The organism is Massilia sp. AB1 (assembly GCF_018119385.1).
In the GTDB taxonomy this organism is placed as follows: domain Bacteria; phylum Pseudomonadota; class Gammaproteobacteria; order Burkholderiales; family Burkholderiaceae_D; genus Telluria.
In genome coordinates this window covers 1-56,601 of record NZ_JAGKSG010000029.1, presented here as the reverse complement: position 1 = coordinate 56,601, position 56,601 = coordinate 1, and the positions used below count along the sequence as shown (strand labels likewise).

The following is a 56,601-nucleotide window of genomic DNA, read 5'->3' as shown; positions in this document are numbered from 1 at the left end:
GCCCAGGCCGTCGCCGCGCGCGAGGAGGCGGCGGAGCGTCGCCGGCGCCTGGCCACCCTCGACGCGGTCCAGCCGGCGCGCTCCCTGGTGGCCGACGTGGCGCGCCTGGACGGCGAACGGCGCCAGGCCCTGGCCTCGATCGCCAAGTCCGAAGCCGACCTGGCCGCCGCCCTCGAAGCGCGCCGCCAGACCACCGGCGAAGTCGACGCCGCCCTGGCCCAGGTCGACATCGCGGAGGAAGCCCTGCGCAGCGCCACGCCCCGGCTGGACCAGGCCAAAGCGCTGGACGCCGCCCTGGAAACGCTGGCGCCGGCCCACAAGCAGACCCAGGCCGCTCTCGAAGCGGCACGGACCGAGGCCCGCAATGCGCGCGCCGAGCACCACGCCAAGGCGGCGGAGCTGGAGCGCCAGCGCCAGTCGCGCGATGCCGCCGCCGCCTGGCTGGCGGCGCAGGCTCGCCTGGAATCAATGGCCGGCCAGTGGCCGCGCTGGGAAAGGCTGCTGACCCAGGCCGAGCAGGCAGAGAGCGGTATCCGGGCGAATCAGGCCGCCATCGACGGCACCCAGCGTGCGGTGGCGCAGGCGCGCGAGCGCGAAGCGGGCGCCGTGGCCGCGCTGGCCCAGGCCGCCGAACACGTGAGCGCGCTCGACGCCGCGCGCAGCAAGGCGCTGGCCGCACTCGAAGGTTTCGACAGCGGCGCCATGGCGGCCGAGCGGGCGCAGCTCGAACAGCGGCGCGAACGCCTGCTGGATGCGCAGCGCGTCTGGTCGGAACTGAGCACCGCCCGCCACACCATGGCGCAGCTGGCGCGCGACCTGGATCACAGCGACACGGCGCGCGCCGCCGCCGAGCGCAGCTTGAACGAAGCGCGCGCATCCGCGCCGGCCCTGGAAGCCGCCATGGCGCAAGCCGAGCGCTCGCTGGCCGCTGCCGAACTGGCCTGCGCGGCCAGCGTGGAACAGCTGCGCGCGTCCTTGACGGACGATGCGCCCTGCCCCGTCTGCGGCGGCCTCGATCACCCCTACCACCAGCAGGACGACCGCCTGCATGCGATGCTGGCCGGGCTGCGCGGCGAGGTGGAACAGTCGCGCGCGGCGGTGCGCGCCAACGCCGCCCGGCAGGCCTCGCAGCAAGCCGCCTTCGAGACGGCGCGCGAACGCCTGGCGGCCTTCGAACGCCAGCGGTCCGAGCTTGCCGCGCGCACCGACGCGCTGGCATCGCAATGGGAGGGCCACCCGGTCGCCGCCGACGCCCCTGCGGAAGAAGCGCGTGCGGACTGGTTCGGCGAACAGCGCGAGGCATTGCGCAAGGCAGCCGACCTGCTGGCGCAGCGCGAGCTGGCCTGGCGCCAGGCGACCGGTGCGCGCGACGCCGCGCAGGCGGAACTCGACAAGGCGCAGGCTGCGCGCCAGCGCCTGCAGCAGGCCCTCGATACCGAGCGCGAAGCCAGCGCCCGCCTGGCGGCCGAGCTGCAAGCCCAATCGGCACGCCAGGAAGCGGCGGCGGCCCAGCTGGACGCCTTGCTCGCCGAACTCGATCCGGTGCTGTCGAACGCCGCCGGCGACGGCTGGCAAGCCGCCTGGAGGCGCGCACCGGCCGACTGGCGCCAGATGCGCGCCGCCGAGGCTGCGCAATGGCGCGAACAGACCGAACTCCAGACGCGCGCCGGCGCAGCCATCGCGACCCTGGAAGCGGAAGCGGCCGGCGCACTGGAACGCATCGCCCAGATCGACCGCAGCGGCACGCACACGGCGGCGGAATTCTCCCGCATCGAGGCCGAGCTGGCGCGCATGCGCGGCGAACGCGCCGCGTTGTGGGGAGGCCGCGCCGCGCGCGAAGTGGAACGCGAGCTGGGCGCCACCCTGGCCGCCGCGCGCGAGCGCTTGAGCGCACGCCAGGCCGCGGCCAACGACGTCGCCCAAAGCGAGGCCCGCGCCCGCGCCGCCCTGGCCCAGCTCTCGGAACGCATCGTGGAACTCGAGAGCGCCGGCGCCAAGGCTGCCGCGGCGCTCTCCGACTGGCTGGAAGACTACAGGCGCAACCAGGAAGACCTCGATCCGGTGGCGGACAGCGCCGAGCTGGCCCAGCTGCTGGCGGTCGGCGCCACCTGGCTCACCCAGGAGCGCGCGGCGCTGTCCGCGCTCGACGCCCAGGTCGCCAGCGCCACCGCCGTGCTGTCCGAGCGCCGCGCCCAGCGCGAGGCCCACCTGGCCAGCGCCCCGCCGGGCGGCCAGTCCCACGAAGCCGTGGCCCAGGCCTTCGAAGCGCTCAGCGCCGAGCGGCGCGCCGCCCACGACCTGGCCACCGCCCTGCGCCTGCAGGTCGCGCAGGACGAGCAGCGCCGCGAGCAGGCCAAGTCGGTGCTGGCCGAGATCGAACGCCAGCAGGAAGTCGAACAGCGCTGGGCCAAGCTGTCCGAACTGATCGGCTCCGCCGACGGCAAGAAATTCCGCAACTACGCCCAGCAGTTCACCCTCGACGTCCTGCTCGGCTATGCCAACGCCCACCTGGCCCAGCTGGCGCGCCGCTACCGCCTGGAGCGGGTCACCTACGGCAGCGGCCCTTCGCTGGCGCTGATGGTGCGCGACCAGGACATGGGTGGCGAAGTGCGCTCGGTGAATTCGTTGTCGGGCGGCGAATCCTTCCTGGTCTCGCTGGCGCTGGCGCTCGGCCTGGCCTCGCTGTCCTCGAACCGGGTGCGGGTGGAGTCGCTGTTCATCGACGAAGGCTTCGGCAGCCTGGATACCGAGACGCTCGGCGTGGCGATGGACGCGCTGGACGCGCTGCAGTCCATGGGCCGCAAGGTGGGTGTGATTTCCCACGTGCAGGAGATGACGGACCGCATCGCCACCAAGGTGCTGGTGCGCCCGGCCGGGGGCGGCAGTAGCCTCGTGATCGTCGAGTAGCGGTAGAATGCCGCTTTTTCCAAACCGATTTTTAGAGCAATCATGAAGCCCGCACGTATCCTCACTTTCAAATGCGCCAAGTGCGCCAAGCCGGTCAAGGTCTTCCTCCAGAAGGTCTCGGCCTGCTCGCACATCCAGCCTTACCAGGGCATCTGCGACTGCGGCGAGGTCAAGCGCCACGCGACCGGCAGCCCGGACGCGGTCAAGTCCTACCTGGAATCCACCGACGGTAACTGGCACCACCATCACTGATGACGCACATCGAGTGGACTGAAGGCGGCGCGGCCCATACTGCGCGCTGGCGTTCCGAAAGCGGCTGGCCGGCCCCGAAGAAGATCGTGGTCGCCGACGACACCATGAACGCGGACACCGCTTACCGGCTCGCGCTGGACGGCACCGCCCTGCTGTGGCGCGGCGACTTCCAGAACGCGCGCCAGCTGCTGCAGGCCCTGGTGCGCCGCGTCGAGCACAAGGGCGATCGCGCCAGGCGCGCCAAGGCTGCCAAGACGCCGGTGCCGCCGCTCGAGGCCTTCCACCGCCACCGCCTGCAGCAGCTGCAGCGCGCCCGTACCCTGGCCATGCTCCTGGTTCCCTTCGAGGCCGGCCACACGATCCCGCTGCGCCGCGCGCCCGATGCGCGCCTGGCGTGCCTGGAAGCCTACGGCGTCGCCGACGAACCCTACGTGGCCTCGCTGCGCGAACTGCTGGGCGTGATCGGCGCGCACGAATGGCGCCGCAAGGGCGTACACATCCCCGCGCTGGACGAACGCATCCACCCCTGGTACGGCGTGTTCTCGCCGGTGCGCGGCGAGTACGTCGAGCTGGTGGCCCAGGCCCCGCTGCCCGCCGGCGCCAAGCTGGCCTTCGACATCGGCGCCGGCACCGGCGTGCTGTCCGCCGTGCTGGCGCGGCGCGGCTTGCAGGTCCTCGCCACCGACATGGACGCGCGGGCGCTGGGCTGCGCGCGCGAAAACATCTCGCGCCTGGGCCTGGCGCAGCAGGTCGACATCGTCGAGGCGGACCTGTTTCCGGAAGGACGCGCGCCGCTGGTGGTCTGCAACCCGCCATGGCTGCCGGGCAAGCCCAGCTCGGCCATCGAGTACGCGATCTACGATCCGGACAGCCGCATGCTTAAGGGTTTCCTGAACGGACTGGCGGCCCACCTGGTGCCGGATGGCGAAGGCTGGCTGATCCTGTCCGACCTGGCCGAGCACCTGGGCCTGCGTTCGCGCGAGCAGCTGCTGGGCTGGATCGCCGCGGCCGGGCTGGAAGTGATCACGCGCCACGATACGCGCCCCGTGCATGGCAAGGCGAGCGATCCGGACGATCCGCTGCATGCGGCAAGGTCGAAGGAAGTCACCTCGCTGTGGCGTTTGCGGGCGGCCTGACCGACCCGCATTGCGTATCGGCTAATATCGCGCTATACTATCGTTCTCAGACGCGGGGTGGAGCAGTCTGGCAGCTCGTCGGGCTCATAACCCGAAGGTCACAGGTTCAAATCCTGTCCCCGCAACCAGAATACCGATATCGAAAGCCCGACTCATCGAGCCGGGCTTTTGTTTTCTGCGGCAGCAAAGGCAGATGAGAGACAAGAAAGACAACGCAACGTTCGATCTGCCGGGCTTCGAGCCGGCCGCACCGCTCGATCCTGCGCTTGCTCCCACGCTTGTTACCGAACCGAAACGTGGTCCTCGTCCCCGCCGTGCTACCCTCAAGCAAGAGCAGCTTCAGCTGCTCGAAGAAACCGACACCACCGGCCTGCCAGTCTGGCGCCGCGACGACAACCTCGACCTGACCGGCCTGCCCGTCTGGGCGCCGGCCACGCCGGAAGCCTGAGGCGCACGGCCGGATGCTGGAGCCCACGATGCAAGCCTTCACCGCCCTGCCCCTCACGCCGCCCTTCCTCGCCAACCTGGCGACCCTCGGCTATCACCAGATGACCGCGATCCAGGCCGAAAGCCTGCCCTCGGTGCTGGAGGGACGCGACCTGATCGCGCAAGCCAAGACCGGCAGCGGCAAGACCGCGGCCTTCGGCATCGGCATCCTGCACAAGCTCAATCCGGCCTGGTTCGCCGTCCAGGGCCTGGTGCTGTGCCCGACGCGCGAGCTGGCCGACCAGGTGGCCAACGAACTGCGCCGCCTGGCGCGCGGCGTCGGCAACGTGAAGATCCTGACCCTGACCGGCGGCGTCTCGATGCGTCCGCAGATGGCCTCGCTCGAGCATGGCGCCCACATCGTGGTTGGCACCCCGGGCCGGATCCGCGACCACCTGGGCCGCGGCACCCTGGACCTGTCGAACGTGCAGACCCTGGTGCTGGACGAAGCCGACCGCATGACCGACATGGGCTTCTACGACGAGATCGAGAACATCGTGCGCGCCACGCCGCAGCGCCGCCAGACCCTGCTGTTCTCGGCCACCTATCCGGACGACATCCGCTTCGCCACCGCCGGCTTCCTGCGCGATCCGCTCGAGATCGCCGTCGAGAGCCGCCACGAGGCAGACAAGATCAACCAGCGCTTCTACGAGATCGGTTTCGAAGGCCGCGACGAAGCGGTCGGCCGCCTGCTCAAGCACTTCAGCCCGGTGTCCGCCCTGGCCTTTTGCAACACCAAGGCGCGCTGCCGCGAACTGGCGGACTACCTCCGCGACCAGGGCTTCTCGGCCCTCGCCCTGTATGGCGAGCTGGAACAGCAGGAACGCGACGAGATCCTGGTGCTGTTCGCCAACCGCAGCTGCTCGGTGCTGGTGGCGACCGACGTGGCCGCGCGCGGCCTGGACATCGCCGACCTCGACACCGTGATCAACGTCGATGTGTCGAAGGACCCGGAAGTGCACGTGCACCGCATCGGCCGCACCGGGCGCGGCAGCGGCACCGGCATGGCCCACACCCTATGTGCGCCGAATGAAAAGAAATGGGTGCGCCTGATCGAGGAATACCAGCAGCAGGACGCCGTCTGGGAAGCGCTGGACTCCCTCGGCGAGCATCCCGAAGCCGGGCGCCCTGCGCCGATGGTGACGCTCCTGATCGCCGGCGGCAAGAAGGCCAAGCTGCGCCCGGGCGACCTGCTGGGCGCCCTCACCGGAGACGCTGGCCTGACCAAGGAACAAGTCGGCAAGATCACTATCTCCGAGTTCAGCAGCTATGTGGCGCTCGACCGCCGCGTGGCGCACCAGGCCGTCGAACGGCTGAGCGCCGGCAACCCGATGGGTCCGGAATTCGGCGCCATCAAGGGGCGCTACTTCAAGATGCGTCTCATCAACTTGTAAGCGAACGTAACAGTCGCGCACGGTTGACTCATCCGCGTCGTCATTTCGGCAATTCTGGCATTATTTGCAACAAACCAGACTAACCGGGTCAGGCCGGCATCACCAGCTTGTCATGGCCCGGCACAACGCCATGATGACGGACACACTCAGCACGCCACAGCAGCAGACCGAAGGCCGGACGGTCCGCGAAATCGTCGAGCATAACCAGGAGATGGTGAACGAGCCCTGGTGCCGGCGCATTATCCGCCAGGTATTGCAATCGCTCGAGCTGCAGTACGCGATGCAGATGCCCTATCGCCCGATCACCCCGGATACCGTCCTGGTGCTGGATTCGGGCGACCCGATGCTGCTGCCCGCCCAGTCCACCGTTCCCGGCGACACCGAGGCGCAGGACATCCATGACCTGGCGGCGGTCGTGCACTTCGCCATCACGCGCGAAGCGGCGCCCGATGCCCCATTGCGCGGCCGCGCGCCGGGCGGCTACAGCGACAGCTTCGTCGGCGCCATCGACCGCTGCCTGTCTCCCGACCCGCAGGAACGTCCCCAGACCATCGAACAACTACGCAACCTGCTGGGCATCGTCGTGCTCGGCCCGCCGATGGCCAACCCGGTGCCGCCGGCTGCCGCCACGGCCCCGTCCGCGGCACCGCCGGTGGCGCAGTTCAGCGCCGAGGCGGAACCGGACTTCCTGCGCGCCAGGCAGCCGGCACGCGTGCAGCGCTGGCTGCTGCTGGGGCTCGCCGCTACCGTCCTGCTGGGCGGCCTGGCGGCCTTGCTCGCGCTGCTGCATGCATCGGATTCGCGCGACGCGCTGACCCTGACCCTGCCCGAACCGGGCGCCCAGCAACAGGCGGCCGCGCCCCCGGCGCCCGCATTCGCAGCGCAAGGGGGCATGGATCAGGCGCCGGCGCTGACACCCGCCCCGGCCGCTCTGGGAAGCGGCGTGGCCGTCACGCCCGAAGCTCCGGCGGCTGCGCTCCCGGCGCCGCGTCCCGGCGTGGCGCCGCCGACGGCGGTCACGGTGCTGCCGGCCGCCGCCAAGCCCGGCGCGACCTACAAACTCCAGATCAAACCCTGGGGCACGATTCTCGTGAACGGGGTCAACCGGGGTGTGAGTCCGCCGCTCAAGCGCCTGACCTTGCCGGCCGGCCAACATACGATTCGCATTATCAACCCGAGCTTCCCGGAACACACGGTGACGGTGAACTCGGTCAAGGGCGCGAACGCAATCATCGAGCTCGATTTTACCGAGGGGGATAGTGAGTGAAGTTCAGCCACCTGCACCGTTTTGCCCTGCCGGGGCTGATGATCATGATCCTGTCGGGCTGCGCCCAGCTCGAGCAGCTGCTCGACAAACCCGAGCCGCGCCGCACGCCTCCACGCGTGGAAGAGAAGTCGCGCGCCCATTCCGAGCGCGCCGATCGCGGGGAACGGCAGGAGAAAACCGAGCGCCCGGTGCGCCAGGAACGGCCCAGCCCGGTGCGCGACGAAACCGCGCTGCGCGACGGCATCCGCCTCTACAACGAAGGCGAATACAACGCCGCCATCAAGCGCCTGACTTCCAGCGACATGAACGGCGGCTCCACGCGCAACCGCCTGACGGCACTGAAGTACACCGCCTTCAGCTATTGCGTGACGGGGCGCCAGGCCCAGTGCCGCCAGACCTTCGACCGCGCGTTCAAGCTCGATCCGGACTTCGACCTGGGCCAGGGCGAGCACGGCCACCCGCTGTGGGGCCCGGTGTTCGCCCAGGCCAGGCAGGCCGCGAGCCGCTGACGACGGCTAGACCTTGACCGTGGCCGGGAAAGTCGGCGCGCGGCGGCGGCGGCTTGCCTGCTCGTAGGCATAGGCCATGCCGATCAGGTCCGCGTCGCTCCAGGCCGTGCCCACGAAAGACAAGCCGACCGGCAGGCCGTGCGTGTAGCCGGCCGGGACCGTCACGTGCGGATAGCCCGCCACCGCGGCCGGCGACGAGAAACTGCCGCCGTAGTGGTCGCCATTGATGTAGTCGGTCAGCCAGGCCGGGCCGCCGGTCGGCGCCACCAGCGCATCCAGCTTGTGTTCGCGCAGCACCTGGTCGATGCCCTCTTCGCGCGAGTAGCGCAGGTTGTTGGCCAGCGCTTCCTTGTACTCCTTCGCATCCAGGCCCGGCTTGGCCTGGGCCGCGACCAGGTGCTCCTGTCCGAAGTAAGGCATTTCCTTGTTGGCCAGCTTGCTGTTGAAGGCGATGATGTCGGCCATGGTCTTGACCGGCGCGTGCGGCGCATAGGCGGCCAGCCAGGCTTCGAGGTCCGGGCGGAACTCGTACAGCAGCACCGCCAGCTCGCTCTCGTTGTACTTGTCGGTGTTCGGCACTTTGACGTCGACCAGCACCGCGCCCTGGGCCTTGAGCACGGCCAGTTCCTTCTCGATCAGCGCGTCGACGGCGTCATGGGAGCCGAAAAAATTGCGCGCCACACCGATGCGCTTGCCCTGCAAGCCATCCTTGCGCAGCGCCGCGGCGGCGTCCAGCTTGCGCGCCCCGCTGCCGCGCGTCGCGGCATCCAGCGGATCTTCGCCGGCCAGCGCCTGCAGCAGCAGCGCGGCGTCGGCCACGCTGCGCGTCATCGGCCCGGCCGTGTCCTGCGAGTGGGCGATCGGGATGATGCCGCTGCGGCTGACCAGGCCCAGGGTAGGCTTGATGCCGACGATGCCGCAGCTCGACGAGGGCGAGACGATCGAGCCGTCGGTCTCGGTGCCGACCGCGAGCGTGGCCAGGCTGGCCGCGATCGCCGCACCCGAGCCGGAGCTGGAGCCGCTGGTGTTGCGGTCGAGCGCATACGGATTCCTGGTCTGGCCGCCGCGTCCGCTCCAGCCGCTGGTGGAACGGGTCGAGCGCATGTTGGCCCACTCGGACAAATTGGTCTTGCCGATGATGACGGCCCCGGCCGCACGCAGCAGGCCGGCCACGTGGGCGTCCTTGCTGGCGCGCACGCCGTCGAGGGCCAGGGAGCCGGCGCTGGTGCTCATGCGGTCGCCGGTCGCGATGTTGTCCTTCAGCAGGACGGGAATGCCGTGCAGCGGGCCGCGCAGCTTGCCGGCCGCGCGCTCACGGTCGAGCTCGGCCGCAATCTTGAGTGCGTCGGGATTGGTCTCGATGACGGAATTGATGCGCGGACCACCCTGGTCGACGGCCTTGATGCGTTCCAGGTAGCGCGTCACCAGGGCTTGCGAGGTCAGCTTGCCGGCGCGCATGGCCTCCTGCTGTTCCCTCACCCCGGCGTCGAGGATGTCGCCGGCGTCCGGCGCTGCCGCCGATGCCGTGTTCGCCACGCCGGCAACGGCGCCGGCCACCACACCCAATCGTACGAAATCCCTCCGGTCCATGCGCGCTCCTTTTGTTTTATTTAAAGCAATAGGATAGCAGCGCGGCATGGTGCTGCGCTGTCCTTACAGCGCAAAAAAAAAGCGCTGCCGAGGCAGCGCTTTTCTTGGCAAGCCGGTGCTTAGTTACGCACGACTTTCTTGTACTCGTTGGTACGGGTGTCGATTTCGATCGTGTCGTCCTGGCTCACGAACAGCGGCACCATCACGGTGTGCTGGCGGCCTTCGATGGCGTTCTCGATCTTGGCTTCCTTCAGGACGTTACCCGAGGTGTTGCCCTTGACGGCCGGCTCCGAGTACACGATCTGGCGTGCGATGATGGTCGGCAGTTCGACCGAGATCGCCTTGCCGTCGTAGAACACGGCTTCGCATTCCATACCGTCTTTCAGGTAGTTGATGGCGTCGCCCATGTTTTCTTCTTCGATTTCGTACTGGTTGTACTCTTCGTCCATGAAGACGAACAGCGGATCGGCGAAGTACGAGTAGGTGACCGGCTTCTTGTCCAGGACGACGACGTCGAACTTGTCATCGCCGCGGAACACGTTTTCCAGCGGAGCGTTGGTCAGCAGGTTCTTCATCTTCCACTTGTAGGTGAAGCCGGTGCGGCTCGAACCATTGACGTCGGAACGCAGAACGATGAACGGCTTTTCATCAACCATGATGATGTTACCAACACGAATTTCTTTTGCGAATTTCATAGTATGTGTACGTAAAAAAGTAGTTGCATTAAATCATCGGTGGCTGAAGAGGCAAATGCCGTGAAGCCTACGTTTGATCCTCGGGGATTCAGGGAGAATCCGTAACAGACTAACCGCGCATTATATCCGATTTTCCTGGGCGCGCCCCAGCTCGCGTGCGAAATCGAGCAGCTTCGTCGCCAAATCGCCATGCGCCAGCACCTCCTCGCGCCAGGAGCTGGTGCGTTCGACAATGCGCGGCATTTCCTCGCGCAGCGCGGCCCAGGCCTGGGGCCAGCTTTCGACGTCCTGCGCGCCATTCCAGCCCAGCGAAAACGCGCCCAGGGCCGGCAAGTCCTCGGCAAAGCGCGCCAGGAAAGTGCGCAGTTTCTTGTGATGCAGGTTTTCATCCTGAGGGTAAATGTGCCAGACGAAAGGACGGCCGGCCCATTGCGCGCGCACCCAGGAATCCTCGCCACGCACGAAGTTCAGGTCGCAGGCCCACAGCAGCAGGTCGTAGTCTGGCTGGGCCACGAAAGGCAGCACGCGCACGCTCAGCGCGCCGCGCGTGGCCGTCGCGCCCGGCGCGGGATCGGCGCCGATGAATTCCCGCACCGCGTCCGCCGCGACGCCTTCGGGCACCAGGCAGGCCATCGAGTCCCCGCCCTGGGCCCAGATCCCGAACAGCTCGGCCACAGGCGCATGCGGATAGCAGAACAGCGACAGCTTGCGGGCATCCAGCTCCCGCTCGGTCAGCCCGAAGCGGCCGAGGAAGGCGCGCTGCGCAGCCGGGTCGGCCTGGAAAGCCTGGCGGCGCGCATCCAGGTCGCGCTCGCACAGCAGGCCGCCGGTGCGCTCGTTAAAGCCCGGGAAGAAGAAATGCTTGGTCAGCTTCAGGCGCGGGTGCATGGATGGCAAGCGGTGGCAGCCCTCCACCCAGTCTTCCGCCGTCAGGCCTTCGTAGTTCAGCCAGACCGGACGCGGCGTGCGGCGCGCCATCGCCTCGATATAGCCGGGCGGGAGGTCGCAGCCGAAGAACTCGATCACGATGTCGGCCACTTCTTCCGGCTCGAAGCTCCCGTCCTGGCTGACCCAGTGACGCACCGTGACGCCGCGCACGTCCTGCAGGGCCGCCGCCGTGCCGACCTCCGGGCAGATGCGGCGGAAGCTTGCCAGGTCGTCCACCCACAGGGTCACCGCCACGCCGTGTTCGTGCCGCAACTGGCGCGCCAAGCGCCAGCAGATGCCGATGTCGCCGAAGTTGTCGACTACCTTGCAAAAGATCGCGAGCGTGGGAGTGGCGGCGGGATGCAGTGACATGTGCGATGGCGCGGGGCCGGGTGACAGGGGCGGTCATTTTACCTGATTTCATCAGCGCTCTTTCTGTCGGGTTTACGCTGGCCGTGCTTCCGGCCGCCCGGCGCTACTGCGCCTGATCCGACAATCGGATGAGGTAGAGACCTACTCGATCCGGCAGAGCCGAAGAAAGCTGCCGATGCAATTGAGATGTATGATCGTTCCATCGCCCGCAGGGCCTGGGCTGAGTCGATCTCTTACTCAAGGAGAACAGCTATGCGCGCTTTCATTTTGTCGACAGCAAGCGCACTTTGCTTGCTCGGGTGTACGACCCCTCAAGAAGAGGCACTCAAACAGCAAGCCGAAATGGACCGGATGATGGCTGAATACGGGCCAGTCTGCACCCGGCTGGGCTTTGCGGCGAATACCGACCCCTGGCGGAACTGCATCGTTCAGCTGGCCACGAAGGATGGCAGGAATAGCGGCGTCTCGACCTCCGTCTTCGGCAGCTTCGGCAGTTCGCGCGGCTGGGGCCGGAGTTCCGGCGTAGGCATCGGCATTGGTTTTGGCGTGGACCGGTAAGGCGCCGTAGGGGCGCCGGCCAAAAGAAAAGCCGGAGCACCACAAGTGGTCTGCTCCGGCTTTGATCTGGCGTCCCCACGGGGATTCGAACCCCGGTACTCACCGTGAAAGGGTGATGTCCTAGGCCTCTAGACGATGGGGACCTAAAACGATGCTGCAACAAATACTACCGCACAAATAGAAAAACCGGAGCACCTCTCCGCGCAAGCGCGTTGGTCTACTCCGGCTTTAAGCTGGCGTCCCCACGGGGATTCGAACCCCGGTACTCACCGTGAAAGGGTGATGTCCTAGGCCTCTAGACGATGGGGACCTAAAACTGCTCTGCTACCGAACTACTCGCGTCGTCCGCGTCTTCTTTTCAGAATCGCGCGCTCTGCGATGAAACCTTACCAAATTCTTGGCGTCCCCACGGGGATTCGAACCCCGGTACTCACCGTGAAAGGGTGATGTCCTAGGCCTCTAGACGATGGGGACCCTGGACTGCTAAAACTTGTTTTTTCCAACGTGGTGGAGGTAAGCGGGATCGAACCGCTGACCTCTTGCATGCCATGCAAGCGCTCTCCCAGCTGAGCTATACCCCCTACGGGAAAAACAATATTCTAACATACTGCAACTACTTCGACTAGGACGACATCGCTGGGTTGTCGCTGCGTCGTTCGCTTGTTCCAACCAGTTACCTGGCGTCCCCACGGGGATTCGAACCCCGGTACTCACCGTGAAAGGGTGATGTCCTAGGCCTCTAGACGATGGGGACCTGGAAACAACCGTACTACACTTCAGAGTTGGTGGAGGTAAGCGGGATCGAACCGCTGACCTCTTGCATGCCATGCAAGCGCTCTCCCAGCTGAGCTATACCCCCGCAGCGCTGAAGTGCGAGCATTATAGCGGGCGCCCTTGCATTACGCAAATATCCTTTTTCACTTCAAAGATATTTATTTACGCGGGCCACCACCACCTCGCGGCCGAACAACTCCAGCACCGCGTCAATGGCCGGGGTCTGCAGCTGGCCGGTGACCAGCAGGCGCAGCGGCATGGCGATCTGCGGCATCTTCAGGCCATGGGCGGCCAGCACTTCCTTCAGCGTCGCCGCCAGGGCCGCCTTGTTCCACTCCACCGTGGCGCAGCGCTCGGCGAACTGGGCCAGCGCCGGGCACACCGCGTCGGTCAGGTGCTGCTGCAGCAGGGCCGCATCCGGCTTCGGCTCGCGGTAGAACAGCATGGCGGCGTCCGCCAGCTCGTTGATGGTGTTGGTGCGCTCCTTCATCAGGGCCAGCACCGCAGGCAGCGCCGGGGCGCCGTCGAAGACAGCGCCGTCGCGCTCCAGCTTCGGCAGCGCCAGCTGCGCCAGGCGCTCGTTGTCGGCCTGCTTGATGTAGTGGTTGTTCAGCCACGCCAGCTTTTCCGGATTGAACTGCGCCGCCGAGGCGGTCAGGTGCTCCAGGTTGAACCACTCGGTGAACTGCTGCATCGAGAAGATCTCGTCGTCGCCGTGGCTCCAGCCCAGGCGCGCCAGGTAGTTCAGCATCGCTTCCGGCAGGTAGCCCTGCTCCGGGTATTCCATCACGCTGACGGCGCCGTGGCGCTTGGACAGCTTCTGGCCGTCGGCGCCCAGGATCATCGGCAGGTGGCCGTACTGCGGCAGCTCGGCGCCCAGCGCGCGCAGGATGTTGATCTGGCGCGGGGTGTTGTTGACGTGGTCGTCGCCGCGCAGCACGTGGGTGATCTTCATGTCCCAGTCGTCGACCGCGACGCAGAAGTTATAGGTCGGGGTGCCGTCCGGGCGCGCGATGACCAGGTCGTCGAGCTCCTTGTTGCCGATGGTGATCGGGCCCTTGACCACGTCGGTCCAGGTGACTTCGCCGTCCAGCGGGTTCTTGAAGCGCACCACCGGCTTGACGCCTTCCGGCACGGGCGGCAGCAATTTGCCCGGTTCCGGGCGCCAGGTGCCGTCGTAGCGCGGCTTCTCGCCAGCCGCACGCATGCGCTCGCGCATCGCCTCGACTTCTTCCGGCGAGCAGTAGCACAGGTAGGCCGTGCCCGCGGCCAGCATGCCCTGCACCACCTCGCGGTAGCGGTCCATGCGCTTCATCTGGTAGAACGGGCCCTCGTCGTGCTCCAGGCCCAGCCACTGCATGCCGTCCAGGATCGCCTGCACGGCTTCCGGGGTCGAACGTTCGAGGTCGGTGTCCTCGATGCGCAGGATGAAGGTGCCGCCGAAGTGGCGGGCATAGGCCCAGGAGTACAGCGCGGTGCGCGCGCCGCCCAGGTGAAGGTAGCCGGTCGGGCTCGGAGCGAAACGGGTGCGGACGGTCATAGCAGGGGAAACGAAAAGGTAAAGCCCCTATTCTACCGCGTCGCCACCCTCTCCGGCATCCGTCTGCCGCGCCGGCTTCCCGGCGTCGCGCCTTGCATCGCGCCTTGCATCAACATACGCTGCGAGCTGGGCCACCGTCGGAAATTCGTAGAGCAGCTCGGCGTTGACCGCCAGCCCGGTGCGCTGCTCCAGCTCCAGCGCCACGGGCATCGCCGCCAGCGAATCCAGGCCAGCCTCGGCGAACGAGGTGTCGTCCCCGATCTCGTTCACGCCGGCCTCGCGCAGGCCGTTCAGCACGCACTCGCGCACCAGCTCGCGCGTCGCCAGGGCGGCCGCGGGCTCCGCCGCCGCCGCCGGCGCCGCCGCAGCCCATTCGCGCGCCAGGAGCGGATCGCAGCCATGCGCCTCGCCCGCACCGTCCTGGTCCGGCTCCCCGATGGCCGCGGCGTAGGCCGCCACCCGCTGCGCCAGTTCCTCGAAGGGCGCGCTCCGCCTCCCCTGCGCCATGAACGCCGCCAGCATGGACTCGAACCGCCCGCGCGCCCACGCAGCGGCGGCACTGCCTCGCGGCGCCGCGGCAACCAGCATCGTCCATGCGCACAGCTCGCCCGCCGCATGCGCGGCATCCGGTCCGGCCACGCGCAGCGCGGCACGCACCGGTTCCGCGAACGCCGGCGCGCCCAGCATCTCGTCGACGAAGCCGAGGCAGGCCTGCTCCGCCGCCGCAAGGTGCGCGTACAGCGCCTCGGTCGGCCCTTCCAGGATGCGCATCACGCGCGCGTCGCGCAGCAGCTGCGGCGCCAGGTTCGGCTCCAGGTAGCCGCGTCCGCCCAGCAGCTGCATCAGGCGGTCGGCCGCTTCCCACAGCAGTTCCGAGGCCACGCACTTGCAGGCCATGCAGGCTTCCTGGGGCAGCGCCCCGCCCGCGTCCAGGGCGCCGATCGCCTGCACCAGGCTTTCCAGCGCCGCGATCGCGCAGCTCAATTCGTCCAGCCGCGCCAGCGTGACCGGATTGTCGGCCAGACGCCCGCCGGCGACATCGCGCCGCACGGCATAGCGCAGCATCAGCTGGGCGCAGCGCTTCATCGCGCCCACGCACAGCGCCCCGATGCCCAAACGCGCGAAGGCCATGGCGTCGCGCGCTACTTCCATCCCGCTGCCGGGCCGGCCCAGCACCTGGGCGTCAGGCACGAACACGTCCTCGAAACGCAGCGCGTTCTGCACCATCGCGCGCATGCCCATGGTCAGCGCTTCGGCCTCCTGGCGCAGCCCCGGCGCGTCTTCCGGCACCAGCAGCGCCACGGTCCCGAGCGCGGCGCCGTCTTCGGCCACGGCGCGCGCCAGCACCGTGATCCAGCCGGCCCAGCCGGCCAGCCCGATCAGGTGCTTCTCCCCGCTCAGGCGCCAGCCGCCCGCCACCTGCAGCGCGCGCGTCCGCATCGCCAGCGGATTGGCGCCCGCCGCGGGCTCGGTCAGGGCAAAGGCCGCCAACTGGCGCCCGGCAGCCAGTCCGGGCGCCAGCCTGGCGCGCAGGGCGTCCGGTCCGAAGCGCAGCAGCGGACGCAAGCCCAGGCCGTTGTGCACACCCACCGTGGTGGCCAGGGTCAGGTCGATGGCGGCCAGCTGCTCCATCACGCGCAGCAGGTCGGTGGTGGCCAGCCCGCGCCCGCCCAGCGAGGGCGGCGCCTGAAGGCCGAGCAGGCCCTGGTTGCCGAAATCGAGCAGCACATGGGGCGGCATGGCGCGCCGCTCATCCATCAGGCGCGAATCGAGGCGCCGTTGCGCATACTGGCGCAGCCAGGCGAGCAGCGCGGATGCGCGCTCGCGGCTGTCGTCCGGCGCCGGCGGATCGCTGCGCCGCCGCTGCGGACGGGAAGCGTCCTGCGGCCGAATCATCATCTCGCGCGAGGCATACACGACGTCGAGTGCGCCCTCCAGGGCCAGCGCCTTGCAGCGCGCGCGCTGCACCTTGCCGCTGGTCGTGCGCGGAAAGCTGCCGGGCCGCACGAAGGCCAGCAGGCCGGCCGCGACGCCGAACCGGCGCGCGACAGCGGTGCGCAGGCGCTGGCTGAGGGCGTCGAGCTGGGCAATGCTGGCGCCCTCGAGCAGGCCGCGGCGCGCCACCCGCACCAGGTGACGGTCGGCTTCGAGCACGATCGCCAGGCGTTCGCGCCCGCCCTCCTCCAGCGCGAAGGCCGCGCAGCGGTTCGGCTCCAGGAATGGCGCCGTCTCCTCGACCAGCGCCTCCACGTCCTGCGGATAGATATTGCGCCCGTTGATGATCACCAGGTCCTTCAATCGCCCCGTGACGTACAGTTCGCCCTCGCGCACGAAGCCCAGGTCGCCGGTGCGCAGCCAGGGCCCGCCGCCATCCGCCAGCCGGGCGCCGAATATGGGCCCCGAGGCCGCGTGCGCGCCGTGGTAAGCGCGCGCCACCGAGTCCCCCGCCAGCCAGATCTCGCCCACCCGTCCCATCCCGGCCGGACGGCCGCTGTCGGCATCGACGGCGAGCACGGTCACGCCGGGTGCGGGCGGTCCGCAACTGACAAGCTCCCGCGCGTCGGGATCGTCCGTTCCCGCTTCACGCACCTGCCCCGCTTCCAGGCGCGCCTTGCTGACGCCCAGGATGCGCGGCGCGCGGCCGCGCGGTCCACCGGAGACCAGCAGGGTGTGCTCGGCCAGGCCGTAGCAGGCGAACAGGGCTTCCGGCCGCAAGCCGCAGCCCGCGAAGGCTTCCATCATCCGGCGCAGGGTGGCGGCGCGCACCGGCTCGGCGCCGTTGTAGGCCAGTTCCAGCCGCGACAAGTCGAGCGGCATCCGGGGGCCGGCCTGCCAGCGGCGCGCGCACAGGTCCCAGGCGAAATCCGGCGCCCCGGCGCAGGTCGCGCCATAGGCGGCGATCGCTTCCAGCCAGCGCAGGGGCCGGCGCAGGAAGGTCGCCGGGGCCATCAGCACCGACCGGAAGCCCAGCGCCGCCGGCGCCACGATGCTGCCCACCAGGCCCATGTCGTGGAAAGGCGGCAGCCAGCTCACCATCACGCTGCCGCGGTGGAAGCCGAAGGCCTCGCCGATCGCTTCCACGTTGGCGGCCAGGTTCGCGTGGCTGACTTCCACGCCCCTGGGAGCGCTGGTCGAGCCCGAGGTGTACTGAATAAAGGCTACAGCCGCATTGTTAACCTTGGGTGGCACGCTGGGCGCGGCATAGCCGGCCTCGAACCCGTCGGTACAGATCAGGCAAGCGGCCTGCCCTTCCATCTGGGGCGCCACCGTGGTTGCGGCCTCGCGGGTGCTGAGCACGAGCGCCGGCGAGGCGTCGCGCAACAGCGCGGCGAATTGCCGGTTGCCGTGCTTGCGCGGCAGCGGCGCCGGCACCGCCACCAGGCCCGCGCGCAGGCAGGCGAAGAAGGCCGCCACGAAGCCCAGGCCGGGCGGATACAGGAGCATGGCGCGCGCGCCCGGTCCGGCCAGGGTGGCCAGGGCGCCGCCCAGGGCGTCGACCCGCGCGGCCAGCTCGCCGAAGGCCAGCGATTCCTCGCGGCCGTCCTCGTGCAGGAAAGTGAAGGCGATCCGCTCCGGCGTGTCGCGCGCGTGGCGCCGCAGATTCTCCAGCACCGGCGCGGTGCGGCGCGGCTCGCGGTCAGCCACGGCGGCGCTCCGGCTGCGGACGGCTTGCTCCGGCACGCGCCGCGGCTGCCGCCACCAGCGGCGCCGCACGCCGCACCTGGGCCGGCGTGTGGTTCGCCATCAGCTGCAGGCGCAGGCGCGCCGCGCCCAGCGGCACGCCGGGATACTCGACCGGATTGACGAACACGGCGTCGCGCGCCAGCAGCATGCCGGCCACCCGCGCCGCCGCTTCCGTCCCCATCCACACCGGCACGATCGGCGAAGCTTCGCCCAGGCAGCGCAACCCCGCCTCGCCCAGCAGTGCGCGCAGCTCCACTGCGTTGCGCATCAGGTCGGCGCGCAAGCCGTCCCCCTCGCTGGACGTGACGATGCGCAGGCTCTCCAGCACCACCGCCGCCTGCACCGGCGACAGCGCATTGGAAAACATGTGCGGCCCCGCGTACATCTGCAGCTGGCGCCGCGCCGGCCCCTCGGCGCAGGCGACGAAGCCGCCGTTGGCGGCGAAGCTCTTGGAAAACGCGCCGACGACGATGTCGACCCGTCCCTGCATGCGCTGGGCGCCGATCACACCCAAGCCGCCCGGCCCCATCGCGCCCAGGTCGTGCGCCACGTCCACCAGCAAGGTGGCCTTGTATTCGCGGCACAGGTGCTGCAGCAGCGGCAGGTCGGGACTGTCGGCGTCCATGCTGAACAGGCCTTCGGTGACCACCAGGATGGCGTTGGCGCTGTCGCGCGAGCGGATCCCGGCCAGCAGCTCGCGCACGTGGTCGCAATCCAGGTGGCGATGCACCAGCACGTTGCGGGTGGCGGCCTGGGCGCCCTGGCGCAGCGAAGCATGGGCCAGCTGGTCGATCACGACGTAGTCGGCGCTGTGCACCAGCGCGGTGAGCGCGCCGAAGGCGGCGGCCCAGCCGGTCGGGAACAGCACCACCTGGCCCAGTCCCAGCAGCTCGCCCAGCGCCTGTTCCAGCTCGAGCGAGTAGCGCGTGTTCCCTAGCAGGACCGCCGAACCGGCGCTGTGCGGCCCGGCCTCCCCCAGCGCGCGCAGCGCGGCGTCGGCGATCGCCGGATGCGCCGCCAGCGACAGGTAGTCCTGGGAGGCGAAGTTGATGCCGCGCACCGCTTCCCCGGCGCCGGCTTCCCCGCCGACGGTGGCAAGCGGCTCCGGCGGACCTTCCAGGACGCGCGCGTAGGGCCACACGCCGTGGCGGGCGCGCAGCGCGCACCAGGCGTCCAGCGGAGCGCTGCGGCGCAGCAGGTCGGGCCCGCGCGGCTGCGCGAACTGGGCCACGTTGCCGTCCAGGGCGCCGGAAGCGCACAAGAGGGGCAAGTCTTCTGCGGGATCGAAAGGAAGATATTCATTCAGCACGGCGTCCTCCAGGGAGTGCGTTGGGAATGGTTCAGGCGTGCAGCGCGGCCGCCTGGGGCTGGCGCGCCAGCAAGGCGGCGATCTTCTCCGGCGCCAGCGGACGGTCGAACAGGTAGCCCTGGGCGGCGTCGCAGCCCATCGCGCACAGGTCGCGCAGCTGCTCCTGGGTCTCGACCGATTCCGCGATCACAGACTGGCCCAGGCGGTGCGCCATGGCGACGATGGTCTCGGCGATCGCGAAGGAGCGCCCGCCGCCGTTGCCGAGGCGGCGCACGAACAGGCCGTCCATCTTGAGGATGTCCACCGGCAGCTCACACAGGTAGTTCAGGCTCGAGTAGCCGGTGCCGAAATCGTCGATCGACACCACCACGCCGGCCTGGCGCAGGCGGCTCATCACGGCGCAGTTCGCGCCCAGGTCGTCGATCAGCATGCCCTCGGTGATCTCCAGGTCCAGGCAGTGCGCGGGCATGCCGGTGTCGGCCAGGATGGCCATTACGCGGCCCGCCAGGCTTGGCTCCTTGAGCTGGCGCGCCGACAGGTTGACCGCGGTCTTGATCTCGGGCAGGCCGGCGGCCACCCAGGCGCGGTTCTGGCGGCAGGCGGTGCGCAGCGCCCATTCGCCGATCGGCACGATCATGCCGGTCTCCTCGGCCAGCGGAATGAAGCGGCCCGGATCGATGCGGCCGTACACCGGATGCTGCCAGCGCAGCAGCGCCTCGACCCCGATCACGCGCCTGCTGGCCAGGTCGACCTGGGGCTGGTATTCCAGGAACAGCTGGCCGCGCGCGAGCGCGTCGCGCAGGCCGTTCTTCAGCGCCAGGCGCTCGCTGGGAGCCTGGGCCTGGATGCCGCGGTAGACCTGCACGCTGTTCTCGCCCCATTCCTTGGCGCAGCGCATGGCGAGATCGGCGCGCTTGAGCAGCGCATCGAGGTCGCAGTCGGCCGCCGGGTACAGGGCCACGCCGGCCGCCAGGCTGACGAAGCAGTCGCGCCCGCCGACGACGATGGGAAGGGCGAAGCGGTCGAGGATCTTCTCGGCCACCTGCTGGGCGTCGGCCTCGCTGCCCAGGTCTTCCAGCAGCGCGATGAATTCGTCGCCGCCCCACCGCGCCACGGTGTCCGAGTCGCGCAGGCAGCGCCGGATCGCCGCGCCGGCCTGGGCCAGCAGCGCGTCGCCCGCCTCGTAGCCAAGGGCGTCGTTGACTTCCTTGAAGCGGTTGATGTTCAGGAGCAGCAGCGCGATCGGGCGCCGGTTGCGGTTGGCGCGGTCCATGGCGTGGCGCAGGCGGTCGCGCAGCAGGCGCCGGTTCAGCAGGCCGGTGAGCTGGTCGCAGTGCACGCCGTCCAGCACCCGGCCCACGCTCGCGCCCATGTCGCTCATGTTGCCCGTATTGTGCGCCTGCGCCACCTCGCCGCGTTCGTCCTCGCCGTGGCACAGCACCCGGTTGCGGCCCAGCGACTTGGCCAGGTAGAGCGCCTCGTCGGCGCGCACGATGGCCTGGGCGCAGGGCTCGCCCAGCCGGTATTCGGCCACGCCCACCGACACGGTCAGGCTGATCACGCTGTCGCCCTCCTCGCAGCGCAGGCCCTCGATCACGCCGCGCACCCGCTCGGCCAGCACCACCGCGTCCGCCGCGGGCGTCTCCGGCAGGAGCAGCAGGAATTCTTCGCCGCCGTAGCGCCCGAAGGTATCGGTGGCGCGGATCTGCCCCTGCACCGCCTCGGCAAAGGCGCGCAGCACGACGTCGCCGGCGCTGTGCCCGTAGGTGTCGTTGATGCGCTTGAAGAAGTCGATGTCGAACAGGCACAGGCAGAATACCCGCCCATTGCGGTCACTGCGCTCCTTCTCCTTGTCGATCAGGCCGAGCAGGAAGCGCCGGTTATGGCTGCCCGTGAGTTCGTCGCGGATGGCCAGCTCGTTGATGGTGGACAGGGCCTGCTGCAGCTTGACGAAGCCCTCGGTCTTGGTCAGTTCGAACAACAGCACGAACACCAGCACCACCACGTACAGGCCGATGTCGCACACCAGGTGCAGCAGCGCCATGTCGGCCGCCGGGACCGGCGGCGTTCCCAGCCCGGAGACCTGCATGCCGTAGATGGCGGCGGCGCTGGCACAGCTCATCCCCAGCCAGAACGCGGCCGAGGGCACGCCGCCCAGGAACATCGCCACCACCGGGCCGGTGATCAGCCAGCTCGCGGTGGGCGCGCTGATGCCGCCCAGGTGCCAGGTCAGCCAGGAGAAGTTGAAGAACAGCGCGCACAGGAACAGCTCGCGCGCGGCCAGGATGCAGCCGGTGGCGCGCAGCACGGCCGGCGCCAGCAGCATGCAGGCCGAACACGCCAGGATTTCCAGGGCGGCCGTCCGGAGTCCGAGCAGCCAGTAGGCCAGCGCGTACAGCGGCCCCGCGGTGCCGGCCATGACGGCGGCATTGACGACGTTCTTGGCGCGCGCCATCACTGCCGCATCCTGCTGCAGCGGCGCCGGTATGAAACGGTGGGCAAGCCTCAGGTAACGTCCGCCCCACCCCACGCTGTTGTCGTCCATGGTTCCTATCCCGCACTTTCGCGCACCTGGCGCCTTGGCAAGACGCTCCAAGAACTGAGTTTAGGTAGGAAATTTCTTCACAGTCTTAATGCCGGACAGAAAGGCGTCGGAAAAGCCGCGCCGTCGCCTCTTGCAAACACCGCGACAGGGCCGCCTTGTCATGAAAAAAATAATTCCATGTGACAACCAATAATGTTGGATTAATATTTTCCAACCAACAGTTACACGGACTAAACCAGAATGAAACAGATTTCCGGTCTCCCTGCGGAGAAGCACGCGCTCAGCGCCGACAGGCTGTTCCTCTTTGTGCTCTGAAGCCTGCTGGCGCTGTCGGTCGCCCTCTCGTTCTGGCACGACACCTTGTTCCTCGCGCTGCGACTGCAGCGCGAAACGGCGGCGGTCGGCGCCAGCGCGGCCACCTTGCAGCACACCCTGCAGACCATGCACGCCAGCGCCGACAAGGTGGCGCGCGACATGCAGCTGATTACCGCCACCTCGAATGCGGTGGCGAGCGGCAGCAGCGACCTGTCCGCGAGCGCCACCGCCCAGGCCGCGCGCCTGGAGCAGGCGGCGCAGGCGGTCGACAAGCTGACCGCGACGGTCAAGCACAACGTCGATCACGCCGCGCTGGCCAATGAACTGGTGGAGTCCGCTTCCGCGATGGCCGTCAAGGGCGGCGAAGTGGTGGCCGACGTGGTGCAGACGATGGCGTCGATCCGCACCAGCTCGCGCAAGATCGAGGACATCATCGGGGTCATCGACGGCATCGCCTTCCAGACCAATATCCTGGCGCTGAACGCCGCCGTGGAAGCGGCGCGCGGGCGAGGAAGGCCGCGGCTTCGCCGTGGTGGCCGCCGAAGTGCGCAGCCTCGCCCACCGCAGCGGCCAGGCGGCCCAGGAAGTCAGGCGCCTGATCGGCGACTCGGTGGTGCGCGTCGACGCCGGCGGGCAGCTGGTCGACCAGGCCGGGCGCACCATGAGCGAAATCGTGGAGTCGGTCAGGCAGGCGGCCGGCATCATGGCCTCGATCTCCGGCGCCAGCCGCGAGCAGCGCGACGGCATCGAGCAGGTCAGGGAAACCATCCAGGATATCGAACAGACCACCCGCCAGACGGTCCTGCTGGTCGAGCAAAGCTCGGCAGCCGCGGGCACCATGTGCGAACACGCGTCGTCGGTGGCGCAGGCGGTCAGCAGCCTGCGCGGCGCCTGACGCTGCGCGCACGCCAAAGCGGCGGGCCTGGACTCAGGCCCGCAAGGCGCTCCGTCCAAGCAGCTCGAGAAGCTCGGCTCCGTCCACCGGCTTGACCAGGTAATGGTCGAAGCCCGCGGCGAAGGCCCGTTCCCGGTCGCGCTGCTGGCCGTAACCGGTGACGGCAATGAGCACCGTGCCCGCCGCCTCTGGCAGCGCGCGCAGGCGGCCGGCCAGCACCAGTCCATCGATTTCCGGCAGGCCGATGTCGAGCACGAACACCTGGGGACAGTCGGCCCCGGCCAGCTCCAGCGCCGCGCCGCTGGAATACAGTGCGCGCGCATCGTGGCCGCAGGCGGCCAGCAGCCCGACCAGCGCGTCGGCGGCGTCGCGGTTGTCGTCGACCACCACGACCCGCAGCGGCTGCCCCGCCATGCCTGCCACGGCGGGGACGGCCGGCGCCCCGGGGTCGAGCGGATCGCTCGCCAGGCGCGGCAGGCTCACCGTGAAACTGCTGCCCTTCCCGGGGCCGCCGCTGTGCGCGGAGATGGCGCCCTCGTGCGATTCCACCAGGCTCTTCGCCAGCGCCAGGCCGATGCCCAGGCCGCCCTGGGCCCGGTCGAGGGTGCGGTGGCCCTGCACGAACAGGTCGAACACCCGCGCCGCGAGCTCGGGGTCCATGCCGATGCCGCTGTCCGACACGGTCAGCGCCACCTCGTTCCCGGAAAGCCGCATGCGCACGCCGATACGGCCGCCCTCGGGCGTGAACTTGTTGGCGTTGGTGAGGATGTTGGCGACGACCTGCAGGATGCGCTTGCGGTCGCCGCTGATCCAGGCCGGCTCGTGCGGCAGGTCGAGTTCGAGCTGGTGGCGCCGCCCATGCAGTTGCGGCGCCGCCTGCTCGACCGCTTCGGCGACGATGTCGCGCAGGTCGAGCGGACTCCGGTTCAAGACCACCAGCCCGCGCGTCACCCTGGCCACGTCGAGCAGGTCGTCGATCAGCGCCTTCATGTGGCCGACCTGGCGCGCGATGACGGCGGCGGCCTGCCGCACGCGGGCCGGATCCTCGGCCGCCACCGTGAGAAGCTGGGCGGCCGCGCTCACCGGCGCCAGCGGATTACGCAGCTCGTGGGCGAGCATGGCCAGGAATTCGTCCTTGGCGCGGTTGGCGTGCGAGAGCTCGGCCACCAGGACTTCGCGCTCGCGGTGCGCCTGTTCCAGCAGGTGGCGCTCGGTCGCATCGCGGGTGAAGCAGCGGCTGTAGCGCAGCTGGCCGTTTTCCAGGCAAGCATTGGAATTGATGACGACGTGCTTGATCGACCCGTCCTTGCAGCGCAGGCGGGCCGGCTGGTCGTACAGCGTTTCACCTGCCGTCAGGCGCCGGAGGATATCGTCGATCACGATCGCGTCGGCGTGGAAGTCGCCGATGTGGCGCCCCACGTATTCTTCCCAGCGGTAGCCCAGCAGGCTCAGCTCGGCCTTGTTGGCCCAGAGGATGGTGCCGTCCGGCCCGACGCGGTGCAGCCCTTCGGCGGCGTTCTCGACGAAGTCCGCCAGTTCGCGCTCGCGGTGCCGGAGGGTCTGCTCGGCTTCCCTGGCCCGCACGAGCTCGCCCCGCAGGGCCAGGTTCTTCTGCTCCATGAGCGCCAGCTGCAGGCATAGCTCCTGCTGCCCGTCCTTCACTTCCTGCCCCTCGGGGCGGACGTGGTCGTGGGCGCAGCAGACGCGGCGGAAGTCCGCGGCCAGCTCCTGAGTCGGGAACAGGTTCCAGGGATAGGCGCAGAACAGCGAGAAGCGGCAGGCTTCGCCGAGCCCGTTCCACAATTCCTCGAGCCGTACGGCCGCGTCGTACAAGCCTTGTTCGCACAGCAGCGCAACCATCTCGCCGAAGGCGTGGACGGCGCGCCCCGAAGCGCAGGCCTTGCGCACCGTATTGCCGACGACCTCGTCGAACAGCCCTTCGTCGGGCCAGCCGTCGACCATGAAGCGGGCCAGGGTGCCGGCCGCGTCGAGCATGATGAGCTCGCCCGGGAACCAGGCCGGCTGGCCCTTCAGCGAACCGAAGCCCATCAGCTGCTGCCGCAGCGTATCGAGGTGTTCCTGGGTGGCGATCACTATCGCCGAGCCGCCGCCGCGCAGGCCCCGGTCGAGGAAGTCGGCGACTTCAGTCAGCAGGACTGCGTCGTCGTGATAGAAACGGACGAAATGGGACGGCTCGGACGCGTCTTCCCGTACTGAGCCCGGCATACTGGTCGACAATGTGAACTTTCATAGGTCCGGCTTGCGCAGGTCCTGGTGCTGAGGCGGTCTAGTGGATTCACCCACAAAAAAATATTTCCAAAAGACAAGCGAAATACATTTGGCATCATAACACTATGTGTCGTGCGCACGCATGGATTTTGCAAATTAGGAATATTCCTAGACACTGAGCTGTGGGCTCCAGGCCTCACGCACCATGATCGTCCACCCTGCCGCGATCAGTCATTCTTGACGACGATGCTCGGGAACTTGGCGCTCATGTCCTTCGCCTTCTCGGCCACCTTGATCGCGATCCTGCGTGCGATCTGCTTGTAGACCGCGGCCACGGCGCCGTCCGGATCGGCCACTACAGTTGGGCGGCCGGAATCGGTCTGCTCGCGGATCGCCATGGTCAGCGGCAGCGAACCCAGGAAGTCGACGCCGAAGTCGGCGCACATCTTGGCGCCGCCGCCTTCGCCGAAGATGTGTTCCACATGGCCGCAGTTGGAGCAGATGTGGGTCGACATGTTCTCCACCACGCCCAGGATCGGGATGCCGACCTTCTCGAACATCTTGAGGCCCTTGCGTGCGTCCAGCAGCGCGATGTCCTGCGGGGTCGTGACGATCACGGCGCCGGTGACCGGCACCTTCTGCGACAGGGTCAGCTGGATGTCGCCGGTCCCCGGCGGCATGTCGACGATCAGGTAATCGAGGTCGCGCCAGTTGGTCTGCTCCAGCAGCTGCTGCAGCGCGCCGGTGACCATCGGGCCGCGCCAGACCATGGGCTCGTCCGGATCGATCATGAAGCCGATCGACGAGACCTGCACGCCGTGGTTCTCCAGCGGCTCCATGGTCTTGCCGTCGCGGCTTTCGGGACGGGCGTTAATCCCCAACATCATCGGCTGCGAGGGGCCGTAGATGTCGGCGTCGAGGATGCCGACGCTGGCGCCTTCGCTCGACAAGGCGAGGGCCAGGTTGACCGCCGTGGTCGACTTGCCGACGCCGCCCTTGCCGGAGGCGACGGCGATGATGTTCTTCACGTTCGGCATCACCTTGAGGCCGCGCTGGACCGCGTGCGAGACGATCTTGCTGTACACCTTGGCGCTGACATTGCCAGCGCCCGGCAGCGCTTTCACGGCCGCCACCACCTGTTCACGGATGCCTGCGATCTGGCTGGCCGCCGGGTAGCCCAGCTCGATCTCGAAGCTGACGTCGGCCCCGCTGACCTGGACGTGCTTGACCGATTTGGATGCGACGAAGTCTTTCTGGGTGTTAGGATCGATAACCGCCGACAGCGCCTGCTTGACGTCGTTCTCAGTGATGCTCATGTGTTTCTCCGAATGTGATGGCCGAAAGTGTAGCGCAAAATGCACTTCCGCCTCTTGCCGGATTGGCAAAAGCGCTCGCGGAGGCGGCAAAAGCCCCTGCGCGCACAGCCCCATCCGCTGTTAAAATGCTTCTTTTTATATAACCAGAGCGTTTCGACCATGACCCGCAAGCTGTTTGTCACCACTGCCCTGCCCTACGCCAATGCAGCCTTCCACATCGGCCACATGATGGAATACATCCAGGCCGACATCTGGGTACGCTTCCAGCGAATGCAGCGCGACAACGGCATGCAGCGCGAGGTGCATTTCGTCTGCGCGGACGACACCCACGGCACCCCGATCATGATCGCGGCCGAGAAGGAAGGCATCACGCCCCAGGAATTCGTGGCCAAGATCGCCGCCGGCCGCCCGCAATACCTGAACGGTTTCCACATCGCCTTCGACAACTGGTATTCGACCGACTCCCCGGAAAACGTCGAGCTGTCCCAGGGCATCTACCGCAAGCTGCGCGATGCCGGCCTGATCGTCACCAAGACCGTCGACCGCTTCTACGACCCGGTCAAGGGCATGTTCCTGGCCGACCGCAACATCAAGGGCGAGTGCCCGGTCTGCCACGCCAAGGATCAGTACGGCGATAACTGCGAAGTCTGCGGCGCCGCCTACCAGCCGACCGAACTGATCAACCCGTTCTCGGTCTTCACCGGCTCGACCCCGATCCTGAAGCCGTCCGAGCAGTACTTCTTCAAGCTGTCCGACCCGCGCTGCTTCCAGTTCCTCAAGGAGTGGCTGAACACCCCGGGCCGCCTGCAGCCGGAAATGGTCAACAAGGTCTCCGAGTGGCTGGGCGAAGCCGGCGAAAAGCTGGCCGACTGGGACATCTCGCGCGATGCGCCCTACTTCGGCATCCCGATCCCGGATGCACCGGGCAAGTTCTTCTACGTGTGGCTGGACGCGCCGGTCGGCTACCTGGCCTCGCTCAAGAACTACTTCGACAAGCAGGGCCTGGACTTCGAGGCCTTCCTGAAGGACCCGGGCGCCGAGCAGCTGCACTTCATCGGCAAGGACATCGTGTCCTTCCACCTGCTGTTCTGGCCGGCGATGCTGAATTTCTCGGGCCACCCGATCATCGACAAGCTGAGGGTCGCCGTCCACGGCCACCTGACCGTCAACAACGAAAAGATGTCCAAGTCGCGCGGCACCGGCATCTCGCCGCTGCGCTACCTGGAACTGGGCATGAACCCGGAATGGCTGCGCTACTACCTGGCCTTCAAGCTGAACGCGAGGGTCGAGGACCTGGACTTCAACGGCGAAGACTTCGTCAACCGCGTGAACAGCGACCTGATCGGCAAGTACGTGAACATCGCCAGCCGCTGCGCCGGTTTCATCGCCAAGAAGTTCGACGGCAAGCTGGCCGATACGCTGTCGGATAACGCCAAGGGCTGGATCTGCAAGGCCCTGATGAGCGAAGGCGTGGAGCGCCAGGCCAGCATCGCGGCCAGCTTCGAGGCGCGCGAATACGGCAAGGCGCTGCGCGAGATCATGGAGATCGCCGACGTCACCAACCAGTACGTGGACGAGAACAAGCCCTGGATCCTGGCCAAGGACGAGGCCAAGACCGCCGAGCTGCACGACGTCTGCACCACCGCCCTGATCCTGTTCCGCCAGCTGACCATCATGCTGTCGCCGGTGCTGCCGCAGGTGGCGGCGCGCGTGTCCGAATTCCTGGGCGACGCCGAGCTGAGCTGGGCCGACACCCACGGCGCGGCGGTCTACGAGACCATGCTGGGCCGTACCATCGGCGCCTACAGCCACCTGATGCAGCGCGTGGATGCGAAGACGGTCGAGAACCTGTTCGACAAGCCGGCTGCTCCGGCCGCTCCGGCTGCAGTCCCTGCTGCGGCCGAGACCGCAGCCCCGGCCGCTGAAGCCGCTGCTGCCGGCGACATCGAGGAACTGGCGCCGGAAATCTCGATCGACGATTTCACCAGGATCGACCTGCGCGTGGCGAAGATCGTCAACTGCGAACACGTGGAAGGCGCCGGCAAGCTGCTGCGCCTGACCCTGGACGTGGGCGAAGGCCGCTACCGCAATGTCTTCTCGGGCATCAAGTCGGCCTACAAGCCGGAAGACCTGGTCGGCAAGCTGACCGTGATGGTGGCCAACCTGGCCCCGCGCAAGATGAAGTTCGGCGTCTCGGAAGGCATGGTGCTGTGCGCCTCGGCTGCCGACGAGAAGGCGAATCCGGGCCTGTACCTGCTGGATCCGATGCCGGGCGCGGCGCCAGGTATGCGTATCCGCTGAGGCTGAGCAGCCCAAACGGCCTTCAGTTCGTTAGCTTGTAGACCGTCGTTCCGGCGAAGGCCGGAACCCAAGTTTGCATGAGCTAACGAAACGCTAAACTTGGGCTCCGGCCTTCGCCGGAGCGACGGATCGAGGGCTAACTAAGCCCTGCGAACTGGGCCAGAATGACTACAAGCAAAGGCCAGGAAAGCGATTCCCGGCCTGGTAGCGGGTGTTACAATGACACGCTTTTTGTGCAGAACAAATGCCCCTACATACTCTTTGATAGGTAGCTAATAATATGACCGAATTCAAACCTCTCCGCCACATCCCGCAAGCCAATGTGTTCCGCAAGGGCGACGTGTTCGTCCTGTTCGGCGAACTGTTCGGCCGCGGCTATGTGAATGGCCTGATCGACGAGGCACGCGCCGCCGGCATGACCATCGTGGGCATCACCGTGGGCCGCCGCGACGAGTCGGGCGCTCTGCGCGCGCTGACCGCCGAAGAACACGCCGAAGCGGAAGAGAAGCTCGGCGGCCGCATCATCAATGTGCCGCTGATGGCCGGTTTCGACATGGACGCGCCGGAAGGCGAACAGAACCCGACCGAAATGCTGTCGGGGATCACCCTGAAGAACTGGCAGGAAGAAAAGCTGGACTGGGCCAAGATCGAGCGCTGCCGCGAAGCCGGCGTGCGCCGCTTCACCAGCTCGGCAGCAAGCGTCATGGGCGAGATCGACAAGCTGATCCCGCAAGGCGCCAACGTCTTCTTCGCCCACACCATGGCCGGCGGCATCCCGAAGATCAAGGCCTTCCTGGCCATCGCCAACCGCATCTACAAGGGCCGCGGCGAGCGCTTCATGTCCTCGCGCGCCCTGCTCGACAGCGACTTGGGCAAGCTGATCCTGATGAACTTCGATGAAGTCACCGCCAACACGCTCAAGTACCTGATCGATGCGTCAAGCAAGATCCGCGAGCGCGTGACCAAGGCCGGCGGCGAAGTCCGCTACACGGCCTACGGCTACCACGGCACTGAAGTCCTGATCGGCGGCGAGTATGTGTGGCAGACCTACACCAACTACACCCAGGGCTACGCCAAGAAGCGCCTGGAATCGGTCGCCGAAGCCGCCTGGAACCAGGGCGTGTGGGCCACCGTGTTCAACTGCCCGGAAATCCGCACCAACTCGTCCGACATCTTCGTCGGCGTCGAGCTGCCGCTGATCCCGCTGCTGAACGCACTCAAGCGCGAAGGCGGCGGCGCCTGGGCCGATGAGCAGTGGCGCATCTGCGAAAGCCTGCTGAACGACGGCGTGTCGCTGCAGAGCGTGCTGGACAAGCTGGAAGGCTACAACCAGGACGCCACCAGCGTCCACTTCCGCAACTTCGAGGCTTGGCCAATGGACAACACCCCGGAACTGGCGGACGTCATGATCGGCACCTCGGACGAGATCACCTCCCTGCACAAGGACCGCAAGGCCCTGATCACCGACCACCTCTCAAGCCTGGTGCTGGAAGGCGCCGGCCCGCTGATGTTCCATGGCGCGTCGGAGAAAATCGCACCGGTGCTGTGGCTCAGCCACGACATCATCGCCCGTCAGCTGAACGAGCTGCACAAATAAGCTTGACGTCGGAGGCGCGGGGCAGAAGAATCTGCCCCGTCTCTCGTTTACTTCTCTTAAGAATCATGATCTTCAAGAAACAACACTCGATGTACGAATCGGAGCACACCAAGTTCATCAAGGAGCTGAAGAACCAGCTGCCGGGCATGGAAGAGCGCCAGGTGGCTGGCCGTTCCCTGCTGTGGGACAAGGCTCCGCTGTCGCTGGACGAACAGGCCCGCATCAAGGAATCGCGCCTGCGCCAGAACGCCTACCCCTACCAGACCAAGGTCTGAGCGTAGAAGACGCCAATGCAGCCCGAGCAGGCCGCGCAGGAGCCGGCCGAACCGACGCCGGTCACCGCAGAGGCGCCGCCACTCCCCCCGGATGATCCCGGCCATGACGCCGGCGCGATCGCTCGCCTGTACGGCGAGCCGATCACGCGCCTGCCGAACGACCTGTACATCCCGCCGGACGCGCTCGAGGTCTTCCTCGACGCCTTCGAAGGTCCGCTCGACCTGCTGCTCTACCTGATCCGCAAGCAGAACTTCAACATCCTCGACATCCCGATGGCGCAGGTGACCCTGCAATACCTGGAATACGTCGAGCAGATCCGCCAGCACAACCTGGAGCTGGCGGCCGAGTACCTGCTGATGGCGGCCATGCTCATCGAGATCAAGTCGCGCATGCTGCTGCCGCGGCGCCAGGACGACCTGGTCGAGGACGTGGGCGATCCCCGCGCCGAGCTGGTGCGCCGCCTGCTGGACTACGAGCAGATCAAGACCGCCGCCGTCCAGCTCGGGAACCTGCCCCAGGAAGGGCGCGATTTCCTGCGCCCTTCCCTGTTCGTCGAGCAGGGCCTGGCCCCTAGCTGGCCCGATGTCGACCCCTGGGACCTGCAGCGCGCCTGGCTCGACGTCCTGCGCCGCGCCAAGCTGACCCAGCACCACCGGATCAGCCGCCAGGAACTCTCGGTGCGCGAGCACATGTCCGCCATCCTGCGCACCTTGCAGTCGCAGCGCTTCGTCGAGTTCGGCGAATTATTCGCGGGCCAGCACGGGGTTCCGATTGTGGTTGTACACTTTGTGGCCATGCTGGAACTCGCGAAAGAAACGCTCATCGAAATCACCCAGGCCGAACCGTTTGCGCCGATCTACGTGCGCCTGGCCTATTCGCCGGCCTGAAGCGCCGGCCTCTTACTCTCTGTCAGCCCATGAAAATCATTTCCTCCATCGACGAATTGCGCGACCAGTTGCGCGGCCAGCTGCGCACCGCCTTCGTGCCGACGATGGGCAACCTGCATGAAGGCCACCTGTCCCTGATGCGCCTGGCGCGCCGCCACGGCGACCCGGTCGTGGCCTCGATCTTCGTCAACCGCCTGCAGTTCGGCCCCAACGAGGACTTCGACAAGTACCCGCGCACCTTCCAGGACGACGTCGCCAAACTGGAAAAGGAAGGCGTCTACGTGCTGTTCGCGCCGACCGAGAAGGACATGTACCCGGAACCCCAGGAATACCGCGTCACGCCGCCGAACGGCCTGGGCAACACCCTGGAAGGCGAATTCCGCCCCGGCTTCTTCGAAGGCGTGTGCACCGTCGTGACCAAGCTGTTCTCCTGCGTGCAGCCGCGCGTGGCCGTGTTCGGCAAGAAGGATTACCAGCAGCTGATGATCGTCCGTAACATGGCGCGCCAGTTCGCCCTGCCGACCGAGATCATCGGCGCCGAGACCTTCCGCGCGGAAGACGGCCTGGCCCTGTCCTCGCGCAACGGCTACCTGTCGGAAGCCGAGCGCGCCGAGGCGCCGGTCCTGTACCGCAACCTGAACGCCGTGGCCGACGCCGTGCGCGGCGGCGAGCACGACGTGGCCGCCGTGGAACAGCGTGCGATGCTTGATCTGGCCGGACGCGGCTGGCAGCCGGACTACGTCTCGATCCGCAAGCGCATCGACCTGCAGGCTCCGAGCGCCGCCGACCTGGAGCGCGGCGAGCCGCTCGTGGTGCTGGCCGCGGCCAAGCTGGGCACGACCCGCCTCATCGACAACCTCGAGATTTGACGCTGTTGTTTTGCTGAGTGATATCAAAACAACACTGAAGCTTGCGAAATTGCAACACGATCAGAACGGGCGTATATTAGGTGTTTCACCTACTGCTCACGCCCCAGGATCCGCCGTGAACGATACTGTCATTGCCATTGCCCGCAAGGGCCCACCGAAACCCGCCGACGCGGTCAGCCGGATCGGCGGCAACGTCGAGCCGCACGAGATGCGCGACCCCTTCGACATCGGGGAAGCGCTGACCACCCTGGCCGAGCGGGGCGACGCCATCACCGTGTTCCCGGCCGGGCATCTCGAGCCCTTGCTGGCGCGGGTCGAATCGGTCGATCCGGAGCTGCCGCATTTCGTGCTGGACTTCACCGGCAGCGAGCTGCCGCCGGCGGGGAAGCTGACCTTCGTGGCCTCGATCGGGGGCAATGCCAAGCTGCAGTTCGACCTGGAAGGCGAGTGGCCGGAACTGGCCGGGCGGCCGTGGATGGTGCACGCGGAATTCCCGGAAAGCTGCCTGGTGCTGAATCGCCGCGCCGCGCGGCGTGTCGAGACACCCGTCGGCGTGAACTACACCGCCAGCTTTGCGCTGCAGGGCCGGCAGTATGAATTGCCGCTGTACGACTTCTCGCAGAGCGGCGTGGGGCTGCGCGCGACGCCGGAGCAGTGCTTCGGGCTGACCGTCGGGAAGAAGATTACCGGGGCGAGGCTGGAGCTGGGACCGGCGCTGACCCTGATCGCCGACCTGGAAGTGCGGCTGCTGCGGCCGTTCAAGACCTTCCTGCTCGGGGAGCAGGTGCAGGTGGGGTGCAGTTTTGCGAGTATTTCGCTGCAGATGCAGCAGACGCTGGAAAGGTTTGTGACCAGCGGGGTGCCGGAGAGACGGGCGCGTTAGGCGTCTTGCGCTAACGATTTAGCCGAGGAACTTGGGTTCCGGCCAAGGGGGACGCCGAGTCCCGGAACGACGGTTTTTAGGTTAACGCAAAGAAGACGTTTAGCGAGATTCGGACACGTGCATTAGCACGTCGTTCCGGCGAAGGCCGGAACCCAAGCTTGCCCGCAGACCTACACCGCCACGCTCTGCGCCCAAGCCAGCGCCGACAGATGCGCCTTGTTCACCTGCAGCGGACTGATATCCAGCGATTCCGCGAGCGACGCCACCAGGTTCGAATTCAGCTCGCAGGCCTCCGCCAGCGCCAGGTAGGGCCCGTACTTGCCCTCGCGCTTGAGCAAAGCCAGCACCACTTCTTCCGGCAGCGGAATGGTCTCCAGCACCTCCTGCATCGGCAGCCCGAGCAGGCGGTCCAGCAGCGAGAACATGCCCGCCACAAACAGGTTCTCCCCTTCCCCGCGCCCCAACCGCATTTCGCCCAGCAGCTCGGCCAGGCGGCCGCGCACGACGGCGGTTTCCATCAGCACCGGCGAATAGCCGCTCTGGCTCGCGGTGGCCAGCAGCAGCACCAGCCAGCGGTACAGCGGCGCATAGCCCATCAGCGCGATCGCCTGGCGCAGCGAGTTCACCTCGCGGCCGGCGCCGAAGCCGGCGGAATTGATGAAGCGCAGCAGCTTGTAGGTCAGCGCCGGGTCGCGCTTGAGCACGTCCTCGATCTTGGGCACGTCCTCGTTGTTCTGCACCATCTGCATCAGCTGCAGGATCACGCTCTGGGTCGGGTTCATGCCCTTGACCGGATTGCCCGGCCGCGGCGTCAGGTGCAGCTTGCCGACAAAGGCGTCCAGGCCCAGCGCGGCGCAGGCGTCGAAGTCGGCCCAGGTGGCCACCGGGCGGCCCACCATGCGCATCGCCGAATGCTTGGCGGCCGCATAGGTGCGCGCCTGCTCGCCCACGTCGGCGCCGGTGAAACGCACCTCGACGTAGGACGCATAGGGCGACAGGTTGCGCGCCAGGATGTTCAGGTCGGCGCCGCGGATCGAGATCCCGACACCGCCCGCGCGCACGGCCTGCACGGCGGCGCGCACGCTGGTGTCGGTCAGGTCGCGGATGTTCAGGGTCAGCACCGTCTTCTCGGGCGGCAGCGCGTGCAGCGCGTCGGTGCTGAGCATGGCCGGCACCGCGCCGAGGAACAGCAGCTTGTCGCGCAGCAGCCAGCCGTGCTCCTCGTGCTGGACGTGCTCGGCGACAAAGCCGACCAGGTCTTCCAGCTGCTGGTCGGTCACGGCTTGGCCGGCCTGCTGTTGCCACGAGAGTTCGTAGCCGATGACGCGCTGCTTGGGATCCAGCAGCGGTTCACGAACGATGAAGTTTGTTTGATGCATGATGCGCCGTGGTGGGATCAACCAATGGTATGACTACCCTTGCTCCTGCAAAGTTGCGCGGCGCGGCGCTCAGAATCCGAGACTGTCCAGCAGATCGTCGACCTGGCCCTGGTCGGCCACGACTTCGCTCCTGCCTTCCGGATTGATCTGCGGGCCGTTCAGCAGGCCATTATCCAGTTCGCGCTTGATTTCGCTGGGGGCGAAGTCGATCAGGACCTGCACCAGCTGCTTCTCGAGGTTCTGGGCGATGCCCGTGATGCGGCCGATCACCTGGCCGGTCAGGTCCTGGAAGTCCTGGGCCATCATGATGTTCATCAGCTCGCCACGCGTGGTCACCGCCGCGGCGCGCGACTCGTCGAGCGAGGCGATGGTGCGCGCGGCCAGCGCGCGCCAGTCGGCTTCGCTTGCGCCATTGTCGATCAGGGCTTGCCAGCTCTTGCCGAGTTCGGCCGAGCGGGTCTCGATGGCGTCCTGCAGCGGCGAGGCGGTGTCGGTCGCGTCCAGCACCTTCTTGGCGGCCTGCTCGGACAGGCGCGCCACGTAGTCGAGGCGGTCGCGCGCGTCCGGGATGTCGCTGGCGGCCTTTTCGATCAGCTTGTCGAGGCCCAGCCCGCGCAGGCTTTCATGCAGCGCGCGGGTCATGTGGCCGATCCGGCTCAGGACCTCCTCGTGGGAGCCCTGGTCGGCGTTCTGCTCAAGCATCTCAGGCTCCGGCTTTGTCGAGTTTTTCGAAGATCTTGTTCAGCTTTTCGTCCAGGGTCGCGGCCGTGAAGGGCTTGACCACGTAGCCGCTGGCGCCCGCCTGGGCGGCGGCGATGATGTTTTCCTTCTTGGCTTCCGCGGTCACCATCAGCACCGGCAGCTTGGCCAGTGCGGGATCGGCACGGATGTTTTGCAGCATGGTCAGGCCGTCCATGTTCGGCATGTTCCAGTCCGACACCACGAAGTCGAACTGCTCGCTGCGCAGCTTAGCCAGCGCCATCACGCCATCTTCGGCTTCGTCGACGTTGGCATAACCCAGTTCCTTCAACAGATTCCGCACGATGCGGCGCATCGTCGAGAAATCGTCAACAACCAAAAAACGCATCTTTGGATCAGCCATGAATTACTCCGTTTGAATCTTTACTCTGGTTAGATGGTAAGCGCTGCACTTTTACAGGCTCAAGAATAGCATTTTTGTTGCCCTACGGCGATAAAATGGTCTGAAAAGCAGCTCGTGCGGATCAAACGCGCAACGCCCGGCTGCCTTGGGCCGCCAGTTGGTCCATGACCATGCGCGGCAAGGCCTGCAGCGGTCCCACTTCGTGGGTCGCGCCGATGGCGATCGCTTCGCGCGGCATGCCGAACACGACGCAGGTCGCCTCGTCCTGGGCGACGTTCCAGGCGCCGGCCTGGCGCATTTCCAGCATGCCGGCGGCGCCGTCCTTCCCCATGCCGGTCAGGATAACACCAACCGCATTCTTGCCGGCGGCCTGCGCAGCCGAACGGAACAGCACGTCCACCGAGGGGCGGTGGCGGTTCACGGGCGGCGACTGCTCGATGCGGGTCATGTAGTTGGCGCCCGAACGGGTCAGCAGCAGGTGCGAGTGGCCGGGGGCGATGTAGGCGTGGCCCGGCAGCACGCGCTCGTTGCCCTGCGACTCGATCACGCTGATCTTGCACAGCGAATCCAGGCGCTTGGCGAAGGAGGACGTGAAGCCTTCCGGCATGTGCTGGGCGATCAGGATGCCCGGGCAGTCCGAGGGCATCTGCATCAGGAATTCGCGGATCGCCTCGGTGCCGCCGGTCGAGGCGCCGATGATGATCAGTTTCTCAGACGAAATCAGCGGGCTGCGCAGGGCCGACAGGGGCGCGCCGGGCGCCGCCGGCTGGGCCTTGCGCGGGGCGATGCGGGCGCGCGCGGCGGCCCGGATCTTGTCGGCGATCATGTCGGCATACTCGCGCATCCCGGTCTGGATCGACAGCTTGGGCTTGGTCACGAAGTCGACCGCGCCCAGTTCCAGCGCGCGCATCGTGATTTCCGAACCGCGCTCGGTCAGCGAGGACACCATCAGCACCGGCATCGGGCGCAGGCGCATCAGCTTTTCCAGGAAGTCGAGGCCGTCCATTTTCGGCATCTCGACGTCCAGGGTCAGCACGTCCGGATTGTGCTTCTTGATCAGTTCGCGCGCGACGAGCGGATCGGGGGCGGTGGCCACGACTTCCATGTCGGGCTGGGAGTTGACGATCTCGCTCATCACGCTGCGGATCAGTGCGGAGTCGTCGACAATCAGCACCTTGGTCTTCATTGTTCGTCCCTTTCAGATCAAAACAGATCGATGTCGCCGCCGACCGGCTCGACCTTGAGTCGCTTGGCGTAATCGAGCTCGCGCTTCGCCAGCGTATCGTTTTGGGTTTGCATCAGCTTCTTCACCAGCACCTTGCCGGTCTTGGGGAAGAAATACACCTTGCGCGGGTAGATGTCGTTCAGGTCCTCGGCCAGCACCGGAATGCGCTCGGTCTTGAGGAACTGGGTCACGAAGGCCGCGTTGCGCTCGCCCACGTTCATGGCCGAGAAGCCGCGCAGCACCGCGCCGCCGCCGAACACCTTGGCTTCCAGGTGCTCGCGCCGCGCGCCCGCCTTGAGCAGGTCGTTGATCAGGACCTCCATCGCGAAGCTCCCGTAGCGCATCGAGGCCGACACCGGGCTGGAGGCGTCGCCGCCGTCCGGCAGCATGAAGTGGTTCATGCCGCCCAGGCCAGTGAGCCGGTCGCGGATGCAGGCCGACACGCAGGAGCCGAGCACCGTCACGATCAGCATGTTCTTGCCGGTGTAGTAGTACTCGCCCGGCAGGATCTTGGCCGCTTCGACGTCGAAGGTGCGGTCGTAATAGACGTTGGTGGCGAACTGGCTGTTCATGGTGATTCACCTAGTGGGGATCAGGCGCCCCGTTGGTCCAGCTCATACACGGTCTTGCCGCGCAGGCGCAGCGAGTCCGACACGTACAGGAAATTCTCGGAATGCCCGGCGAACAGCAGCGCGTCGCGCTTCATCAGCGGCACGAAGCGGCTGAGGATCTTGCGCTGGGTATCCTTGTCGAAGTAGATCATCACGTTGCGGCAGAAGATCGCATCGAAGGGCCCTTCCACCGGCCAGCCGTCGGCCAGCAGGTTGAGCTGCTTGAAGCTGACCAGGTTGCGCAGCTCCGGGCGCACGCGCGCCATGCCTTCGTGGCCGCCCTTCCCTTTCAGGAAGAAGCGCTTCAGGCGCGCGGTATCGAGCTTGTCCACGCGCTCCATCGGGTAGACCGCGTTGGCGCCGGTGGCCAGCACGTTGGTGTCGATGTCGGTGGCGACGATCTGCACCGGCGGCGTCAGGGTGTTGAAGGCCTCGCAGGCCGTCATCGCGATCGAATACGGTTCTTCGCCGGTGGAGGCGGCCGAGCACCACACGGTCAGGGTGCGGCGCTCGCGCTTGTGCAAGGCCAGCAGGTGCTCGGCCAGCAGCGGAAAGTGGTGGGCCTCGCGGAAGAAGGAGGTCAGGTTGGTGGTCAGCGCGTTGGTGAACGACTCCCACTCGGACGCCATGCGCCCCGCTTCCAGGTCGTCCAGGTAGCGCCCGAAGGACTGGATGCCGGTCGCGCGCAGGCGCCGCGCCAGGCGGCTGTAGACCATCTCCTGCTTGCTGTCGGCCAGCGAGATGCCCGCGCGCTGGTAGATCAGCGCGCGCACGCGTTCGAAGTCACGGCGCGTGAAATCGAACTCCTTGACGGTGTCTGCTTTTTGCTGCGGCACTTTGCCTGCCTCTTGTCTCGTTGACCGGCCTGCCCGCATGGCGGGACGGCCGGTGTTGTGCTCCGTGCCTTGCTGTCCTGCTTAGGCCGCGATCTTGTCCATCAGGCCCATTTCGCTGGACGACATCAGCTTGTCGATGTCGACCAGGATCAGCATGCGCTCGTCCACCGTGCCCAGGCCGATCATGTACTCGGAATTGAAGGCGGTGCCCATTTCCGGGGCCGGCTTGACCTGGTCCGGGGTCAGGGTGGTCACGTCGGACACGCTGTCCACGACCATGCCCATGATGCGGCCGCCGATGTTCAGGATGATCACCACGGTGAACTGGTCGTACACCGGGGTGCCCAGCTTGAACTTGATGCGCATGTCCACCACAGGGATGATGATGCCACGCAGGTTGATCACGCCCTTGATGAATTCGGGAGCGTTGGCGATGCGGGTCACGGCTTCGTAGCCGCGGATTTCCTGCACCTTCAGGATGTCGATGCCGTATTCCTCGGCGCCCAGCTTGAATGCCAGGAATTCGCTGCCTGCGCCGTCGCGCGCGGTCCCGTCGGCCGGTTTGTTGGTCTGTACGTTAGACATGTTCAGGTCCTTTTTTTCAAGTCAGGGTCAAGATTGTTGTAGAACGACGGGGTCGTCCGCCAGCTGGCGCGAAGAACGCACCAGCGCGGCAACGTCGAGAATCAGGGCGACGCCGCCGTCGCCCATGATGGTGGCGCCGGAGATGCCCGCCACCTTGCGGTAATTCGCTTCCAGGTTCTTCACCACCACCTGCTGCTGGCCCACCAGTTCGTCCACGAACAGGGCCGCCTTGCGGCCTTCGGTCTCGAGGATCACCACGATGCCTTCGCAGGGATCGGTGATGCGCGGAGTGACGCCGAACATCTGGTACAGCGGGATCAGCGGCAGGTATTCGCCGCGCACCTTGAGCACGCGGCCGCGGCCGGCGATCTCGCGCACGTCGGAAGGCAGAGGCTGGAGCGACTCGACCACGAAGGACAGCGGCAGGATGTAGATCTCGTCGCCGCAGCGGATCGACATGCCGTCCAGGATCGCCAGGGTCAGCGGCAGCGAGATCGAGATCGTGGTGCCGAAGCCGCGCGCCGAGCGGATGTCGACCGTGCCGCCCATTTGCGTGATGTTGCGCTTGACGACGTCCATGCCGACCCCGCGCCCCGACACGTCGGTCACCTGCTCGGCGGTCGAGAAGCCCGGCGCGAAGATCAGCTGCCAGACTTCCGAGTCGCTCATGTTCTCGGACACGGCCAGCCCGTTCTGGGCGGCCTTGGCCAGGATGCGTTCGCGATTCAGGCCGCCGCCGTCGTCGGCCACTTCGATCACGATGTTGCCGCCCTGGTGGCCGGCCGACAGGAACAGGCGCCCTGCTTCCGACTTGCCGCTGGCGACACGCGCCGCCGGCATTTCGATGCCGTGGTCGATGGAATTGCGCACCAGGTGGGTGAGCGGATCGACGATGCGCTCGATCAGGCCCTTGTCCAGTTCCGTCGCGGCGCCATGGGTGATGAAGTCGACCTTCTTGCCCAGCTTACTGGCCAGGTCGCGCACCATGCGCGGGAAGCGCGAGAACACGAAGTCCATCGGCATCATGCGGATCGACATGACGGCTTCCTGCAGCTCGCGGGTGTTGCGGCCCAGCTGGCTGATCGAGGACATCAGGCGCTCGTGCCCGATCGGATCCAGGTTGCTGCTGCGCTGCTCGAGCATGGCGTTGGTGATCACCAGCTCGCCGATCAGGTTGATCAGCTGGTCGACCTTCTCGACCGAGACGCGGATCGACGAGGATTCGCCCTGCGCATCCTTCCTGGTGGCGGCCTTCTTCTCGGCCGCCAGTTCCGATACTTCGATCGGGTCCGGGCGCTGCGGCGCGACTGGCGCAGGCGCGGCCTCGGCCACGATGCCGGCCTGCGCGCGGATCTGCTCGATCGGCTGGAAGAAACCGTAGCCGCGCTCGTCGTCGGACAGCTCGTCTTCCTGCTGGGCGCCCGCTGCCTCGTCGTCGAAGTCGAAGAAGCCGTAGCCCTGGCCGTCCTCGATGCGCTTGCGCTCGGCGGCCTCGATGGCGCGCTGCTCCGGCGTCAGGGCCGGCGCCTCGAAGATCTTGAGGTCGTCCGGGTTGAGGACGAAGGAGCAGATCGCGATGATGTCGTCCAGGCTCTCGTGCGTGGTGATGATGATGGCGCTGCGCCCGCCGTCGAGCGGCGTCACCTTGACGCGGCCCATCAGGCCCAGCTCGTCGACCAGCGCGTTGACGTCGCGCTGCGCCACGTCGGGCAACTCGATCTTGTAGCGGTGCGCGCCCTCGGTCGGGTGGTGCGCCTTGGTCTCCGCGGTCAGGAAGGACGGCGCGACCACCGGCGCGTGCGGCACCAGGCCTTCGGCCAGGTCGTGCAGCACCATGCGCACGTTGGCCACCGCTTCCTGGTCCACGGCCGCGCCGTGGCGGTGGCCGTCGAGCAGCATCTTGAGGCTGTCCTTGGCGGCCAGGAAGGCGTCCACGTGGTTCGAGGTCAGGGCCATCTCGCCCTTGCGGATGCGGTCGAGCAGCGACTCCAGCACGTGGGTCACTTCGCTCATGTCGGTCAGCCCGAAGGTCGAGGCGCCGCCTTTGACCGAGTGGGCCGTACGGAAGATCGCATTCAGGTCTTCCGCGTCGGGCGCGGCAACATCGACGCCCAGCAGCAGCCGCTCCATTTCGGCGAGCAGTTCCTCTGCTTCGTCGAAAAAGACCTGGTAAAACTGGCTGATGTCGATGGTCATATGTCAGTCCGGACGGTTAAGCGATGCGCCGAGGCGCATCAGCCGATCACTTTCTTGACCACCTCGATCAGGCGCTGCGGATCGAAAGGCTTGACCAGCCAGCCGTTGGCGCCGGCGGCGCGGCCCTTGGCCTTCATCTCGTCGGACGATTCGGTGGTCAGCATCAGGATCGGCGTCTTGGCGTAGGTCGGCAAGGTGCGCAGGGTCTTGATCAGCGCCAGGCCGTCCATGCGCGGCATGTTCTGGTCGGTGAGGACCAGGTCGACGGCCTGCAGCTTCGCCTTGTCGAGGCCATCCTGGCCGTCGACGGCTTCCACCACGTTGTAGCCGGCAGCCTTGAGGCTGAAGGCCACCATCTGGCGCAGCGAACTGGAATCGTCGACCGCGAGAATCGTTTTTGCCATTTTTGCTCCTGCTGTTTTATGTCCGGACTGCGCCGGTCTTCAAATAATGGGTTGAGGGGTTCGCCGAACTCAGAACAGTTCGATGTCGCCGCTTTCGAGATGCCGCTGCTCGACCGACTTGCGCAGCATGCTGCGCAGCTCGAGCGACTGGATGGCCAGCGCCATGCTGACCTTGCCCAGCCGTTCCACGATTTCCTCGCTGTCCGTTTCCGGTGCGATGTCGGCGCCATGTTCGCTGAGCGTGCCGAGGAAATCGCGCAGGCCGGCGACGCGCTTGAGCGTGCGGTCCAGCAGCTGGCTGGTCATGTCCTGGAACTGCATGCTCGTAATCGCCGAGTTCACGTGCTGGCCGATCTCGCCCGACATCGCGGACAGCTTCTCGCTGTCCTCCGGGCTCGGGGTGTCGCCCGCCAGCAGGCGGTTGATCGTCTCCTGGCGCGAACCGACGGCCGAGTGGATGGCCATGAAGCTGCCGGTCAGCTTGTCGATGGCTTCCTCGAGCAGCAATTCGGTCTGCAGCAGGTCGGTCTCGACCTCGTTCAGATGCCGGCGCCCGTGGACGGACACGCCCGACAGCAGGCGCTTCACGTGCGATCCGAGTATCTTTTTTCTTGTCATTCTAGTCCTCCAGTCCTGGCCGGGCTACTTGGCAACAGCGGCTGCCGTGCTGGCCGCCGCGGTCTGGGCATCCTGCGCCGGCACCTCGAGGGTGGCCGCGTCGCGCATGACCGCTTCTTCAGTGCGCTTGTTCATCACGATGATGCTGATGCGCCGGTTGATCGGGTTGAACGGGTCCTTGCGGTCCAGATGGGCGGCCGAGGCCAGTCCCACCACGCGCAGCACCTTGTCTTCGCCCAGGCCGCCCTGCACCATCTCGCGGCGCGAGGCGTTGGCGCGGTCGGCCGACAATTCCCAGTTGCTGTAGCCCGCCTCGCTGTAATACGGGGTCGAGTCGGTATGGCCCGACAGGCCGACCTTGTTGGGCACCTCGTTGAGCACCATGCCGATCACGTGCAGGATCTCGCGGGTGTAGGGCTGCAGCTCGGCCTTGGCCAGCGCGAACATGGGACGGTTCTTCTCGTCCACGATCTGGATGCGCAAGCCTTCGCTGGTGATGTCGAGCAGCAGCTGGTTCTTGTACTTCTTGAGCAGCGGGTTGACCTCGATGATCGATTCGATCTTGGCCTTCAGCGACTCCAGGCGCACGGCTTCCTGGCGCTCGAGCGCGGCCTTGGCGGCCTGCAGGTCGTAGGTCTTCGAGGTCGGGTCGATGTCGCCCTTCTTGACCTGGCCGTTGCGGCGGGTCAGGTCGGTGCCGCCGCCCTTGATCACGGACGAGGAGTCGCCCGAACCCGAGCCGCCCTGCATCGCCACCTTGAGCGGATTCTTGAAGAATTCCGAGATGCCTTCCAGGTCGCCCTTCGAAGTGGAGCCCAGCAGCCACATGAGCAGGAAGAAGGCCATCATCGCGGTCACGAAGTCGGCGTACGCGATCTTCCACGCACCGCCGTGGTGGCCGCCGGCCACCTTCTTGATGCGCTTGACGACGATGGGGCGCATGCCGTCGTCAGCCATGCGCACCTCCCGCGTTCATGTGATTGGAATGCTGAGCCATCGTGCGCTTACTTCTTCTTCTTGATGTGCTCTTCGAGTTCGGCGAAGCTCGGGCGCTCGGTCGAGTACAGCACCTTGCGGCCGAATTCGACGGCCAGGGCCGGGGCGTAGCCGTTCAGGCTGGCCAGCAGGGTGACCTTCACGCACTGGAACATCTTGGTCGACTCTTCCAGCTTCTGTTCCAGCACGCTCGCCAGCGGACCGACGAAGCCATAGGCCAGCAGAATACCCAGGAAGGTACCGACCAGCGCTTTCGCGATCAGGATGCCCAGCTCGGCCGGCGGAATGCCCACCGATTCCATGGTATGCACCACGCCCATCACCGCCGCCACGATACCGAAGGCCGGCAGGCCGTCGCCCAGCTTGGCGATCACGTGGGCCGGGACCGCGCCTTCGTGGTGGTGGGTCTCGATCTCGTTGTCCATCAGGTTTTCGATCTGGAAGGCGTCCATGTTGCCCGACACCATCAGGCGCAGGTAGTCGGTCATGAATTCCACGATATGGTGGTCGGCCAGCACCGCCGGGTATTTCGAGAACAGGGGCGAGGCTTCCGGCTGCTCGATGTCGCCTTCGATCGACATCAGGCCTTCCTTGCGGACCTTGGACAGCACGTCGAACAGGAGCGCCATCAGCTCCATGTACATGTCCTTGGTGTAGTGGGAACCCTTGAAGATGGTCGGGAAGGCCTTCATCGTGGCCTTGATCGACTTGCCATTGTTACCGACAAAGAATGCGCCGACCGCGGCGCCGCCGATCATCAGCAGCTCGAGCGGCTGGAACAGCGATGCCAGGTGGCCGCCACTCAGGGCGAAGCCGCCGAACACGGAAGCGCAGACGACGATGTAACCAATAATGACTAGCAAGGGAATTCCACTCCGAAAATGCCTAAATCACCATTCCCACACATCAAAAACAGTGATTTAAGAAAATATTTACCTAGGGAACTACAATAGCTTGAGAATGGCCTACGGGCAAGTAAAACAGCCCTATTTCACTGTGCTTTGTCGCCTAAAAGTCCCATTGGTAGAGCTTCGGCCCCTCTCTGTACGGAGTGACAATACGGCTCGGTGGACGGTCGGCGATGACGAATTCGTAACTAAAAAGTACAGAGCCGGGCCGCATCTCGCGCGCGGCCTTGTTCCACAGGGCCGGCATGGCGGCGGGAGACAGGTAGGCGAATACGGCGTCGTAAGCGCCGAAATCCAGCTGCTCGTAGTCGCCGCGGATAAAACGGGCCGGGCTGCGGGCCAGTTTCGCGCGCAGCAGGCTGGCCAGCCAGGGCAAGGGCGCCAGCTCGATGCCCTCGAAGCGCGATTCGGGCCGGCGGCGCTGCAGGTCCAGCACCAGGCCGCCCAGGCCGCTGCCGATATCGATCACCCTGACCGCCCTGCCCTGCGGCAGCGCTTGGGCCACGGCATCCCAGACCTTGCGGCCGGACGGGTAATACGGCACCTGGGTGCGGTAGGTCGACCAGTACAGCAGTAATAGAAAGAGGAAGAGGCCCAGGAAGACACCGGGCGGGATGGCCAGGCGGCCGGCGCCGAGCAGCGCCAGGGGAAAAGCGAACTGGATCGCCCGCCACCAGCTGGCCAGGCCGCGCCACCAGGTCAGGCCGGCGGCGAACAAGCCCTGGACCAGGGCGGCGTGGAGATAGTCAGGCTTGAATCCGGCGCGCGCAAGCAGGTAGACGGCGGCCAGGGTCGGCGGGAAAGCGGCAACCTGGAGAAGAAGCGCCTGGACCGCCGGCGCGCGCAGGATGCGGTTCACGCAGCCGGATCAGGCCTGCTGCGAATTCGCCGCATCCTTGGCCTTGCGGGTCTTGCCCGCACGCGAAGGCATATGGCACAGACCGCACTGGTAATCGGCGTTCAGGTCCAGGGAATTGACGATGAACTTGCCCTTGCATTTACTGCAAGGCACGAGCACCAGCATGCCGCTCTGGAAGAAGCGCACCAGGGTCCAGGCGCGGGTCAGCGACAGCAGCGGCTCTTCGCCCGGTTCGGGCGGCATTTGTTCGAGGTAGAGCTTGTAGGCCTTCATCACCGCCTGGATGCCGGTAGCGCCGGCATGTTCGACCAGGAAGTTATGGATATTGATGAAGAGCGAGGAATGGATATTCGGTTGCCAGGTCAGGAACCAGTCCGTGGAGAACGGCAGCATGCCCTTGGGTGGAGAGACACCCTTGAGTTCCTTGTACAGCTTGAGCAGGCGTTCGCGCGACAGGGAGACTTCGGTCTCGAGCAGCTGGAGCCGGGCGCCGAGGTTGATCAGCTCGATCGCCAGCTGGATTTCCTGGGCTTCCGATACGACGCTTTTTTTGCTCATGACTGCTCCGCGGCCTGTTCAACAACCGGCCTCGACAGGCCGTACTGCGGATTATACGATCTCTTCGACCGGCTGGCCGGCCATCAGGATGGCGGCGTGCGACTGGGCCAGGCTGCGCTCCTTGGTGTGGCTGGTCAGCATGCCCAGGATGGCGGTGTCGTCGAAGCGGAAGCGGGCCAGCATCATATTGCCGCCTGCCAGTTTCAGGATCTGGGCGTTGCTCATGCCTTCGATCAGGTCGGCGATGTCGGCCGAGATGCCGAGACGGAAGATTGCGGTGACCTTGTCGGCGCGGATCATCTGCTGGGCCAGCATCAGGTAGCTCAGGTTAGCATCACGAATTTCAGCCATCATGTCGTTCGCAGTCATTTTCTCTCTCCGTTCGTTCGTTGAACCGGCGACTTGTGTGTTGCCGTTGAGATAGATTCTCGCCGTGGGGCAACTTTTTAGAAATCGGAGAAACGCTGTATTTTTCGTCCGCGAACGACGGACATGACCCGTAGGAGTTTGTCTGACAAACCCTTCCGAATCACTCTGATTCCCCTATGAAGAAGGGGATGGAGACGGTGCTGGAAAACACCCTGAATTGTGAGTCGCGTCAGACTTGATCTGTCGCATCCCTGACACGTTATCGTCAGGCTTTAGGGAAACTTTAGGCTTGTTTTGAAAATTTTTTCGCCCTTTGTTGTCCCTTCCCTATCGTTATCGGCGCATCGGGAAGGAACTTTAGGGTGTTTTGAAAATTTTTTTCGACCCATTGCTGCCTATCTGAGATCGTTATCGGACGGCTTTCGGGGAACTTTAGGGCCGGCACAAAAAATTTTTGATTTTTTTTTGCTTGCATAAAAGTGTTGGCAAAACGGCATCGAGCCCGGCGGCCGGGGCCGGAACTTGCTACACTGCGAGGCTAGGCATTTACTTGAAGCTTCAATCTTTTCCACGAGGGTACGCATGGAAGCTCCGCAACTCTGGGATATCAGCCCGACGATCTCGGCCGGCATCCCGGTCTGGCCCGGCGACACGCCATTCGAGGCCGGCCCCACCTGGCAGATCGGGAACGGCTGCCCGGTCCACGTCAGCCGCATGACCATGAGCACCCACCTGGGCGCGCATACGGATGCCCCTTCCCACTACGATCCGGAAGGCGCCAGCATCGACCAGGTCGGCCTGGCGCCCTACCTCGGTCCCTGCCGCGTGATCCACTGCATCGGCGCCCGCGCCGTGGACGCGGCCGACCTGGCCGGCCGCCTGGACGGCGTACCGCCGCGCGTGCTGCTGCGTACTTACGCGCGCGCTCCCCAGACCGAGTGGGATCCCGGCTTCGCCGCCATCACCCCGGCCGCCATCGAGCTGCTCGCCAGCCGCGGCGTGGTCCTGGTCGGCACCGACGCCGCCTCGCTCGACCCGCAAGACTCCAAGACCCTCGACGCCCACCACGCCGTGCGCGCGAACCGCATGGCTATCCTGGAGGGCGTGGTGCTGGACGAGGTCCCCGAGGGCGACTACGAGCTGATCGCCCTGCCCCTGAAATTCGCCGGCATGGATGCCAGCCCCGTGCGCGCCATCCTGCGCGCCCTCCCCCCGAAGGAATCCGTATGACCCAACTTACCCGCGCCGATTGCCTGGCCCGCGATGCGGCCGACCCGCTGGCCTCCCTGCGCGAACGCTTCGAGCTGCCGCCCGGCGTCATCTATCTGGACGGGAACTCGCTCGGCGCCCGCCCCAAGGCCGCACTGGCCCGCGCCCAGCAGGTCGTGGCCCAGGAATGGGGCGTCGACCTGATCAAGAGCTGGAACACCGCCGGCTGGTTCGACATGCCCAAGCGCCTGGGCGACCGCCTTGCTCCGCTCATCGGCGCCCGCGCCGGCGAAGTGGCGGTCACCGACACCACCTCGCTGAACCTGTTCAAGGCCCTGGCCGCAGCCCTGCACCTCCAGGCGCAAGGCGAGACAGCGCAGCGCCGCGTCATCGTCACCGAGCGCAGCAACTTCCCGACCGATATCTATATGGCCGAAGGGCTGGCCAACTGGCTGGAGCGCGGCTACACCGTGCGCCTGGTCGACAGCGTCGACGAAATCCCGGCGGCCGTGGACGGCGACTGCGCGGTCCTGATGCTCACCCACGTGAACTACCGCACCGGCTACCAGCACGACATGGCGGCCCTGACCCGCCACGCCCATGCGCAGGGCGCGCTGGTGGTCTGGGACCTGGCCCACTCGGCCGGCGCCGTCCCGCTCGACCTGCACGCGGCGCAAGCCGACTTCGCGGTCGGCTGCACCTATAAATACCTGAACGGCGGTCCGGGCGCCCCGGCCTTCATCTGGGTGCCGCAGCGCCACCAGGCCCGGTTCAACCATCCGCTCTCGGGCTGGTGGGGCCACGCCCGGCCCTTCGCGATGGCGCCGGCTTTCTCGCCTTGCGAAGGCATCGGCCGCGCCCTGTGCGGTACTCAGCCGGTAGTCTCGCTGGCCATGGTCGAATGCGGCCTGGAGATCTTCGAAGCCACGAGCATGGACGCACTGCGCGCCAAGTCGCTGGCCCTGACCGACCTGTTCATCGAACTGGTGGAAAGCCGCTGCGCCGCCCATCCGCTCGAACTCGTGACGCCGCGCGAGCACGCGCGCCGCGGCAGCCAGGTGAGCTTCACCCATCCGCACGGCTACGCAGTGATGGCGGCGCTGATCGCGCGCGGCGTGATCGGCGACTACCGCGAACCGCACATCATGCGCTTCGGCTTCACGCCGCTGTACACCAGCTTCGCCGACGTCTGGGACGCGGTGGAGATCCTGAAGGACATCCTGGACCAGGCCTCCTACGATATTGCCGCCGAGCGCAGCGCCGTCACGTGAGAACACACGCATGAACGACAAGACCAAACCAGCCGGCGCCGAGTGGCACGGCGCCAAGATGGACTTCAAGGAGTCCATGAGCTACGGCGACTACCTGGGCCTGGGCCAGATCCTGACGGCCCAGCACCCGCTCTCGCCCAACCACAACGAGATGCTGTTCATCGTCCAGCACCAGACCAGCGAGCTGTGGATCAAGCTGATGCTGCACGAGCTGCAGGCCGTGCGCCGCCACATCAGGGAAGACAACCTGCCGCCGGCCTTCAAGATGCTGGCCCGGGTGGCGCGCATCATGGACCAGCTGGTGCATGCCTGGGACGTGCTGGCCACCATGACGCCGCCCGAATACACGGCGATCCGCCCCTACCTGGGCGCATCCTCGGGCTTCCAGTCCCTCCAGTACCGGGAACTCGAGTTTATCCTGGGGAACAAGAACCGCAATCTCCTCGCGGTGCACGAGAAGTCGCCGGAAGCCCACGCGCTGCTGGAGCGCGAGCTGCATGCGCCTTCGCTGTACGACGAAGCGGTGATGCTGCTGGCGCGCAGCGGCCTGAAGATCGATGCAGATCGCCTCAACGGCGACTGGGCCGAGCCGACCCGCATGAACGACAGCGTCAAGGCCGCCTGGCTGGAAGTCTACAAGGACACCGAGCACCACTGGGCGCTGTACGAGCTGGCCGAAAAGCTGGTGGACATGGAGACCGCCTTCCGCTTCTGGCGCTTCCGTCACGTGAGCACGGTGGAGCGCATCATCGGCTTCAAGACCGGCACCGGCGGCACGGCGGGCGTGAGCTATCTGCGCAAGATGCTCGACGTGGTGCTGTTCCCTGAGCTGTTCGCCCTGCGCACCGAGCTGTAAAGTCGCGTTTTCTATGACGCCTTGGCGCGGCGCTCTGCGTTGCGCCAAGCCGCCAACGGCTCTACTATGATGAGATTGTTGCAACCAATCACATCGCCATGGGCGCCGCCCCTTCCCTCGACCGCGCATTCTCGATCTACCTCGACCTGGTCCGCTTTCTCGCGGCGCTGGCCGTGGTGGCGATGCATTTCGCCCAGCTCGGGATCCTGCAGGCGCCGTGGGCCGGACAGCTGACCATGCTGGGGCGCGAAGCGGTGGTCGCCTTCTTCGTGCTGTCCGGCTTCGTCATTGCCTATACCACCCACCAGCGCCGCCCGACCGCGCGCGACTACGTGGTCGCCCGCTGCGCGCGCCTGTACTCGGTGGCGCTGCCGGTACTGCTGCTGGCCTTCGCGGCCGCCGCCCTGCAGCACGGCGCGGGCGGCATGGACCTGTCGCAAGATTACCGGCTGACCAGGCCCTACCTGTACATTCCTTTCCACCTGCTGTTCCTGGGCGACGTGTGGACCCTGTCCGAAGTGCCGCCATTGCTTGCGCCCTGGTGGTCGCTGAATTACGAAGCCTGGTATTACGTCCTGTTCGGCGTCGTGTCCTACATGCGCGGCGCGGCGCGCCTGGCCGTGGGCGCGCTGGTGCTGGCCATCATGGGCATCAAGCTGTGGCTGCTGCTGCCGGTGTGGCTGAGCGGCGTGCTGCTCTACCACTGGCAGGCGCGGCACACCATGCCGCGCACGCTCGCACGCATCGGCTGGGTGCTCAGCATCGCGTTGCTGGCGGCCTATGAGCTGAGCAATGCCGAACTGCAGCTGCGCCTGATCGGCCGCTCCTGGACGCTCGCCCAAGCCTTCCCGCTCGGGAATGCGGACCGCTTCCTGGCCGACTATGCGGTCGCCGTGATTGTCTGCCTCAACTTCGCCTGCGCACGCCATGCCGGATTCGAGGTTATGATAAGAATGGCAAGGCCGATCCGCCGGCTGGCGTCGTACACCTTCACGCTCTACCTGTCGCATGCGCTGGTGCTGGCCGCCTGGCCCGCGCTGTATCCGCACCATGCCGCCAGCCCGGCCGACTGGATCGCGGCGGCCGTGGCGGTGGCCGTGGCGACCTGGGTGCTGGGGATGCTGACCGAGCAGCGCAAGGACAGCTTCCGCGCGCCTTTCGAGCGGCTGTTCCAGCTTGCGGGCGGCAAGGTGGCGCCCAGCGGCGGCCGGCTCGAATGATTTTTCTCGCTGGAGGGAAGATGAAGTGTGACGTACTGATCGTGCCCGGCCTGTGGAATTCCGGTCCGCGCCACTGGCAATCGCTGTGGCGCGAGCGCTATCCGCAATGGCTGCGCGCGGAGCACCGCGACTGGACCAATCCGGAAAAGGACGAGTGGGTGGCCGAGCTCGACGCCGCGGTCGCCGCCTGCAAGGGCGCACCCATCCTGGTCGCCCACAGCCTGGGCTGCATCCTGGTGGCGCACTGGGCGCGCTGCGGCTCGCCGCTCAAGGTGGCCGGCGCCTTCCTGGTGGCGCCGAGCGATGTCGAAGCGTCCTCCTATCCTGTCGATCCGAACGGCTTCGCGCCGGTTCCCATGGAGCCGCTGCCCTTCCCCAGCATGGTGCTGGCCAGCAGCGACGATCCCTACGCCACGCCCGAGCGCTCGCGCGCGCTTGCCGGCGCCTGGGGCAGCCGCTTGGTCGACATCGGCAAGGCGGGACACGTCAACACCGAATCCGGACACGGCGCCTGGCCGGAAGGCGAGCGGCTGCTGACCGGGTTCTGCGACCAGGTGTCGCAGTAGTCCGCGCATGCGCCCGTGCTCCCTGCGCCTGGGTGACCTGCCGGTGGCGGGAGTGTTCTTGTACGCTGTCGCGTTCAACCTCTCGCTGGAAAACGTGCGCGCGCACCTGGCCGGCAGCGTCGTCGTGTCGCTGTTGCTGGCTACGCCGTTCGCCGTCCTGCTGTGGGGACAGGTGACGATGGCCACCACCTGGAAGCGCGATCTCTACTTCTTCGTTGGAAGCGTGCTGATGCTCTGCCCTTTCGGCTTCGCTTCCTTCGTCGGACGCTGGATGCACATGCCCTTCTCGCTGGTGATGGGCATGACCCTCGTCCTGTGCGGCGTGGCCGCGGCGTACAACGTGCTTGGGGACGCGATCAGGGAACCGCGCCGCTGCTGGGGCCTGTGGCGCAGATGAACGAAAGGATGCAATGACCGTCTTGACCACCGAACGGCTGCGGCTGGAGCCGATGAACGCCGCCCATTACGAAGGCCTGAGGACGCTGAACAGCGATCCGGTCGTGATGCGCTACATCACCGGAGCGGCCGAGACGCCCGAGGAGACCCGCGCCGTGATCGAGCGCGTGCAGGGGCGCTGGCAGCGGTTCGGCTATTCGTGGTGGAGCTTCCTCGACCGCGAGACGGGCGAACTGGTGGGCGCCGGCTGCATCCAGAACCTGGGGCACGATCCCGCCAACCCGCACGAAATCGGCTGGCGCCTGCGCCAGGACCAGTGGGGCAAGGGCTACGCGATCGAGGCTGCGCGGCGCATGGCGCGCTTCGCCTTCGAGGAGCTGGACGCGCCGCTGCTGTGCGCGGTCTGCGATCCGGAGAACGCCGCGTCCGCGCGCGTGATGCAGAAGCTCGGGATGCGCTACAAGGGCGTGGAGACCTGGCACGAGCGCGAGGTCTCGGTCTACCAGATCGACCGCGCCGGCTGGCGGCAAGGCGCGGCATGAAGACCTATCACGGCAGCTGCCATTGCGGCGCGGTGCGCTACGAGGCGGATTTCGACCTGGCGCGCGGAACTATCAAGTGCAACTGCAGCATCTGTACCAAGATGCGCTTCTGGGCGGTGCAGCTGCCGGCCGCGCACTTCCGCCTGCTGCAAGGCCGGGAAGCGCTGCGCGAATACCGCTTCCACCTGCGCCGCGACGGTCACAACTTCTGCGGCGAATGCGGCATCAATCTGTTTTCGACCGGAGAATCCAGCGCGCTGGGGCCTTTCGTGGCCGTTACCGTGAACAGCCTGGACGACATGCCGGTGGAGGACCTGATGGCGGCGCCGCTGCGCGTGTTCGACGGGCGCAACGACAACTGGGTGACGCCGCCGCAAGAGACGCGGCATCTTTGAGAGGCGGGTTGTTGGTGTTCATGTGAACTTAGGTTCCGGCCAAGTTTAGGTGCACACCAATAAAAAAGCCGGAGCATCGCTGCCCCGGCCTTTCACTCCGCTGACCACCAATTACTTGGTCGTCGCCAGCAGCATCTCGTTCAAGCGCTTCACGAACGACGCCGGATCGGTCAGGCTGCCGCCCTCCGCCAGCATCGCCTGGTCGAACAGGATATGCGACCAGTCGCCGAAGCGCTGCCCCGCCGCGTCCTCGTACTTCAAGCGCATCACCAGCGGGTGATTCGGATTGATCTCGAGGATAGGCTTGGATTCCGGCGCATTCTGCCCGGCCGCCTTCAGCATGCGCAGCAGGTTGCCCGACAGTTCGTTTTCGTCCGCCACCAGGCAGGCCGGCGAATCGGTCAGGCGGAAGGTCACGCGCACGTCCTTGGCCTTGTCGCCCAGCGCGCCCTTCATCTTCTCGACCAGTTCCTTGTACTGGGTCTCGGTCTCGGCGTGTTCCTGCTTCTCCGCTTCGTCTTCCAGCGCGCCCAGGTCCAGGCCGCCCTTGGCGACCGACACCAGCTCCTTGCCGTCGAACTCGTTCAGGAAGGACAGCATCCACTCGTCCACGCGGTCGGTCATGAGCAGCACTTCCACGCCCTTCTTGCGGAAGATCTCCAGGTGCGGGCTGTTCTTCGCGGCGGTGTAGTTGTCGGCGGTGACGTAGTAGATCTTGTCCTGGCCTTCCTTCATGCGCTTGGCGTAGTCTTCGAAAGACACGGTCTGCTCATCCGACTCGTTCGCGGTCGAGGCGAAGCGCAGCAGCTTGGCGATGCGGTCCTTGTTGGTCGCGTCCTCGCCGATGCCTTCCTTCAGCACCTGGCCGAATTCCTTCCAGAAGGTGACGTACTTGTCCTTGGTTTCCTGCTCATCCGCGTTCGCCAGTTCTTCCAGCATGCCCAGCACCCGCTTGGTCGAGCCCTCGCGGATCACGCGCACGTCGCGCGACTCCTGCAGGATCTCGCGCGAGACGTTCAGCGGCAGGTCCGCCGAGTCGATCACGCCCTTGATGAAGCGCAGGTAGGTCGGCATCAGCTGCTCGGCGTCGTCCATGATGAAGACGCGCTTCACGTACAGCTTGATGCCGCCGCGCTTGTTGCGGTCCCACAGGTCGAACGGCGCGTGGCTCGGCACGTACAGCAGCTGGGTGTATTCGCTGCGGCCCTCGACGCGGTTGTGGGTGTAGGTCAGCGGCTCCTGGAAGTCGTGCGAGATGTGCTTGTAGAACTCGTCGTACTGTTCCTTGGTGATGTCCGCCTTGCTGCGCGCCCACAGCGCGCTGGCCTGGTTGACGGTCTCGAACTCGTCCTTCAGGACGGTCTGCTTCTTCTCCTCGTCCCACTCTTCCTTCTGCATCACGATCGGCAGCGAGATGTGGTCCGAGTACTTGCGGATGATGGACTTGAGCTTCCATGCGGACAGCAGGTCTTCCTCGCCGGCGCGCAGGTGCAGGATGATGTCGGTGCCGCGGTTGACCTTCTCGATCGGCTCGACGCTGTAGTCGCCCTCGCCGGTCGACTCCCAGCGCACGCCTTCCGATGCGAAGGCGCCGGCGCGGCGGGTGTGGACGATCACCTTCTCGGCCACGATGAAGGCCGAATAGAAGCCCACGCCGAACTGGCCGATCAGGGCCGCATCAAGCTGCTGGTCCCCTGACAGCTTGCTGAAGAATTCCTTCGTGCCCGACTTGGCGATGGTGCCCAGGTGCGAGATCACCTCTTCGCGGCTCATGCCGATGCCGTTGTCCGAGATGGTGATGGTCTTCGCGTCCTTGTCGAACAGGACCTTGATCTTCAGTTCGTGGTCGTTGCCGTACAGGGCGTCGTTGTTGATCGCCTCGAAGCGCAGCTTGTCGGCCGCGTCGGATGCGTTCGAAATGAGTTCGCGCAGGAAGATCTCCTTGTTCGAATACAAGGAGTGAATCATCAGTTGCAGCAGTTGCTTTACTTCTGCTTGAAAGCCAAGGGTTTCTTTTTCGGCGACAGCCATCTTGTTCCTCGTGAATGGTGGTCAGGGTTGATTCAGACCGAGCGCATATTGGGCGAAGGGTAAGAATTTCAAGGGCCGGCAACATGAAATTGTTGACGGACTAACAAAATTTGCACAATAGCTTCCTGCGCAAAAGGAATTTCGGCACCGAAAGCAAACCGGCAAATGTTTCATGCCTGCTTCATGGCCTTTTCGAAGAAGGCCCACACGCCCTCCTCCTGCAAGGTCGCCACGTTCAGGCGCATGTAGGTGGACGGCAACTGGTTCGGCGAGAACAGGCTGCCGGGCGCCAGCAGCAGTTCTTCCTGCATTGCCTGGGCGGCCAGCAGGTTGGTGTCGCGGCCGGCGTCGACCCACACGAACATGCCGGCGGCCGGCGCGGGATCGGGCCGCATGCCCAGCTGTTCCAGGCGCCGCAGGGCGCGCGGGCGCACCGCGTCGAGCCGGGTGCGGATGCGGTCCAGGTGCTTGCGGTAGTGGCCTTCGGACAGGACCTTGTACACGACCCGCTCGCCGATGTCGCTGGTGGTGAGCGTGGCCAGCATCTTGCGGTCGGCCAGGCGCTGGGCGCGCTCGCTCGAGGTGGCGATGTAGCCGACGCGCAGGTTGGCCGCCATCGACTTGGAAAAGCCGCCCAGGTAGATCACGTGCTGCAGCTGGTCGAGCGCGGCCAGGCGCGTGGCGCCGCCCGGGTGCAGGTCGCTGTAGATGTCGTCCTCGACCACCGTGAAGCCGTGCTGCTCAGCCAGGCGCAGCACCTGGAAGGCCTTGGCCGCCGACAGCGAAGTGGAACTGGGATTGTGCAGCACGGAGTTGAGGACAAACAGGCGCGGCTTGTGCAGCTCGGCCAGCTGGGCCAGCTGGGCGATGTCCGGGCCGTCGGCCAGGCGCCGCACGCCCACCACCTTCAGGCCCATCGCCGCGAAGGAGCCGAACATCAGGAACCAGGCCGGGTCGTCGACCAGCACCGTGTCGCCCGGCTGGCAGAACTCGCGCGCCACCAGGTCCAGCGCCTGGGTCACGCCGAGCGTCATCACCAGCTGCTCCGGGCTGGCCTCGATCTCGATTTCGGCCAGCTTGAGCTGGAGCTGCTGGCGCAGCGGCAGGAAGCCCTGCGGCGCGCCGTAGTTCATGAGCGAGCTGCTGTTCTGCCGGCTCAGCGCGCGCAAGGCGTTGGCCACCGCCGCGCCGTCCAGCCAGTCGCTGGGCAGCACGCCGGCGCCGGGCGACAGGTGCAGCGGCGCTTGCCGGAACATGCTGCGGATCAGCCAGGCCACGTCCAGCGTCGCCGGCGCCCGCTCCCGGGCCGGCGTCGGCGCGGGTGTGCGCTGTTCGGCCACCGCGCGCTCGCGCACGAAGAAGCCCGCGCCGCGGCGCGATTCCAGGTAGCCCTGGGCCACCAGGCGGTCGTAGCCGGCCACCACGGTGAAGGCCGACACGCCGTGGGCCGTGGCGAACTGGCGGATCGAGGGCATGCGTGCGCCGGGGCGCAGCAGGCGCTCGTCGATGCGCGCGGCCACCGAGCGGACGATCTGGTCGGCCAGCGCTTCGCCGGATTCACGGCTCAGCAGCATGGGTAGGTGCGTATTGGTCATTTCGCCATCACAGTGCAAAAAGTATGTGCGCAAGTGTACTGGGACTGTACTGGTTTGCCGGGATAGCATAGACCTACCGTTAGCCAGACTGCAAGGAATTTCATGAACACCGCCACCACCTGTCCAGCCAGACCCATCGCTTTCGACGAGACCCGCGGCATGCTGCTCGGCCTGGCTGGTGTCGCGATCTTCAGCCTGACGATTCCCTTTACGCGCATGGCGGTGGCCGAGCTCAATCCGGTCTTTGTCGCGCTGGGGCGCGCGCTGGGCGCGGCGGTGCTGGCGGGCGCCTGGCTGGCGTGGAAGCGCGTGCCGGCGCCCCCCCGCGCCGCGGGGGGGGCGCGGGGGCGGGGGGGGGGGG

50 protein-coding genes, 7 tRNA genes and 2 pseudogenes (1 of these 59 only partly in view) are annotated in these 56,601 nt (G+C 66.6%); 25 read left to right on the top strand and 34 right to left on the bottom strand.

Annotation, left to right across the window (positions count from 1 at the left end; genetic code table 11):
• The 8 genes from J8847_RS16645 to J8847_RS16610 all read left to right on the top strand — a co-directional run.
• Positions 1–2,907, top strand: the 3' portion of a protein-coding gene (locus J8847_RS16645) for an AAA family ATPase (RefSeq protein ID WP_211525823.1). The gene continues 843 nt to the left of window position 1, outside the view; 2,907 of the gene's 3,750 nt are visible here — the last part of the coding sequence; its start codon lies off the left edge, out of view; its stop codon occupies positions 2,905–2,907.
• Between the two features lie 42 nt (positions 2,908–2,949).
• Positions 2,950–3,159 (top strand): hypothetical protein, encoded by a 210-nt coding sequence (locus tag J8847_RS16640; RefSeq protein WP_020656338.1) that lies wholly within the window; start codon positions 2,950–2,952, stop codon positions 3,157–3,159.
• A complete protein-coding gene (locus tag J8847_RS16635) occupies positions 3,159–4,295 on the top strand; it encodes a class I SAM-dependent methyltransferase (protein ID WP_211525822.1) in 1,137 nt (378 codons plus the stop codon). Before J8847_RS16640 ends, J8847_RS16635 begins: the two co-directional genes overlap by 1 nt.
• Positions 4,296–4,346: 51 nt before the next feature.
• Positions 4,347–4,423 (top strand) — tRNA-Met (locus tag J8847_RS16630).
• A 65-nt stretch (positions 4,424–4,488) separates the two neighbouring features.
• On the top strand, positions 4,489–4,743 hold the full coding sequence (locus J8847_RS16625; protein ID WP_211525821.1) for a hypothetical protein: 255 nt from the start codon (positions 4,489–4,491) through the stop codon (positions 4,741–4,743).
• A 28-nt stretch (positions 4,744–4,771) separates the two neighbouring features.
• Positions 4,772–6,175 (top strand): ATP-dependent RNA helicase DbpA, encoded by a 1,404-nt coding sequence (gene dbpA / locus J8847_RS16620; protein WP_211525820.1) that lies wholly within the window; start codon positions 4,772–4,774, stop codon positions 6,173–6,175.
• A gap of 130 nt (positions 6,176–6,305) precedes the next feature.
• A complete protein-coding gene (locus tag J8847_RS16615) occupies positions 6,306–7,442 on the top strand; it encodes a hypothetical protein (RefSeq protein WP_211525819.1) in 1,137 nt (378 codons plus the stop codon).
• A complete protein-coding gene (locus J8847_RS16610; protein WP_211525818.1) occupies positions 7,439–7,951 on the top strand; it encodes a TssQ family T6SS-associated lipoprotein in 513 nt (170 codons plus the stop codon). Before J8847_RS16615 ends, J8847_RS16610 begins: the two co-directional genes overlap by 4 nt.
• Positions 7,952–7,957: 6 nt before the next feature.
• Here J8847_RS16610 and J8847_RS16605 read toward each other — a convergent pair whose 3' ends face one another.
• From J8847_RS16605 to earP, 3 genes are all read right to left on the bottom strand, one after another.
• A complete protein-coding gene (locus tag J8847_RS16605) occupies positions 7,958–9,541 on the bottom strand; it encodes an amidase (protein WP_211525817.1) in 1,584 nt (527 codons plus the stop codon).
• A 119-nt stretch (positions 9,542–9,660) separates the two neighbouring features.
• Positions 9,661–10,236: an elongation factor P gene (locus J8847_RS16600; protein ID WP_211525816.1), complete on the bottom strand. Its 576-nt coding sequence runs from the start codon at positions 10,234–10,236 to the stop codon at positions 9,661–9,663.
• Positions 10,237–10,356: 120 nt separating this feature from the next.
• Positions 10,357–11,535, bottom strand: coding sequence for an elongation factor P maturation arginine rhamnosyltransferase EarP (earP, locus tag J8847_RS16595; protein WP_211525815.1), 1,179 nt, complete (start codon positions 11,533–11,535; stop codon positions 10,357–10,359).
• Positions 11,536–11,787: 252 nt separating this feature from the next.
• Here earP and J8847_RS16590 point away from each other — a divergent pair, with 252 nt between their 5' ends.
• On the top strand, positions 11,788–12,093 hold the full coding sequence (locus J8847_RS16590; RefSeq protein ID WP_211525814.1) for a hypothetical protein: 306 nt from the start codon (positions 11,788–11,790) through the stop codon (positions 12,091–12,093).
• A 67-nt stretch (positions 12,094–12,160) separates the two neighbouring features.
• Here J8847_RS16590 and J8847_RS16585 read toward each other — a convergent pair.
• From J8847_RS16585 to J8847_RS24520, 12 genes are all read right to left on the bottom strand, one after another.
• Positions 12,161–12,236 (bottom strand) — tRNA-Glu (locus J8847_RS16585).
• Between the two features lie 91 nt (positions 12,237–12,327).
• Positions 12,328–12,403, bottom strand: a tRNA-Glu gene (locus J8847_RS16580).
• A gap of 88 nt (positions 12,404–12,491) precedes the next feature.
• A tRNA-Glu gene (locus J8847_RS16575) sits at positions 12,492–12,567 on the bottom strand.
• Between the two features lie 31 nt (positions 12,568–12,598).
• Positions 12,599–12,674, bottom strand: a tRNA-Ala gene (locus J8847_RS16570).
• 97 nt (positions 12,675–12,771) lie between these two features.
• Positions 12,772–12,847: transfer RNA gene (locus tag J8847_RS16565), tRNA-Glu, on the bottom strand.
• Between the two features lie 29 nt (positions 12,848–12,876).
• Positions 12,877–12,952: transfer RNA gene (locus J8847_RS16560), tRNA-Ala, on the bottom strand.
• 63 nt (positions 12,953–13,015) lie between these two features.
• Positions 13,016–14,407, bottom strand: a complete 1,392-nt coding sequence (gltX, locus tag J8847_RS16555; protein ID WP_211525813.1) for a glutamate--tRNA ligase — start codon at positions 14,405–14,407, stop codon at positions 13,016–13,018.
• A 27-nt stretch (positions 14,408–14,434) separates the two neighbouring features.
• Entirely contained in the window at positions 14,435–18,052 is a 3,618-nt protein-coding gene (locus J8847_RS16550; RefSeq protein WP_211525812.1) for an AMP-binding protein, read from the bottom strand.
• The gene (locus tag J8847_RS16545; RefSeq protein ID WP_211525811.1) at positions 18,045–19,400 is read right to left on the bottom strand and encodes an aminotransferase class I/II-fold pyridoxal phosphate-dependent enzyme; all 1,356 of its coding nucleotides are present in this window, start codon (positions 19,398–19,400) and stop codon (positions 18,045–18,047) included. Before J8847_RS16545 ends, J8847_RS16550 begins: the two co-directional genes overlap by 8 nt.
• Before the next feature lie 31 nt (positions 19,401–19,431).
• Positions 19,432–21,945: a diguanylate cyclase gene (locus tag J8847_RS16540; RefSeq protein ID WP_211525810.1), complete on the bottom strand. Its 2,514-nt coding sequence runs from the start codon at positions 21,943–21,945 to the stop codon at positions 19,432–19,434.
• Between the two features lie 60 nt (positions 21,946–22,005).
• On the bottom strand, positions 22,006–22,566 hold the full coding sequence (locus tag J8847_RS24525) for a hypothetical protein (RefSeq protein WP_229512910.1): 561 nt from the start codon (positions 22,564–22,566) through the stop codon (positions 22,006–22,008).
• The gene (locus J8847_RS24520) at positions 22,563–22,712 is read right to left on the bottom strand and encodes a hypothetical protein (RefSeq protein WP_373999922.1); all 150 of its coding nucleotides are present in this window, start codon (positions 22,710–22,712) and stop codon (positions 22,563–22,565) included. Before J8847_RS24520 ends, J8847_RS24525 begins: the two co-directional genes overlap by 4 nt.
• Here J8847_RS24520 and J8847_RS24205 point away from each other — a divergent pair.
• A pseudogene (locus tag J8847_RS24205) lies at positions 22,642–23,155 on the top strand (methyl-accepting chemotaxis protein). The gene J8847_RS24520 and the pseudogene J8847_RS24205 sit on opposite strands and share 71 nt — an antisense overlap.
• A gap of 33 nt (positions 23,156–23,188) precedes the next feature.
• Here the strand turns inward: J8847_RS24205 and J8847_RS16530 are convergent.
• Both J8847_RS16530 and apbC read right to left on the bottom strand, forming a co-directional pair.
• Positions 23,189–25,393: an ATP-binding protein gene (locus J8847_RS16530; RefSeq protein ID WP_229429571.1), complete on the bottom strand. Its 2,205-nt coding sequence runs from the start codon at positions 25,391–25,393 to the stop codon at positions 23,189–23,191.
• A gap of 218 nt (positions 25,394–25,611) precedes the next feature.
• Complete coding sequence (apbC, locus tag J8847_RS16525) at positions 25,612–26,700, bottom strand: iron-sulfur cluster carrier protein ApbC (RefSeq protein WP_211525809.1); 1,089 nt, start codon at positions 26,698–26,700, stop codon at positions 25,612–25,614.
• A 159-nt stretch (positions 26,701–26,859) separates the two neighbouring features.
• Between apbC and metG the strand changes: the two genes are divergently transcribed.
• The 6 genes from metG to J8847_RS16495 all read left to right on the top strand — a co-directional run bounded on the left by metG (position 26,860) and on the right by J8847_RS16495 (position 33,513).
• Positions 26,860–29,001, top strand: coding sequence for a methionine--tRNA ligase (gene metG / locus J8847_RS16520; protein WP_211525808.1), 2,142 nt, complete (start codon positions 26,860–26,862; stop codon positions 28,999–29,001).
• Between the two features lie 280 nt (positions 29,002–29,281).
• A complete protein-coding gene (locus J8847_RS16515; protein WP_211525807.1) occupies positions 29,282–30,598 on the top strand; it encodes a hypothetical protein in 1,317 nt (438 codons plus the stop codon).
• 65 nt (positions 30,599–30,663) lie between these two features.
• Positions 30,664–30,873 carry a DUF3460 family protein gene (locus tag J8847_RS16510; RefSeq protein ID WP_211525806.1) on the top strand — a complete coding sequence of 70 codons (210 nt, stop codon included), beginning with the start codon at positions 30,664–30,666 and terminating at the stop codon, positions 30,871–30,873.
• Between the two features lie 15 nt (positions 30,874–30,888).
• Positions 30,889–31,761: a ScpA family protein gene (locus tag J8847_RS16505; protein WP_211525805.1), complete on the top strand. Its 873-nt coding sequence runs from the start codon at positions 30,889–30,891 to the stop codon at positions 31,759–31,761.
• Between the two features lie 29 nt (positions 31,762–31,790).
• Positions 31,791–32,630: a pantoate--beta-alanine ligase gene (panC, locus tag J8847_RS16500; RefSeq protein WP_211525804.1), complete on the top strand. Its 840-nt coding sequence runs from the start codon at positions 31,791–31,793 to the stop codon at positions 32,628–32,630.
• 115 nt (positions 32,631–32,745) lie between these two features.
• Positions 32,746–33,513, top strand: coding sequence for a flagellar brake protein (locus J8847_RS16495; protein WP_373888759.1), 768 nt, complete (start codon positions 32,746–32,748; stop codon positions 33,511–33,513).
• A 170-nt stretch (positions 33,514–33,683) separates the two neighbouring features.
• Here the strand turns inward: J8847_RS16495 and J8847_RS16490 are convergent, their stop codons facing one another.
• The 15 genes from J8847_RS16490 to flhD all read right to left on the bottom strand — a co-directional run bounded on the left by J8847_RS16490 (position 33,684) and on the right by flhD (position 46,159).
• Positions 33,684–34,892 (bottom strand): EAL and HDOD domain-containing protein, encoded by a 1,209-nt coding sequence (locus tag J8847_RS16490; protein ID WP_211525803.1) that lies wholly within the window; start codon positions 34,890–34,892, stop codon positions 33,684–33,686.
• A gap of 69 nt (positions 34,893–34,961) precedes the next feature.
• Positions 34,962–35,594 (bottom strand): protein phosphatase CheZ, encoded by a 633-nt coding sequence (gene cheZ, locus J8847_RS16485; protein WP_211525802.1) that lies wholly within the window; start codon positions 35,592–35,594, stop codon positions 34,962–34,964.
• A 1-nt stretch (position 35,595) separates the two neighbouring features.
• Positions 35,596–35,994 (bottom strand): chemotaxis response regulator CheY, encoded by a 399-nt coding sequence (cheY, locus tag J8847_RS16480; protein ID WP_211525801.1) that lies wholly within the window; start codon positions 35,992–35,994, stop codon positions 35,596–35,598.
• A 121-nt stretch (positions 35,995–36,115) separates the two neighbouring features.
• Entirely contained in the window at positions 36,116–37,180 is a 1,065-nt protein-coding gene (locus tag J8847_RS16475) for a chemotaxis response regulator protein-glutamate methylesterase (protein WP_211525800.1), read from the bottom strand.
• A gap of 17 nt (positions 37,181–37,197) precedes the next feature.
• Positions 37,198–37,791, bottom strand: coding sequence for a chemoreceptor glutamine deamidase CheD (gene cheD / locus J8847_RS16470; RefSeq protein ID WP_211525799.1), 594 nt, complete (start codon positions 37,789–37,791; stop codon positions 37,198–37,200).
• 20 nt (positions 37,792–37,811) lie between these two features.
• Positions 37,812–38,666, bottom strand: a complete 855-nt coding sequence (locus tag J8847_RS16465; RefSeq protein WP_373888758.1) for a CheR family methyltransferase — start codon at positions 38,664–38,666, stop codon at positions 37,812–37,814.
• 81 nt (positions 38,667–38,747) lie between these two features.
• A complete protein-coding gene (locus J8847_RS16460; RefSeq protein ID WP_211525797.1) occupies positions 38,748–39,251 on the bottom strand; it encodes a chemotaxis protein CheW in 504 nt (167 codons plus the stop codon).
• Positions 39,252–39,278: 27 nt separating this feature from the next.
• Entirely contained in the window at positions 39,279–41,447 is a 2,169-nt protein-coding gene (gene cheA, locus J8847_RS16455) for a chemotaxis protein CheA (RefSeq protein ID WP_211525796.1), read from the bottom strand.
• A gap of 38 nt (positions 41,448–41,485) precedes the next feature.
• A complete protein-coding gene (locus tag J8847_RS16450; RefSeq protein WP_211525795.1) occupies positions 41,486–41,851 on the bottom strand; it encodes a response regulator in 366 nt (121 codons plus the stop codon).
• Positions 41,852–41,920: 69 nt separating this feature from the next.
• The gene (locus tag J8847_RS16445) at positions 41,921–42,469 is read right to left on the bottom strand and encodes a chemotaxis protein (RefSeq protein WP_211525794.1); all 549 of its coding nucleotides are present in this window, start codon (positions 42,467–42,469) and stop codon (positions 41,921–41,923) included.
• Between the two features lie 24 nt (positions 42,470–42,493).
• Complete coding sequence (gene motB, locus J8847_RS16440) at positions 42,494–43,426, bottom strand: flagellar motor protein MotB (RefSeq protein WP_211525793.1); 933 nt, start codon at positions 43,424–43,426, stop codon at positions 42,494–42,496.
• A 47-nt stretch (positions 43,427–43,473) separates the two neighbouring features.
• The gene (motA, locus tag J8847_RS16435) at positions 43,474–44,328 is read right to left on the bottom strand and encodes a flagellar motor stator protein MotA (RefSeq protein ID WP_211525792.1); all 855 of its coding nucleotides are present in this window, start codon (positions 44,326–44,328) and stop codon (positions 43,474–43,476) included.
• Between the two features lie 145 nt (positions 44,329–44,473).
• Positions 44,474–45,232 (bottom strand): class I SAM-dependent methyltransferase, encoded by a 759-nt coding sequence (locus J8847_RS16430; protein WP_211525791.1) that lies wholly within the window; start codon positions 45,230–45,232, stop codon positions 44,474–44,476.
• Between the two features lie 9 nt (positions 45,233–45,241).
• Positions 45,242–45,790, bottom strand: coding sequence for a flagellar transcriptional regulator FlhC (gene flhC, locus J8847_RS16425; RefSeq protein ID WP_211525790.1), 549 nt, complete (start codon positions 45,788–45,790; stop codon positions 45,242–45,244).
• A 51-nt stretch (positions 45,791–45,841) separates the two neighbouring features.
• Positions 45,842–46,159, bottom strand: coding sequence for a flagellar transcriptional regulator FlhD (flhD, locus tag J8847_RS16420; protein ID WP_078030895.1), 318 nt, complete (start codon positions 46,157–46,159; stop codon positions 45,842–45,844).
• A 582-nt stretch (positions 46,160–46,741) separates the two neighbouring features.
• Here flhD and kynB point away from each other — a divergent pair.
• The 8 genes from kynB to J8847_RS16380 all read left to right on the top strand — a co-directional run bounded on the left by kynB (position 46,742) and on the right by J8847_RS16380 (position 52,614).
• Complete coding sequence (gene kynB / locus J8847_RS16415; protein WP_211525789.1) at positions 46,742–47,389, top strand: arylformamidase; 648 nt, start codon at positions 46,742–46,744, stop codon at positions 47,387–47,389.
• The gene (gene kynU, locus J8847_RS16410) at positions 47,386–48,639 is read left to right on the top strand and encodes a kynureninase (RefSeq protein ID WP_211525788.1); all 1,254 of its coding nucleotides are present in this window, start codon (positions 47,386–47,388) and stop codon (positions 48,637–48,639) included. Before kynB ends, kynU begins: the two co-directional genes overlap by 4 nt.
• A gap of 10 nt (positions 48,640–48,649) precedes the next feature.
• Positions 48,650–49,495: a tryptophan 2,3-dioxygenase gene (kynA, locus tag J8847_RS16405; RefSeq protein ID WP_211525787.1), complete on the top strand. Its 846-nt coding sequence runs from the start codon at positions 48,650–48,652 to the stop codon at positions 49,493–49,495.
• A gap of 98 nt (positions 49,496–49,593) precedes the next feature.
• Positions 49,594–50,715, top strand: coding sequence for an acyltransferase (locus tag J8847_RS16400; protein WP_211525786.1), 1,122 nt, complete (start codon positions 49,594–49,596; stop codon positions 50,713–50,715).
• A gap of 20 nt (positions 50,716–50,735) precedes the next feature.
• Positions 50,736–51,281 (top strand): alpha/beta hydrolase, encoded by a 546-nt coding sequence (locus tag J8847_RS16395; RefSeq protein ID WP_211525785.1) that lies wholly within the window; start codon positions 50,736–50,738, stop codon positions 51,279–51,281.
• Positions 51,282–51,288: 7 nt separating this feature from the next.
• A complete protein-coding gene (locus tag J8847_RS16390; protein ID WP_211525784.1) occupies positions 51,289–51,678 on the top strand; it encodes a hypothetical protein in 390 nt (129 codons plus the stop codon).
• A 13-nt stretch (positions 51,679–51,691) separates the two neighbouring features.
• Positions 51,692–52,219, top strand: a complete 528-nt coding sequence (locus J8847_RS16385; RefSeq protein ID WP_211525783.1) for a GNAT family N-acetyltransferase — start codon at positions 51,692–51,694, stop codon at positions 52,217–52,219.
• Positions 52,216–52,614 (top strand): GFA family protein, encoded by a 399-nt coding sequence (locus J8847_RS16380; RefSeq protein WP_211525782.1) that lies wholly within the window; start codon positions 52,216–52,218, stop codon positions 52,612–52,614. Before J8847_RS16385 ends, J8847_RS16380 begins: the two co-directional genes overlap by 4 nt.
• Positions 52,615–52,725: 111 nt before the next feature.
• Here J8847_RS16380 and htpG read toward each other — a convergent pair whose 3' ends face one another.
• Both htpG and J8847_RS16370 read right to left on the bottom strand, forming a co-directional pair.
• Positions 52,726–54,645 carry a molecular chaperone HtpG gene (gene htpG, locus J8847_RS16375; RefSeq protein ID WP_211525781.1) on the bottom strand — a complete coding sequence of 640 codons (1,920 nt, stop codon included), beginning with the start codon at positions 54,643–54,645 and terminating at the stop codon, positions 52,726–52,728.
• 170 nt (positions 54,646–54,815) lie between these two features.
• Positions 54,816–56,240, bottom strand: a complete 1,425-nt coding sequence (locus tag J8847_RS16370; protein WP_211525780.1) for a PLP-dependent aminotransferase family protein — start codon at positions 56,238–56,240, stop codon at positions 54,816–54,818.
• A 102-nt stretch (positions 56,241–56,342) separates the two neighbouring features.
• Here J8847_RS16370 and J8847_RS16365 point away from each other — a divergent pair.
• A pseudogene (locus J8847_RS16365) lies at positions 56,343–56,601 on the top strand (hypothetical protein); the annotation flags it as partial.

Excerpts from the sequence above, each read along its gene's own strand:
- J8847_RS16445 (WP_211525794.1), bottom strand. The coding sequence starts at position 42,469 with ATGACAAGAAAAAAGATACTCGGATCGCACGTGAAGCGCCTGCTGTCG.
- J8847_RS16460 (WP_211525797.1), bottom strand. The coding sequence starts at position 39,251 with ATGTCTAACGTACAGACCAACAAACCGGCCGACGGGACCGCGCGCGAC.
- J8847_RS16510 (WP_211525806.1), top strand. The coding sequence starts at position 30,664 with ATGATCTTCAAGAAACAACACTCGATGTACGAATCGGAGCACACCAAG.
- J8847_RS16390 (WP_211525784.1), top strand. The coding sequence starts at position 51,289 with ATGCGCCCGTGCTCCCTGCGCCTGGGTGACCTGCCGGTGGCGGGAGTG.
- J8847_RS16450 (WP_211525795.1), bottom strand. The coding sequence starts at position 41,851 with ATGGCAAAAACGATTCTCGCGGTCGACGATTCCAGTTCGCTGCGCCAG.
- J8847_RS16395 (WP_211525785.1), top strand. The coding sequence starts at position 50,736 with ATGAAGTGTGACGTACTGATCGTGCCCGGCCTGTGGAATTCCGGTCCG.
- J8847_RS16625 (WP_211525821.1), top strand. The coding sequence starts at position 4,489 with ATGAGAGACAAGAAAGACAACGCAACGTTCGATCTGCCGGGCTTCGAG.
- J8847_RS16380 (WP_211525782.1), top strand. The coding sequence starts at position 52,216 with ATGAAGACCTATCACGGCAGCTGCCATTGCGGCGCGGTGCGCTACGAG.
- apbC (WP_211525809.1), bottom strand. The coding sequence starts at position 26,700 with ATGAGCATCACTGAGAACGACGTCAAGCAGGCGCTGTCGGCGGTTATC.
- kynB (WP_211525789.1), top strand. The coding sequence starts at position 46,742 with ATGGAAGCTCCGCAACTCTGGGATATCAGCCCGACGATCTCGGCCGGC.
- J8847_RS16515 (WP_211525807.1), top strand. The coding sequence starts at position 29,282 with ATGACCGAATTCAAACCTCTCCGCCACATCCCGCAAGCCAATGTGTTC.
- J8847_RS16385 (WP_211525783.1), top strand. The coding sequence starts at position 51,692 with ATGACCGTCTTGACCACCGAACGGCTGCGGCTGGAGCCGATGAACGCC.
- J8847_RS16490 (WP_211525803.1), bottom strand. The coding sequence starts at position 34,892 with ATGCATCAAACAAACTTCATCGTTCGTGAACCGCTGCTGGATCCCAAG.
- J8847_RS16400 (WP_211525786.1), top strand. The coding sequence starts at position 49,594 with ATGGGCGCCGCCCCTTCCCTCGACCGCGCATTCTCGATCTACCTCGAC.
- kynA (WP_211525787.1), top strand. The coding sequence starts at position 48,650 with ATGAACGACAAGACCAAACCAGCCGGCGCCGAGTGGCACGGCGCCAAG.
- J8847_RS16640 (WP_020656338.1), top strand. The coding sequence starts at position 2,950 with ATGAAGCCCGCACGTATCCTCACTTTCAAATGCGCCAAGTGCGCCAAG.
- gltX (WP_211525813.1), bottom strand. The coding sequence starts at position 14,407 with ATGACCGTCCGCACCCGTTTCGCTCCGAGCCCGACCGGCTACCTTCAC.
- flhC (WP_211525790.1), bottom strand. The coding sequence starts at position 45,790 with ATGAGCAAAAAAAGCGTCGTATCGGAAGCCCAGGAAATCCAGCTGGCG.
- J8847_RS16475 (WP_211525800.1), bottom strand. The coding sequence starts at position 37,180 with ATGAAGACCAAGGTGCTGATTGTCGACGACTCCGCACTGATCCGCAGC.
- J8847_RS16615 (WP_211525819.1), top strand. The coding sequence starts at position 6,306 with ATGATGACGGACACACTCAGCACGCCACAGCAGCAGACCGAAGGCCGG.
- J8847_RS16600 (WP_211525816.1), bottom strand. The coding sequence starts at position 10,236 with ATGAAATTCGCAAAAGAAATTCGTGTTGGTAACATCATCATGGTTGAT.
- earP (WP_211525815.1), bottom strand. The coding sequence starts at position 11,535 with ATGTCACTGCATCCCGCCGCCACTCCCACGCTCGCGATCTTTTGCAAG.
- J8847_RS16605 (WP_211525817.1), bottom strand. The coding sequence starts at position 9,541 with ATGGACCGGAGGGATTTCGTACGATTGGGTGTGGTGGCCGGCGCCGTT.
- J8847_RS16590 (WP_211525814.1), top strand. The coding sequence starts at position 11,788 with ATGCGCGCTTTCATTTTGTCGACAGCAAGCGCACTTTGCTTGCTCGGG.
- htpG (WP_211525781.1), bottom strand. The coding sequence starts at position 54,645 with ATGGCTGTCGCCGAAAAAGAAACCCTTGGCTTTCAAGCAGAAGTAAAG.
- J8847_RS16505 (WP_211525805.1), top strand. The coding sequence starts at position 30,889 with ATGCAGCCCGAGCAGGCCGCGCAGGAGCCGGCCGAACCGACGCCGGTC.
- dbpA (WP_211525820.1), top strand. The coding sequence starts at position 4,772 with ATGCAAGCCTTCACCGCCCTGCCCCTCACGCCGCCCTTCCTCGCCAAC.
- J8847_RS16540 (WP_211525810.1), bottom strand. The coding sequence starts at position 21,945 with ATGGACGACAACAGCGTGGGGTGGGGCGGACGTTACCTGAGGCTTGCC.
- J8847_RS16370 (WP_211525780.1), bottom strand. The coding sequence starts at position 56,240 with ATGACCAATACGCACCTACCCATGCTGCTGAGCCGTGAATCCGGCGAA.
- metG (WP_211525808.1), top strand. The coding sequence starts at position 26,860 with ATGACCCGCAAGCTGTTTGTCACCACTGCCCTGCCCTACGCCAATGCA.
- panC (WP_211525804.1), top strand. The coding sequence starts at position 31,791 with ATGAAAATCATTTCCTCCATCGACGAATTGCGCGACCAGTTGCGCGGC.
- cheA (WP_211525796.1), bottom strand. The coding sequence starts at position 41,447 with ATGACCATCGACATCAGCCAGTTTTACCAGGTCTTTTTCGACGAAGCA.
- J8847_RS16635 (WP_211525822.1), top strand. The coding sequence starts at position 3,159 with ATGACGCACATCGAGTGGACTGAAGGCGGCGCGGCCCATACTGCGCGC.
- J8847_RS24520 (WP_373999922.1), bottom strand. The coding sequence starts at position 22,712 with ATGCCGTCGATGACCCCGATGATGTCCTCGATCTTGCGCGAGCTGGTG.
- cheD (WP_211525799.1), bottom strand. The coding sequence starts at position 37,791 with ATGAACAGCCAGTTCGCCACCAACGTCTATTACGACCGCACCTTCGAC.
- motB (WP_211525793.1), bottom strand. The coding sequence starts at position 43,426 with ATGGCTGACGACGGCATGCGCCCCATCGTCGTCAAGCGCATCAAGAAG.
- kynU (WP_211525788.1), top strand. The coding sequence starts at position 47,386 with ATGACCCAACTTACCCGCGCCGATTGCCTGGCCCGCGATGCGGCCGAC.
- cheZ (WP_211525802.1), bottom strand. The coding sequence starts at position 35,594 with ATGCTTGAGCAGAACGCCGACCAGGGCTCCCACGAGGAGGTCCTGAGC.
- flhD (WP_078030895.1), bottom strand. The coding sequence starts at position 46,159 with ATGACTGCGAACGACATGATGGCTGAAATTCGTGATGCTAACCTGAGC.
- cheY (WP_211525801.1), bottom strand. The coding sequence starts at position 35,994 with ATGGCTGATCCAAAGATGCGTTTTTTGGTTGTTGACGATTTCTCGACG.